Annotated in this window: 57 protein-coding genes (1 of these 57 cut by a window edge); 34 read left to right on the top strand and 23 right to left on the bottom strand. The window is 62.2% G+C overall.

Features of this window, described 5'->3' with window-relative positions:
- Positions 1-231 precede the first annotated feature (231 nt).
- The 3 genes from Q5H89_RS08825 to hppD form a co-directional block, all read right to left on the bottom strand.
- The gene (locus Q5H89_RS08825; protein ID WP_305018934.1) at positions 232-1461 is read right to left on the bottom strand and encodes a Glu/Leu/Phe/Val dehydrogenase dimerization domain-containing protein; all 1230 of its coding nucleotides are present in this window, start codon (positions 1459-1461) and stop codon (positions 232-234) included.
- Between the two features lie 91 nt (positions 1462-1552).
- Positions 1553-2761, bottom strand: coding sequence for a homogentisate 1,2-dioxygenase (locus tag Q5H89_RS08830; RefSeq protein ID WP_305018935.1), 1209 nt, complete (start codon positions 2759-2761; stop codon positions 1553-1555).
- Positions 2762-2862: 101 nt separating this feature from the next.
- Complete coding sequence (hppD, locus tag Q5H89_RS08835; protein WP_305018936.1) at positions 2863-3993, bottom strand: 4-hydroxyphenylpyruvate dioxygenase; 1131 nt, start codon at positions 3991-3993, stop codon at positions 2863-2865.
- A 117-nt stretch (positions 3994-4110) separates the two neighbouring features.
- Here hppD and Q5H89_RS08840 point away from each other — a divergent pair, with 117 nt between their 5' ends.
- Complete coding sequence (locus Q5H89_RS08840; RefSeq protein WP_305018937.1) at positions 4111-5001, top strand: LysR family transcriptional regulator; 891 nt, start codon at positions 4111-4113, stop codon at positions 4999-5001.
- A 66-nt stretch (positions 5002-5067) separates the two neighbouring features.
- Here Q5H89_RS08840 and Q5H89_RS08845 read toward each other — a convergent pair whose 3' ends face one another.
- The 5 genes from Q5H89_RS08845 to thrA all read right to left on the bottom strand — a co-directional run bounded on the left by Q5H89_RS08845 (position 5068) and on the right by thrA (position 12284).
- Positions 5068-6336: a protoporphyrinogen/coproporphyrinogen oxidase gene (locus Q5H89_RS08845; protein ID WP_305018938.1), complete on the bottom strand. Its 1269-nt coding sequence runs from the start codon at positions 6334-6336 to the stop codon at positions 5068-5070.
- A gap of 75 nt (positions 6337-6411) precedes the next feature.
- A complete protein-coding gene (locus Q5H89_RS08850; RefSeq protein WP_305018939.1) occupies positions 6412-7101 on the bottom strand; it encodes a c-type heme family protein in 690 nt (229 codons plus the stop codon).
- A 235-nt stretch (positions 7102-7336) separates the two neighbouring features.
- Positions 7337-8629: a threonine synthase gene (thrC, locus tag Q5H89_RS08855; protein ID WP_305018940.1), complete on the bottom strand. Its 1293-nt coding sequence runs from the start codon at positions 8627-8629 to the stop codon at positions 7337-7339.
- A 137-nt stretch (positions 8630-8766) separates the two neighbouring features.
- Positions 8767-9705, bottom strand: coding sequence for a homoserine kinase (locus tag Q5H89_RS08860; protein WP_305018941.1), 939 nt, complete (start codon positions 9703-9705; stop codon positions 8767-8769).
- A gap of 128 nt (positions 9706-9833) precedes the next feature.
- On the bottom strand, positions 9834-12284 hold the full coding sequence (gene thrA / locus Q5H89_RS08865; protein WP_305018942.1) for a bifunctional aspartate kinase/homoserine dehydrogenase I: 2451 nt from the start codon (positions 12282-12284) through the stop codon (positions 9834-9836).
- A 180-nt stretch (positions 12285-12464) separates the two neighbouring features.
- Between thrA and prfA the strand changes: the two genes are divergently transcribed.
- The 3 genes from prfA (at position 12465) to Q5H89_RS08880 (ending at position 15696) form a co-directional block, all read left to right on the top strand.
- A complete protein-coding gene (gene prfA, locus Q5H89_RS08870; RefSeq protein ID WP_305018943.1) occupies positions 12465-13535 on the top strand; it encodes a peptide chain release factor 1 in 1071 nt (356 codons plus the stop codon).
- Between the two features lie 208 nt (positions 13536-13743).
- Complete coding sequence (locus Q5H89_RS08875; RefSeq protein ID WP_305018944.1) at positions 13744-15231, top strand: hypothetical protein; 1488 nt, start codon at positions 13744-13746, stop codon at positions 15229-15231.
- 42 nt (positions 15232-15273) lie between these two features.
- Positions 15274-15696: a secondary thiamine-phosphate synthase enzyme YjbQ gene (locus tag Q5H89_RS08880; RefSeq protein ID WP_305018945.1), complete on the top strand. Its 423-nt coding sequence runs from the start codon at positions 15274-15276 to the stop codon at positions 15694-15696.
- 22 nt (positions 15697-15718) lie between these two features.
- Here Q5H89_RS08880 and Q5H89_RS08885 read toward each other — a convergent pair whose 3' ends face one another.
- Both Q5H89_RS08885 and gpmI read right to left on the bottom strand, forming a co-directional pair.
- On the bottom strand, positions 15719-16315 hold the full coding sequence (locus Q5H89_RS08885; RefSeq protein WP_305018946.1) for a hypothetical protein: 597 nt from the start codon (positions 16313-16315) through the stop codon (positions 15719-15721).
- A gap of 87 nt (positions 16316-16402) precedes the next feature.
- Complete coding sequence (gene gpmI, locus Q5H89_RS08890) at positions 16403-17929, bottom strand: 2,3-bisphosphoglycerate-independent phosphoglycerate mutase (RefSeq protein ID WP_305018947.1); 1527 nt, start codon at positions 17927-17929, stop codon at positions 16403-16405.
- A 159-nt stretch (positions 17930-18088) separates the two neighbouring features.
- Between gpmI and Q5H89_RS08895 the strand changes: the two genes are divergently transcribed.
- The 5 genes from Q5H89_RS08895 (at position 18089) to Q5H89_RS08915 (ending at position 21448) form a co-directional block, all read left to right on the top strand.
- Positions 18089-18493: a DUF4783 domain-containing protein gene (locus tag Q5H89_RS08895; RefSeq protein ID WP_305018948.1), complete on the top strand. Its 405-nt coding sequence runs from the start codon at positions 18089-18091 to the stop codon at positions 18491-18493.
- 81 nt (positions 18494-18574) lie between these two features.
- A complete protein-coding gene (gene nadC / locus Q5H89_RS08900; RefSeq protein ID WP_305018949.1) occupies positions 18575-19441 on the top strand; it encodes a carboxylating nicotinate-nucleotide diphosphorylase in 867 nt (288 codons plus the stop codon).
- A 78-nt stretch (positions 19442-19519) separates the two neighbouring features.
- Complete coding sequence (locus tag Q5H89_RS08905) at positions 19520-20140, top strand: YcxB family protein (RefSeq protein WP_305018950.1); 621 nt, start codon at positions 19520-19522, stop codon at positions 20138-20140.
- Positions 20141-20208: 68 nt separating this feature from the next.
- Positions 20209-20586 (top strand): hypothetical protein, encoded by a 378-nt coding sequence (locus tag Q5H89_RS08910; RefSeq protein WP_305018951.1) that lies wholly within the window; start codon positions 20209-20211, stop codon positions 20584-20586.
- A gap of 118 nt (positions 20587-20704) precedes the next feature.
- Positions 20705-21448, top strand: coding sequence for a ZIP family metal transporter (locus tag Q5H89_RS08915; RefSeq protein ID WP_305018952.1), 744 nt, complete (start codon positions 20705-20707; stop codon positions 21446-21448).
- Positions 21449-21565: 117 nt separating this feature from the next.
- Here the strand turns inward: Q5H89_RS08915 and Q5H89_RS08920 are convergent, their stop codons facing one another.
- Positions 21566-21892 carry a hypothetical protein gene (locus Q5H89_RS08920; protein ID WP_305018953.1) on the bottom strand — a complete coding sequence of 109 codons (327 nt, stop codon included), beginning with the start codon at positions 21890-21892 and terminating at the stop codon, positions 21566-21568.
- Positions 21893-21944: 52 nt separating this feature from the next.
- Entirely contained in the window at positions 21945-22892 is a 948-nt protein-coding gene (locus Q5H89_RS08925) for a J domain-containing protein (RefSeq protein ID WP_305018954.1), read from the bottom strand.
- A gap of 261 nt (positions 22893-23153) precedes the next feature.
- Here Q5H89_RS08925 and Q5H89_RS08930 point away from each other — a divergent pair, with 261 nt between their 5' ends.
- A complete protein-coding gene (locus Q5H89_RS08930) occupies positions 23154-23744 on the top strand; it encodes a DUF6799 domain-containing protein (RefSeq protein WP_305018955.1) in 591 nt (196 codons plus the stop codon).
- 33 nt (positions 23745-23777) lie between these two features.
- Here Q5H89_RS08930 and Q5H89_RS08935 read toward each other — a convergent pair whose 3' ends face one another.
- Positions 23778-23978 (bottom strand): hypothetical protein, encoded by a 201-nt coding sequence (locus Q5H89_RS08935; protein WP_305018956.1) that lies wholly within the window; start codon positions 23976-23978, stop codon positions 23778-23780.
- A 66-nt stretch (positions 23979-24044) separates the two neighbouring features.
- A complete protein-coding gene (locus tag Q5H89_RS08940) occupies positions 24045-24455 on the bottom strand; it encodes a septal ring lytic transglycosylase RlpA family protein (RefSeq protein ID WP_305018957.1) in 411 nt (136 codons plus the stop codon).
- Between the two features lie 96 nt (positions 24456-24551).
- Between Q5H89_RS08940 and Q5H89_RS08945 the strand changes: the two genes are divergently transcribed.
- Positions 24552-24779, top strand: a complete 228-nt coding sequence (locus tag Q5H89_RS08945; RefSeq protein WP_305018958.1) for a hypothetical protein — start codon at positions 24552-24554, stop codon at positions 24777-24779.
- 8 nt (positions 24780-24787) lie between these two features.
- Here the strand turns inward: Q5H89_RS08945 and Q5H89_RS08950 are convergent, their stop codons facing one another.
- On the bottom strand, positions 24788-25708 hold the full coding sequence (locus Q5H89_RS08950; protein WP_305018959.1) for a glycoside hydrolase family 25 protein: 921 nt from the start codon (positions 25706-25708) through the stop codon (positions 24788-24790).
- A gap of 115 nt (positions 25709-25823) precedes the next feature.
- Between Q5H89_RS08950 and Q5H89_RS08955 the strand changes: the two genes are divergently transcribed.
- Positions 25824-26084, top strand: a complete 261-nt coding sequence (locus Q5H89_RS08955; protein ID WP_305018960.1) for a VF530 family protein — start codon at positions 25824-25826, stop codon at positions 26082-26084.
- A gap of 31 nt (positions 26085-26115) precedes the next feature.
- Entirely contained in the window at positions 26116-26439 is a 324-nt protein-coding gene (locus tag Q5H89_RS08960) for a hypothetical protein (protein WP_305018961.1), read from the top strand.
- A gap of 194 nt (positions 26440-26633) precedes the next feature.
- Here the strand turns inward: Q5H89_RS08960 and Q5H89_RS08965 are convergent, their stop codons facing one another.
- Both Q5H89_RS08965 and Q5H89_RS08970 read right to left on the bottom strand, forming a co-directional pair.
- Positions 26634-27023 carry an Hsp20/alpha crystallin family protein gene (locus tag Q5H89_RS08965; protein WP_305018962.1) on the bottom strand — a complete coding sequence of 130 codons (390 nt, stop codon included), beginning with the start codon at positions 27021-27023 and terminating at the stop codon, positions 26634-26636.
- Between the two features lie 192 nt (positions 27024-27215).
- Positions 27216-29117, bottom strand: a complete 1902-nt coding sequence (locus Q5H89_RS08970; RefSeq protein WP_305018963.1) for a BamA/TamA family outer membrane protein — start codon at positions 29115-29117, stop codon at positions 27216-27218.
- Between the two features lie 124 nt (positions 29118-29241).
- Here Q5H89_RS08970 and hemW point away from each other — a divergent pair, with 124 nt between their 5' ends.
- The 4 genes from hemW to Q5H89_RS08990 all read left to right on the top strand — a co-directional run bounded on the left by hemW (position 29242) and on the right by Q5H89_RS08990 (position 32292).
- Positions 29242-30396: a radical SAM family heme chaperone HemW gene (hemW, locus tag Q5H89_RS08975; RefSeq protein ID WP_305018964.1), complete on the top strand. Its 1155-nt coding sequence runs from the start codon at positions 29242-29244 to the stop codon at positions 30394-30396.
- A 62-nt stretch (positions 30397-30458) separates the two neighbouring features.
- Positions 30459-30875, top strand: a complete 417-nt coding sequence (locus Q5H89_RS08980; protein ID WP_305018965.1) for a hypothetical protein — start codon at positions 30459-30461, stop codon at positions 30873-30875.
- 7 nt (positions 30876-30882) lie between these two features.
- Entirely contained in the window at positions 30883-31551 is a 669-nt protein-coding gene (locus Q5H89_RS08985; protein WP_305018966.1) for an alpha/beta hydrolase, read from the top strand.
- Positions 31552-31653: 102 nt separating this feature from the next.
- A complete protein-coding gene (locus Q5H89_RS08990; RefSeq protein ID WP_305018967.1) occupies positions 31654-32292 on the top strand; it encodes a hypothetical protein in 639 nt (212 codons plus the stop codon).
- Positions 32293-32362: 70 nt separating this feature from the next.
- Here the strand turns inward: Q5H89_RS08990 and rpmA are convergent, their stop codons facing one another.
- Both rpmA and rplU read right to left on the bottom strand, forming a co-directional pair.
- The gene (gene rpmA / locus Q5H89_RS08995; RefSeq protein WP_305018968.1) at positions 32363-32638 is read right to left on the bottom strand and encodes a 50S ribosomal protein L27; all 276 of its coding nucleotides are present in this window, start codon (positions 32636-32638) and stop codon (positions 32363-32365) included.
- Positions 32639-32737: 99 nt separating this feature from the next.
- A complete protein-coding gene (rplU, locus tag Q5H89_RS09000; RefSeq protein ID WP_305018969.1) occupies positions 32738-33043 on the bottom strand; it encodes a 50S ribosomal protein L21 in 306 nt (101 codons plus the stop codon).
- Positions 33044-33479: 436 nt separating this feature from the next.
- Between rplU and Q5H89_RS09005 the strand changes: the two genes are divergently transcribed.
- The 12 genes from Q5H89_RS09005 (at position 33480) to Q5H89_RS09060 (ending at position 44919) form a co-directional block, all read left to right on the top strand.
- Positions 33480-34439: a ribonucleoside-diphosphate reductase small subunit gene (locus Q5H89_RS09005; RefSeq protein ID WP_305018970.1), complete on the top strand. Its 960-nt coding sequence runs from the start codon at positions 33480-33482 to the stop codon at positions 34437-34439.
- A 559-nt stretch (positions 34440-34998) separates the two neighbouring features.
- Positions 34999-37374: a ribonucleoside-diphosphate reductase subunit alpha gene (locus Q5H89_RS09010; protein WP_305018971.1), complete on the top strand. Its 2376-nt coding sequence runs from the start codon at positions 34999-35001 to the stop codon at positions 37372-37374.
- Between the two features lie 67 nt (positions 37375-37441).
- Positions 37442-38386 carry an RNA-directed DNA polymerase gene (locus Q5H89_RS09015; protein ID WP_305018972.1) on the top strand — a complete coding sequence of 315 codons (945 nt, stop codon included), beginning with the start codon at positions 37442-37444 and terminating at the stop codon, positions 38384-38386.
- A gap of 59 nt (positions 38387-38445) precedes the next feature.
- Positions 38446-39594 (top strand): hypothetical protein, encoded by a 1149-nt coding sequence (locus Q5H89_RS09020; RefSeq protein ID WP_305018973.1) that lies wholly within the window; start codon positions 38446-38448, stop codon positions 39592-39594.
- Between the two features lie 199 nt (positions 39595-39793).
- Positions 39794-40207 (top strand): hypothetical protein, encoded by a 414-nt coding sequence (locus Q5H89_RS09025; RefSeq protein WP_305018974.1) that lies wholly within the window; start codon positions 39794-39796, stop codon positions 40205-40207.
- 78 nt (positions 40208-40285) lie between these two features.
- Entirely contained in the window at positions 40286-40738 is a 453-nt protein-coding gene (locus Q5H89_RS09030) for an SUKH-3 domain-containing protein (protein WP_305018975.1), read from the top strand.
- 364 nt (positions 40739-41102) lie between these two features.
- Complete coding sequence (locus tag Q5H89_RS09035) at positions 41103-41810, top strand: hypothetical protein (RefSeq protein WP_305018976.1); 708 nt, start codon at positions 41103-41105, stop codon at positions 41808-41810.
- A gap of 84 nt (positions 41811-41894) precedes the next feature.
- Positions 41895-42098, top strand: coding sequence for a hypothetical protein (locus tag Q5H89_RS09040; protein WP_305018977.1), 204 nt, complete (start codon positions 41895-41897; stop codon positions 42096-42098).
- 127 nt (positions 42099-42225) lie between these two features.
- A complete protein-coding gene (locus Q5H89_RS09045) occupies positions 42226-42996 on the top strand; it encodes a hypothetical protein (RefSeq protein WP_305018978.1) in 771 nt (256 codons plus the stop codon).
- A 138-nt stretch (positions 42997-43134) separates the two neighbouring features.
- Positions 43135-43719: a Crp/Fnr family transcriptional regulator gene (locus Q5H89_RS09050; protein ID WP_305018979.1), complete on the top strand. Its 585-nt coding sequence runs from the start codon at positions 43135-43137 to the stop codon at positions 43717-43719.
- Between the two features lie 104 nt (positions 43720-43823).
- Complete coding sequence (locus Q5H89_RS09055; protein ID WP_305018980.1) at positions 43824-44204, top strand: DUF4260 domain-containing protein; 381 nt, start codon at positions 43824-43826, stop codon at positions 44202-44204.
- Between the two features lie 172 nt (positions 44205-44376).
- On the top strand, positions 44377-44919 hold the full coding sequence (locus Q5H89_RS09060) for a glycosyl-4,4'-diaponeurosporenoate acyltransferase CrtO family protein (RefSeq protein ID WP_305018981.1): 543 nt from the start codon (positions 44377-44379) through the stop codon (positions 44917-44919).
- Positions 44920-44988: 69 nt separating this feature from the next.
- Here Q5H89_RS09060 and Q5H89_RS09065 read toward each other — a convergent pair whose 3' ends face one another.
- On the bottom strand, positions 44989-45873 hold the full coding sequence (locus Q5H89_RS09065) for an SDR family oxidoreductase (RefSeq protein ID WP_305018982.1): 885 nt from the start codon (positions 45871-45873) through the stop codon (positions 44989-44991).
- Between the two features lie 250 nt (positions 45874-46123).
- Here Q5H89_RS09065 and Q5H89_RS09070 point away from each other — a divergent pair, with 250 nt between their 5' ends.
- Both Q5H89_RS09070 and Q5H89_RS09075 read left to right on the top strand, forming a co-directional pair.
- On the top strand, positions 46124-46723 hold the full coding sequence (locus Q5H89_RS09070; RefSeq protein ID WP_305018983.1) for a carboxymuconolactone decarboxylase family protein: 600 nt from the start codon (positions 46124-46126) through the stop codon (positions 46721-46723).
- A gap of 18 nt (positions 46724-46741) precedes the next feature.
- Positions 46742-47311: a GNAT family N-acetyltransferase gene (locus tag Q5H89_RS09075; protein ID WP_305018984.1), complete on the top strand. Its 570-nt coding sequence runs from the start codon at positions 46742-46744 to the stop codon at positions 47309-47311.
- Between the two features lie 77 nt (positions 47312-47388).
- Here Q5H89_RS09075 and Q5H89_RS09080 read toward each other — a convergent pair whose 3' ends face one another.
- Positions 47389-47511 (bottom strand): hypothetical protein, encoded by a 123-nt coding sequence (locus Q5H89_RS09080; protein WP_305018985.1) that lies wholly within the window; start codon positions 47509-47511, stop codon positions 47389-47391.
- A gap of 43 nt (positions 47512-47554) precedes the next feature.
- Complete coding sequence (locus Q5H89_RS09085) at positions 47555-48676, bottom strand: catalase family protein (RefSeq protein ID WP_305018986.1); 1122 nt, start codon at positions 48674-48676, stop codon at positions 47555-47557.
- Positions 48677-48814: 138 nt separating this feature from the next.
- On the opposite strand from Q5H89_RS09085, the gene Q5H89_RS09090 reads away from it, so the two are divergent.
- The 3 genes from Q5H89_RS09090 to Q5H89_RS09100 all read left to right on the top strand — a co-directional run bounded on the left by Q5H89_RS09090 (position 48815) and on the right by Q5H89_RS09100 (position 53516).
- Positions 48815-50203, top strand: coding sequence for an ethanolamine ammonia-lyase subunit EutB (locus Q5H89_RS09090; RefSeq protein ID WP_305018987.1), 1389 nt, complete (start codon positions 48815-48817; stop codon positions 50201-50203).
- Between the two features lie 163 nt (positions 50204-50366).
- Entirely contained in the window at positions 50367-51167 is an 801-nt protein-coding gene (gene eutC, locus Q5H89_RS09095) for an ethanolamine ammonia-lyase subunit EutC (protein ID WP_305018988.1), read from the top strand.
- Between the two features lie 186 nt (positions 51168-51353).
- On the top strand, positions 51354-53516 hold the full coding sequence (locus Q5H89_RS09100) for a hypothetical protein (protein WP_305018989.1): 2163 nt from the start codon (positions 51354-51356) through the stop codon (positions 53514-53516).
- A gap of 76 nt (positions 53517-53592) precedes the next feature.
- On the opposite strand, the gene eat is transcribed toward Q5H89_RS09100, so the two are convergent.
- Positions 53593-54781, bottom strand: partial view of an ethanolamine permease gene (eat, locus tag Q5H89_RS09105; protein ID WP_305018990.1) — the 3' portion only. It continues 119 nt past the right edge of the window; the window shows 1189 of its 1308 coding nt (coding positions 120-1308); the start codon falls outside the window, past its right edge; its stop codon occupies positions 53593-53595.

Consider the following 54781-nt stretch of genomic DNA (forward strand, 5'->3'; position numbering starts at 1 on the left):
AGCGGCCGTGTCCATAAGGCGAGCGTGCGCGCAGTAGCACGTACTGAGTCAACCTAGGCGGCCGTATGCTGCGCATAATATTTCGTATTAAAAGCCTTGGCTAGCAGCATCAATAATGTGCTGTTAGCCAAGGCTTTTTTATGGATAAGCAAATAAATTGCAGCTGTAGGCTTTAGTTCTTTCTTCGAATGAGTTGGCGTATAGCGGGGATACTTCTTCTTTCGCTTTTCTTTATATCAATTGGCGAAGCGCCATTTCGAATGACCTTTGAGCTAAGCCTGTTTGTTCGGGGCTCTGCTGGCGAGTGCACGCTAGGGCTGCTTCGATGACACGCGAGGTGTCGGAGAAGATGGCTTGGTCGGTGATTTCAGCCCCAGTTTCCATGAGGTAGGCGAAAACGCGGGCCATACCACAGTTGGCTATAAAGTCGGGAATGACGGCGCAGTGCGCGTCGGCCCACTCGCCGGTGGGGCCAAAGAAGATGGCCGGGTCGGCGAAGGGTACGTTGGCGCCGCACGAAATAACTTCGAGGCCTGCGCTTACTAGGGCTTCTATCTGTGCCTGGGTCACGAGGCGTGACGCCGCGGCCGGTACAAAAATCTCGGCTCCGGCTGACCATATTTTCTCGTTGACTTCCGCAAAAGAAAGCAAATCGGGCGCGTGCAGGGCGTTGCCATCGCGACTCAGGAATAACTCGCGTATTTCTTCCAGCGTCAAGCCCTGGGGGCGGAGCAGGCCGCCAGCGCGGTCGATGATGCCTACGATAAGCGCGCCCTGGCTAGCCAAGTAGTAGGCGGCGGCCGCCCCTACGTTGCCCCAGCCTTGGATGATGACGCGCTTGCCTGCTACCGGCCGGTTGCCCCACAGCGCATAGTAGTGGCGCACGGCCTCGGCCACACCATAGCCGGTGATGAGGTCGGCTACGGTGTACTTGCGGGCCAGGCTAGGGGTGTAGGCAGCATCTTCGAGAACTTTTACTACGCCTTGGCGGAGTTGGCCCAGCTTCTGAATTTTTTGAGGCTCGGTGGCGCGATAGTGGCCGTTGACCACGCCTTCCTGCGGGTGCCAGAGGCCGTAATCTTCAGTAAGGGGAATTACTTCGTGTATCTCATCGACATTGAGGTCTCCGCCAGTGCCGTAGTAGGCTTTCAGCAGCGGAATAACGGCCTTGTACCAGCGTTCCAGTACGCCGCGCTTGCGGGGGTCTTGCGGGTCGAAGTTGATGCCCGACTTGGCACCGCCGATGGCCGGGCCCGAGACGGTAAATTTCACTTCCATCGTCTTGGCCAGGCTTTCCACCTCGCGCTTATCGAGGCCCTTGCGCATACGCGTGCCGCCGCCGGCCGCGCCGCCGCGCAGCGAATTGATAACTACCCATCCCTCAGCTTCCGTTTCGGGGTCTTGCCATTCGAAGACGATTTCGGGGCGCTTCTGCTCGAACTGAGCCAGTAAATCTTTCATGTAATCAGGTGCTTACTAAAAAGCGGGCCGGCCTGGCTGGCCGGCCCGCACGCTAGGGGTGGGAGCAGAGTGAAGGGTGAGAAAAGTATTCTTATTCAGGGCGTTCGAGGCGCTGGTCGTCGGTAGCGGCGGCAGGGCTAGCTGGTTCCAGCCACGACTTATAGTAGGCGCCATCATCGAGCTTTAAAGCTGCTTCGGTGAGCATGAGCGGGCGAAATGTATCAATCATGACGGCCCACTCGTCGGTGCCGGTTTTGCCGATGCTGCGCTCGTAGGCGCCCGGCGCGGGGCCGTGCGGGATGCCGCCGGGGTGCAGCGTGATGTGGCCCTGGGCAATATTATTGCGCGACATGAAGTTGCCATCCACGTAATACAGCACCTCGTCGGAGTCGATGTTGGAGTGGTGGTAGGGAGCCGGAATGGCCTGCGGATGATAATCGAACAGCCGGGGCACGAACGAGCACACGACAAACGCCTTCGTTTCGAACTGCTGGTGCACGGGCGGTGGCTGGTGCACCTTGCCCGTGATGGGCTGAAAATCGCGGATATTCATGCCGTAGGGATAGTTGTACCCGTCCCAGCCCACCACGTCGAAGGGGTGGCTAGGGTACACCAACTCGTGCAAGACGCCCTGCTTCTTGATTTTGACCGTGAAATCGCCCGCCTCGTCGTGCGTTTCCAGCTCGTCGGGCAGCTTGTAGTCGCGCTCCGAGTAGGGCGCGTGCTCCAGCAGCTGGCCGAAGTGGTTGCGGTAGCGCTTGGGCGTGTAGATGGGATGGAAAGACTCGGTGATAAACAGGCGGTTATCTTCCGTATCGAATTCAATTTGGTAGATAATGCCGCGCGGCACCAGCAGATAGTCGCCGGGCTCAAAGCGGATGTTGCCGAGCTGCGTGCGCAGCTTGCCTGTGCCCCGGTGGATGAACAGCAACTCATCGGCATCGGCGTTTTTGTAGAAATACGCCGTGAGCGAATGGCGGGGCGCGGCCAGCACAAGGTGCACGTCGCTGTTTACCAGCACCGGCGTGCGGCTAGCCAGGTAGTCATCCTGCGGGGGCACCTCGAAGCCTTTGAGAAGCCTGGCCTTGATGCTTTTTTCTACCGCGACTTTGGGCGTAAGGTCGGTTTCACCCAGAATTTCCTTTACCGTGGTGGGCCGGCGCAGGTGGTACATCAGCGACGACATGCCCTCGAAGCCAATGGTGCCGAACAATTGCTCGTAGTACAGCCCGCCCTCGGGCTTCTCAAACACCGTGTGGCGCGTGTGCGGCAGCCGGCCGAGCTTGTGGTAAATAGGCATTGGGCCAGGGTGGGAAAGAGAGTTAGACTAAATGAGACAGCACCTTAAAAATCGTCTGTCATGCTTCGCAAGCTCAGCATGACAGACGATGGGAAGATGTTCTACAGATTGCCGCGGCGGTCCTGCTCGCGCTCCAGGCTTTCGAACAGGGCTTTGAAATTGCCGGCGCCGAAGCTTTTGGCGCCCTTGCGCTGAATGATTTCGAAGAATACCGTGGGGCGGTCTTCCACGGGCTTGGTGAAAATCTGGAGCAGGTAGCCTTCCTCGTCGCGGTCAGCCATAATGCGCAGGCTGCGCAATGCCTCCACGTCTTCGTCGATGTTGCCGACGTGGGCGCGCAGGTTGTCGTAGTAGGAGTCGGGCGTGTTTAGAAACTCCACGCCGCGGCTCTTTAGCTCGCGCACGGTGCTGATAATGTCGTCGGTAGCCACGGCAATGTGCTGCACGCCCTCGCCCTCGTAGAAAGTCAGGTACTCCTCAATCTGCGACTTTTTCTTGCCCTCAGCCGGCTCATTGATGGGAAATTTCACGTAGCCGTTGCCGTTGCTCATCACCTTGCTCATCAGGGCCGAGTACTCGGTGGTAATCTGCTTGTCGTCGAAGCTCAGGATGTTGGCGAAGCCCATCACCTCCTCGTACCACTTCACGGTGGGGTTCATGCGGTTCCAGCCCACGTTGCCCACGCAGTGGTCTACGTAGCGCAGGCCGGCCTCGCCAGGGTTGAAATCGGACTTCTGGGCTACGTAGCCGGGCAAGAAGGCGCCGTGGTAGTTTTTGCGCTCCACAAAGAGGTGCACCGTTTCGCCGTAGGTGTAGATGCCGGCCGTGCGCACCTCGCCAAACTCATCGGTGAGCACCCTGGGCTCCTGGTAGCTGCGGGCGCCGCGGCTCATGGTTTTTTCGTAGCTCTCGAAGGCATCCTCTACCCACAGGGCCAGGATTTTAACGCCATCGCCGTGCTGGCGCACGTGCGCCGAAATCTCGTGGTCGGAGTGCATGGCGGTGGTGAGCACCAGCCGGATTTTGCCCTGCTGCACCACGTAGCTGGCGCGGTCGCGCACGCCGGTTTCGGGGCCGGCGTAGGCTACGGTCTGGAAGCCAAAGGCCGCCTTGTAGTAGTAGGCCGCCTGCTTGGCGTTGCCGACGTAAAATTCCAGGTAATCGGTGCCGAGTAGAGGCAGAAAATCGGTGGTGGCGCGCTGCTGCAGCTCCTGGGCGACGAGGGTTTCCATACGGGTGCGGGGGTGGGATATTACTTAGGTACAACGCAATACTAACACCCGTTAGTGGAGATGTCCAATATCGGTTTCTTATGGGGCTGATAAGAATTTCTTATGGAGATTTGCAGCATGGAACTCCGCCAGTTACGCTATTTTGCCGAGGTGGCTACGGCCCTGCACTACGGCCGGGCGGCCGAGAAGCTGTGCATATCGCAGCCCGCCCTGAGCCAGCAGATTCAGCTGCTGGAGAGCGAGCTAGGGGTCGAGCTATTCGACCACGGCCAGCGCACGCGCCAGCGCCGGGTAGTGCTTACCGAGGCCGGGGCCGCCTTTCTGGCCGAGGCCCAGCACTTGCTGCATCTTAGCCGCCAGGCCGTTGAGAACGTGCGCCGCGTGGGCTCGCAGCAGAAAACGGTGGAGCTAGGCTATTATCAGCTGCTGCGCCCCGACCGGCTGGTGGGCATCGTGCAGCGCTTCAACGAAAGCTTTCCCGACGTGCAGTTTCACTTGCACGAGCTAGCTACGTTTCGGGCGGTGCAGGAAGCCCTGGTGGCCGGGCGCATCGAGCTAGGGCTCACCATGCTGCCGCTGCTGCACCCCGAGCTGGCGGCCCGGCCCTTTGGCCAGGGCGGGCTGGCGGTGGCGCTGCCCGCCGCCCACCCACTGGCTAGCCTGCCCGAGGTGCCGCTCGAAGCGCTGGCCCACGAGAAGTGGATTGAAATCAGCCGGCCGCTGCACCCGGTGTATGAGGAGATTGAGCACCTCTGCCAGCAGGCGGGCTTCAGCCGGCGCGGGGCTATCGTGCAGGAAGTATCGTCGCTGGAGCTGCTCAGCAACCTGGTGCGGCTAGGGCTGGGCGTGGCCTTCGTGCCCTCGTTCTTCGACCTGAGTGCCGTGCCGGGCGTGGTGGCTAGGCCGCTGCGCGTGGCCGGGGGCGAAAACGTGCTGCTGACGCAGTGCGTGGCCTACCTGGCCGAGCGGCCGGCCCCGCTGCTGCAAGCGCTAGTGGCGCTGGTGTGAAGGGAGCTATAAGTTAAAAGCTATGAGTTATAAGTTGACAGTCAGCTGACTTATAACTCATAACTTTCAACTCATAATTAATTCGGCCACCTGGCGGCCGGTGCCCAGCGCGGCATTCAGCGAGGGGTAGCTGACCCAGTCGCCGCAGCGGAAAAGCGTATCGCCCAGCCGCAGCTCCTGCTGCGCGGGCTGGCCGGGGCCGTAAATGGGCAGCGCCTGCTCGATGCGATAGGTGCGCAGGTGGCGCCACATATTGGCCACCGGCCCAAACCAGGCGGCCAGCTCGGCGCGCAGGCGGGCAGTCAGCGCGTCCTCAGTCAGCCCGTGCTCGCCGTGGGTGCTCACCGATACCAGGCTTTGGCCGGCCGGGGCTAGCGCGGCCCCCGTTTCGGCCGGAAAAGCCACGTTGTGCACCAGCGCGCCGGGCCGGGCATTGAGGTGCAGTAGGTTGTAGCCGTGGCTGGGGGCGGCGCCGGCCGTGGCAAAGTAGGTGCAGGTAGTGAGCCGGGCCACCGGCCTGGCGGGGGCGGGCAGGTCGGCCCCGAGCAGGCGGGCGGCGGCGGGGCCCTCGGTGGCCAGCACCACGGCGGCCGCCGCTAGGGCTTCGCCGCTGGCAAGGTGCACGAGGCGGCCGCCTTCGGCCACGGCTGCCACGGGCGTGTTGAGGCGGATAGTGCCCGCGGGCAGGCGGCTGGCCAGCTGCTCGGGCAGCTGCTGCATGCCTAGCGCGGGCACCGTAGCCGCGCCCTGCGCGAATTGCTGAAACACAAACTCGAAAAAATTGCTGGCCGTGCCCAGTTCGCGGTCGAGGTACACGCCCCCGAAGAAAGGCCGGAAGAAATTAGTGATAATCTGCTCGCTCCAGCCAAAGCTGCGCAGGTACGCGAGGGTAGTGGTGCCGGGCCGGGCCAGCAGCTGCTCGGGAGCGCGGCCGGCCAGCTGCGCCACCAGCTTGCCCAGCAGCAGCTTGTCTTTGGTAGTGCCGATGGGCGAGGCTAGCGCGGCAAACGCCATCAGGGGCGCGTGGAGCGGGTTTTCGAGCGTAGTCTCCTGCCCGTTGGCCAGGCGCACCACGGCCCCCGAGCGAAACGACTTGAGGTTCAGGGCACCGTAGTCGAACATGCGCCGGGCCTCGGGGTAGTTATTTAAGAGAATCTGAAAGCCCCGGTCGAGCCGGAAGCCGTCGGGCGTGAGGTCGGTGCGCACGCGGCCCCCCACGGCATCGGCAGCTTCGAGCAGCAGCACGGGGCGGCCGGCGCGGTGCAGCCAGGTGGCGCAGGCCAGCCCGGCCATGCCCGCGCCGATGATGATGATAGGGTCAGTAGAACTAGCCATAAAAAATAATAGAAGCAAGCAGGAAAGAAGGCTGTACGGGCAAAGGGCCCTGGCTGACTCAAAAAGCGGACCCCGCTAAAACAGCTTCGGCATCTTGTGCTCTTTCCATTTCTTGCGGGTTTTCATGGTGTAAAACTCGGCCACGCCGCTGCGCTCCAGCGTGAGCTGCCAGGCCCCAAGCACCTGGCCCTGCTGCCGGCCCACGGCGTGCAGGCCCGGGTGCTGCTGCCGAAGCAGTTGCGCCTCGGCAGCCGTCAGGTCGCGGCCCGGCTGGCCGTGGCAGCGCAGGCACAGGCTGTGGGCCAGGGTAATCGGGCGCTGGTAATAAAACGTGTCGGCGGCCGGCCGGCCAATGAGGCGCATGGTATCGGGCCGCAGGCCGGCGGCGGCCACGGCGGCCGGCGTGGCGCTGGCCGGGGCCGGCTGCCACTCGGCCCGGCGCAGATTGGCGTGCCACTTGCGGGCCATCGAATCGACCGGCGGGTAGCGCTGGGGCCGGCAAAAAGTGGCGGCCTGGGCCAGGCTGCCCTTGGCTAGCTCGCGGGCCAGGGTGCGGCGCAGCAGCGTGTCGGCGTAGGCCGTGAGCGAGTCGCCGGCCCAGCGTGTGGCCTGTAGCAGGTCGGCAGGCATAATGCGCTTGACTTCCCAATTGGCGGTTTCCTCGGCTATCTGCTTGGTGCCGGGCAGGTGCTTCACCTGGTCGGGCCGGCAGGCGGCTAGCGCAAGCAGGGCCGGGAACATGAACTTGACTTTCGACAAAACCATACTGCGGCAACTGCTAAGGCGGGGCGAAAGTTACCACGACCGATTGAAGGGTTGCCACGACTGAAATGGTCGTAGCAACCCTTCAATCGGTCGTGGCAACCCTTCAATCGGTCGTGGCAACCCTTAAATCGGTCGTGGCAACCCTTAAATCGGTCGTGGCAACGCCGGTTTCAATCATTGGTACGGCCTAAGCCAGCCTTATAAGCAGCGGCCAGGGCGCTGCGCCGGGTGGCCGCTACTTCAGCAGCCAGGCGCGCAGCGCCTCGTAGCCGGGGGCCAGGGGCACGCTCCGTTTAGGCTTTTCGAGCAGGTAGTGCAAAGCCGCCGGCAGCTCAATTTTGCGCCCGATGAGCGGCTCAACCACCTCCGGAAATTTCACCGGGTGCGCCGTGGCCAGCAAAAAGCCAGCGGCCGCCGGGTATTCGGCCAGGTATTGTTCGAGGGCAAAAAAGGCCACCGCGCCGTGCGGGTCGAGCAGGTAGCCGCGCCCGGCCGCCACCCGCTCAATGGTAGCGCTGGTGTCGGCGTCGCTCACGGTGTAGCCGCTCAGCAGCTGGCTGATGGTGGCGTGCTCGTGCCGGAACAGCTCCAGAATGCGCACGAAGTTGCTGGGGTGGCCCACATCCATCGCGTTAGAGATGGTCGGCACGGCCGTTTTGGGCGCAAAAACGGCCGTGCGCAGGTACTCAGCCCCGGCATCGTTGGCATTGCAGGCCGCAATAAAGTGGCCCACCGGCAGCCCCGAGGCATGGGCCAGCAGCCCGGCGCAGAGGTTGCCGAAATTGCCGCTCGGCACCGCGATAACCGGCGGCGCGGCCGGCGCCCACTGTTGCAGGGCAAACAGGTAATAGAGCTGCTGCGGCAGCCAGCGCGCCACGTTAATGCTGTTGGCCGAGGTGAGCGTGCGGCGGCTAGCCAGCTCCTCATCCAGAAAGGCCTGTTTCACGAGGCGCTGGCAATCGTCGAAATTGCCGCTAACCTCCAGCGCGGTAATATTTTGCCCAAGCGTGGTGAGCTGCAATTCCTGCAAGGGGCTCACCTTGCCCGAGGGGTAGAGGATAACCACCTCCACGCCCGGCACGCCCAAAAAGCCGTGCGCCACGGCCCCGCCCGTGTCGCCGGAGGTAGCTACCAGCACCGTTACCGGCTTGGTTTCGCCCCGCGAGAAGTAGCCCAGGCAGCGGCTCATAAACCGCGCGCCCACGTCCTTGAAGGCTAGCGTGGGCCCATGAAACAGCTCCAGCGCGCCAATGCGCCCGGTGATGGGCACCAGCGGAAACGGAAAATCAACCGTCTCGGCGCAGATGCGGCGCAGGTCGGCTTCCGGAATGGTATCGCCCACGTAGGGCTGCATCACGGTATAGGCAATGTCGGCCCGGGAGAGGCTAGCCAGGTTTTGTAGAAAATCGGCCGAAAACTGCGGAATGGTTTCGGGGAAGTACAGGCCGCCGTCGGGCGCCTGCCCGGCAATGGTGGCCGTGCGAAAATCGACGGGTGGCGACTGGCGGTTGAGGCTGTAATACTGCATACTACTTAAGGGCTAACGCACACTCGTCATGCTGAGCTTGCCGAAGCATCCTGGCAGGGAACGCTAGGGCACTATCGCGCATCCAACCAGGCAAGATGCTTCGGCAAGCTCAGCATGACGAACGCTACAAGAAGAAATTAATTGACCTCTACCACCCGGGCGCCCTGGCTGGCAATGGGCCCCACGTGCAGGTGAAAGTCGATGCCCATTTTGCGGTACACGCTGCCCAGCGCCCCGGCGGCGGCGTGGGCGGTGGCCTCGTCTTTATTGAGCATAAAAATGGACGGCCCCGAGCCCGAGATGCCGCCGCCCAGCGCGCCGGCCGCCAGGGCCAGCCGCTTGGCATCGCCCAGGCCGGGGATGAGCGCGGCGCGGGCCGGCTCCACAATGTAGTCTTCGAGGGCGCGGGCAATCAGCTCGTTATCGTGGGTGAGGAAGCCGGCCACCAGGCCGCCCACGTTGGCCCACTGCCGCACGGCCAGGGCTAGCGGCACCGAGGTGGGCAGCACGGCGCGGGCCTCCTTGGTTTTTACCTCAAACTGCGGGTGCACCACGGCCACCCACAGCGGCGGGGCGGGCAGGGCCAGCACATCGAGGGCCGGCGCCACGGCCCGCACTAGCGTGAAGCCCCCGCAAATGGCCGGGGCAATGTTGTCGGCGTGGCGCACGCCCGAGGCTACGGCCTCACCGTGCATAGCAATGTCAATCAGTTCTTTGTGGCTAAATATATTGCCGAGCAGCGCATTGGCCGCCACCACCGCGCCCGCCGCGCTGGCCGCGCTGCTGCCAATGCCGCTGCCCGGCCGGATGCCCTTGGTAATCTCGACCTCGAAGCCCAGCGGCTCGGGCACGGCGCGCAGCAGGGCCAGCAGCGCCGCCCCGGCCACGTTGCGGTTGGGGTCGGTGGGCAGGTCGTAGTCGTCGAGATGCCGGATAACGAGGCCCGGCTGCTCGCGGCGCGTGAGGCGCACGGTGTCGTAGGGGGCGGTGAGGCACAGGCCCAGCACATCGAAGCCGCAGCCGACGTTGGCAATGGTGGCCGGCGCGTGGACGGTGACGGAGGAGGGGAGGGGCATAAGGAGTAGCCCCACCGCCCCAGTTTCCTCCCCTGCGGGGGAGGAAACTGGGGCGGTATCGGGCAGCTATAATGAATTTTAGTCGACTGGCTCCCCTCCCCGCAGGGGAGGGGCCGGGGGTGGGGCTACTACAGCCGCGCGGCGCGGATGATATCGGCAAACACGCCGCTCGCCGTGACCTCGGCGCCGGCGCCGGCGCCCTTCACCACCAGCGGCTGCTCGGGGTAGCGGTCGGTGTAGAAGAGCACCAGGTTATCCTTGCCGCGCAGCTCGTAGAGGTCGTGGCCGGGCGCAATCTGCTGCAAGCCCACGGCAGCCTGGCCATCGGCATACTGGGCCACAAACTTGAGGCGCTTGCCCTGGCCGGCCGCCGCGTCGAAGAGGGCGCGGAAGTGCGGCTCGTGCACGGCCAGCTGCTCGTAGAAGGCGGCCACGTCGCCATCGAGGCAGCTGGCGGGCAGGAAGCTCTCGTTGGCCACGTCGCTCATTTCGAGCGGCTGGCCGGCCTCGCGGGCCAGAATGAGAATTTTGCGGGCCACGTCCGAGCCATTGAGGTCGAGGCGTGGGTCGGGCTCGGTGTAGCCCTCCTCCTGCGCTTGCCGCACCACCTCGGCAAAGGGCCGGGAGCCGTCGTAGTTGTTGAACACGAAGTTGAGCGTGCCCGAGAGCACGGCCTGCATCCGGCGCACCACGTCGCCGCTGCGCGTGAGGTCGCCGAGCGTGCCGATGACGGGCAGCGCCGCACCCACGTTGGTTTCAAACAGGTACTTCGTATTGAAATCGCGGGCTAGCTGCTTGAGCTGGCGGTAGCTGGCGTAGGTGCCCGAGGCGGCAATCTTGTTGCAGGCCACCACAGCCACGCTCTTGGCCAGCAGCGGGGCGTACTGGCCGGCGGCGGCCGGGTTGGCCGTCACGTCCACGAAGATAGAATTGCGCAGGTTCTTGCTGATAATGAGCTGGGTCAGCTCTTCCAGCGAGAGCCTGGGCGCCTTATCCAAATCCTCGGGCCAGGTGCGCAGGTCGAGGCCGCCCTCATCGCTCACCAGGCAGTGGCGGCTGTTGGCAATGGCCACCACGCGCAGGTCGAGGCCGAGCTTGTCGCGCAGATACGGCTGCTGCCGGGCTAGCTGGCCCAGCAGCTTGCCGCCCACGTTGCCAGGGCCCAGAATGAATAAGTTGACCTGCTTATAGGTGGCCTCAAAAAACTCCTCGTGCAGCACGTTGATGGCCTTGCGCACATCATCGGCCTGAATAACGGTCGAGATATTGCGCTCGCTGGCCCCCTGCGCAATGGCCCGGATATTCACCCCGTTGTGCCCCAGCGCGCTAAACAAGCGCCCGCTGATGCCGGGGTGGTTGCGCATGTTGTCGCCCACCAGCGCCACGATGGCTAGCCCCGTTTCGGGCCGCAGGGGCTCCAGGCGGCCGGCCGCTATTTCGGCGGCAAACTCCTCATTTACTACCTCTTGCGCGGCGGGCACGTCGCCCTCGCTCACGCCCACGCAGATGGAATGCTCGGAAGAGCTTTGGGTGATGAGCACCACGTTGATGCGGGCCCTGGCCAGCGCCGCAAACAGCCGCGCCGAAAAGCCCGGCACGCCCACCATGCCGCTGCCCTCCAGGTTCAGCAAGGCCAGGTGGCCGATGCTCGACAGCCCGCGCACCACGCCCAGGCTGGGCGGCGGGGCCACCTCCACCAGCGTGCCGTAATCGGCGGGCGCAAAGGTGTTTTTAATCCACATCGGGATGCCGCGCCGGCGCACCGGCTGCACCGTGGGCGCGTACAGCACCTTGGCCCCGAAGTGCGACAGCTCCATAGCTTCCTCGTAGCTGATGCGCGCAATGGGCCTGGCCGAGCGCACCAGGCGCGGGTCGGCGGTGAGCATGCCGCTCACGTCGGTCCAGATTTCGAGCTTCTCGGCCCCTAGCGCGGCGGCCAGGATGGCGGCCGTGTAGTCGGAGCCGCCGCGGCCCAGCGTGGTGGTGTGGCCCGCGGCATCGGCGGCGATAAAGCCGGGCGCTACCCACAGGCTGGCCTTGCTTTCCTGCTGAAAGGAAGCAACTTGGCGCTGGGTAATTTCCTCCTCGACCTGCGCCGTGCCGAAGCGCGAGTTGGTGCGAATGAGCTGGCGGCTATCGGCCCAGGTGGCGGCAATGCCGCGCGCCTGAAAGGCCGCCGCCACGAGGCGCGACGACAGCAGCTCGCCGTAGCTCATCAGCCGGTCCAGGGTGCGCGGCGAGAGTTCGCCCAGCGCGAAAATGCCGTCGGCCAGCAGGGCCAGCTCGGTAAACTGGGCCGTGAGCCAGGGCTGAATTTCGGCCTGCGCCCCGAAGTCGGGCAGCAGGCTTTCGGCGGCGGTGAGGTGGCGGGCTTCGAGCTGGCGCAGGGTCTGGCGGAAGGTGTCGTCGCCGGCGGCGGCAGCGCGGCCCGCGCCAATGAGGGCGTCGGTGGTGCCGCCCAGGGCCGATACAACCAGGGCCACTGGGCCGTGGGCCAGCGCGCTCGTCACGATGGCAATTACTTTCCCGATATTCTCGGCAGAGGCCACCGACGTGCCCCCAAACTTCAAAACTTGCATACTAAACAGGTGTCGAATGCTTGGCCAGCCCTGGCTGGCCGCGCAGTAGGAAAGGGCCTGGCGAGGGTGGGAAGGACGACCCCAGGCAGCGTGAAGAAGTGACGCGGAACGCCGACCGCAAAGGACGTTGTTACTCAGCCGTATCTTTGCAAACTACTGACTATTTTTTCCGACCACAAAATGCTGGATAAACTCGAAGCCATCCGCGAGCGCTACGACAACGTGAACCACGAGCTGATGCAGCCCGAGGTGATGAGCGACATGAAGCGCTTCAAGTCCCTTAACAAGGAGTATAAAGAACTAGGTAAAATTGTGACTGCGTACCGCGCTTACCAGCAGGTGCTCAGTAATATAGAGGGTGCCCGCCAGGTTGTTTCGACCGAAAAGGACGAGGACTTCCGCGAGATGGCCAAGGCCGAGCTTGACGAGCTGCTGCCCGAAGCCGACCGCATGGAAGTGGCCATCAAGGAATTATTAATTCCGAAGGACCCCAACGATTCCAAGGACGTCATTATGGAAATCCGGGCCGGCGCGGGCGGCGACGAAGCCTCGCTCTTTGCCGGCGACTTGCAGCGCATGTACCTGCGCTTTGCCGAAAAGCAGGGCTGGAAAATGGAACTCGTGGATGCCATGGAAGGCACCGCCGGCGGCTATAAGGAAATTGTGCTGGCCGTGAAAGGCGAAGACGTGTACGGCAAGCTCAAGTTTGAATCGGGCGTGCACCGCGTGCAGCGCGTGCCGGCCACCGAAACCCAGGGCCGCATCCACACCTCGGTGGCGAGCATCGTGGTAATGCCCGAGGCGGAGGAATTTGATATAGAGCTGGATATGAATGACATCCGCAAGGACCTGTTTATGTCCTCCGGCCCCGGCGGGCAGTCGGTAAACACGACGTACTCGGCCGTGCGCCTCACTCACTTGCCCACCGGCATCGTGGCCCAGTGCCAGGACCAGAAATCGCAGCTCAAAAACTTCGACAAGGCGCTGCAAGTGCTGCGCTCGCGCATCTTCGAGATTGAGCTAGCCAAGAAGAATGAGGCTGAGGGTGCCATCCGCAAGGGCATGATTGGCAGCGGCGACCGCTCCGATAAAATCCGCACCTACAACTACCCCCAGGGCCGCGTGACCGACCACCGCATCGGCTACACCGTGTATAACCTGCCCAACGTGATGGACGGCAACATCGACGACTTTGTGGAACAGCTGCGCCTGGCCGAAAGCGCCGAGCGCCTGAAAGTGGGTGCCGAGTAAAACCCGTAAAAACCGTCGGTCATTGCGAGCGCAGCGAAGCAATCGCACCCGGACGAGGCCCGCGCCGGTCGTTCGCCCAGCATGTTTTAATGCGGTTGCTTCGCTGCGCTCGCAATGACCGACGGTTTTTCAGCGTTATCCTATCGTGCTTAAAATTCGCTACTTACTGCCCGTCTTATTGCTTTGCAGCGCCATTTGCAGCCTGACTATGTCCGGCTGCAAGCCGCGCGAGGAAGAGCTGCAAACCACGGGTGGGCTAGCCTTCTCGGCCGATACGGTGAAGTTTGACACGGTCTTTACCACGCTACGTACCGTTACGAAGCGGCTATGGGTGTATAACCGCAACCCCCGGGCGGTGAGCGTGGACCTAGTGAGCCTCGACAACCCGGCCACCTCGCCCTACACGCTCATCATCAACGGCGACCTGAAGCAGACGGCTAATAATCTCTACATCAGGGGCAATGACAGCTTGCTCATCTTGGTGAGGGCGCAGCTCAAAGACAACGGCCAGAACGGCGCCGCCAAGGCCCTGGTGGTGCAGGAAAACCTGAATTTTCGCACCAACGGCCAGGACCAGCACGTGCTGCTGCGCTCGTTTGGGCAGAATATCTACCTGCATACTAACGTGCAGCTGCCCTGCAACGCCGTGTGGACCAGCGACCGGCCGCACGTGCTCTACGGCTCGGTGGTGGTGGGCGCGGGCTGCACGCTGCGCATCAAGCCCGGCGCGCGCATCTACGCCCACGCCGGGGCCGCGCTCATTGTGCAAGGCACGCTGCTCGTGAACGACCCTAGCGACTACGCCCCCGGCGCCGGCGCTACCGATACGGTGAAGGCGACTAATGCCAACATTGTGCGCTTCGTGGGCGACCGCAGCGGCGAGGCGCAGTACACCACCGCGCCGGGGCAGTGGACGGGCATTGTGCTGGCCGCGGGCAGCCAGGGCAACGTTATCCGCTACGCCCAAATTCAGAACGCGACCATCGGTGTGCTGCTGTATAACCCCGACAATAAGGTGCAGCCCAGCATTGATATTCAGAATACGGTTATTCGTTACATCTCGGGCAACGACGTGAGCTTTGCCGGCGCGGCCAGCAGCCTGGGCACCGGGGCCGGTGTATTCAACATTCAGGGCAAGGTGACGGCCACGAACACGCTGTTCAGCGACTGCTACGAGTACGCGGTGCTGGGCCTGGGTGGCAGCACGGCGCTGAATTTCTGCACCGTGGCCAATTTCCCGGCCACGGGCGGCGTGCGCAAAACCCAGTCGCTCACCTTCACCGACGTCGTCACCAACTCGGCGGGCGCGGCCACCACGCAGTCGCCGGTGGTCAGCATTCAAAACTCCGTAGCGTGGGGTGCCATTGAGGACGAGCTGTACCTGGAGCGCTACGACAATTACAAAGCCAGCGTCAGCATTCGCAACTCGGTGCTCAAAACGCAGCTCTACGCCGCCGAGGCCGACGTGGCCGGCAAGCCCGGCCTCAATAACCCCGCCTACGCCAACCTAGTCAATAAAGACCCGCTGTTTGTGCGGCCGCTAGGGGGCAGCTTCGGCGACTATCGCCTGGGCAGCACCTCGCCGGCCTACAAGCACGCCAGCCCGGTGGGCACCGTGCCCGACCGCGACCTGCTGAACCTGCCGCGCACGCGGGCCACGCCCAGCCTCGGCGCCTACGAAAGCACGAAGAAGTAGCGCGCCAGCCCCCCGGCGGGCGCGGGTTTCCGTATCACCCTCATGCGCTTCATTCAAAAACGCCTGCGCCTGCCGGCCGTGGCCGAGGGCTTTCACCTCATCACCGATTTGCTGCTGAGCGAGTTGCCCGAGCTGGAAACCCTGCGCGTGGGCACTGCCAATTTCTACCTTCAGCACACCTCGGCCAGCCTCTTCATCACCGAAAACGCTGACCCCACCGTGCGGCGCGATTTTCAGGAATACTTCCGGCGGCTGGCACCTGATAATGCGCCCTACTTTCAGCACACGCTGGAAGGCCCCGATGACATGACGGCTCATCTGAAAGCGGCTATGTTGGGCACGTCGGTAACGGTGCCCATTGCCGATGGCCGCCTGCTGCTAGGCACCTGGCAGGGCCTGTGCCTGGGCGAGCACCGCCGCCACGGCGGCCGCCGCTGGGTGGTAGCCACCCTCCTGGGCGAGTAGCGCGCAAGCAAAGCATTGCGGGCTACAGCACCCGCGCCGCCGTGTTATAGCGCAGCGTATCGAAGAGCACCAGCTTTTGCACGCCGCTCACCCGGTACTGGCTGAGGCGGCCATTGCGCAGGCTCAGCTGCAAGGTCTTTTGCCCGAAAAACAGCGTGTTATCCTGGCGTAGCGTAGCGGCTACTTCCTGCGGCTGGCTGGCCGGTCCCGTCACGTCGAGGCGCAGCACGGGCGCGTTGTCGTGGCCCGGCCGCAGCCGGTAGGTGTGGCGCACGGCCCCGCCCGGCAGGCTGGCCGAGTCTACGGCGTAGGCCCCGCGCAGCGCCGCCTTATTAATGTCGGCCTGGTAAAAAATCTGCAGCTCGTCGGCCCATTTTACCTGCGGCACCCGCACGGTTTCGGGGGCGTTGCCGCGCAGGCTCACGCGCTTTTCCACGCTGGGGTGGCTGGCCACAAGCTGGCGCACCTGCGCATCGAGCAGGCCCCGCACGTCGAAGTACGCGCCGGTGGCATGCGGCGCGCCCGGCGCAGCTGGGTCGGGGCCGGCTGTGCCCTGGCCGCAGCCCGCCAGGGCCAGCAGCGTGCCAGCGGCAGCGTAAAAAGCTAGTCTACAACTCATAGCAAAAACAATGTCCCGCCCGGCACTTGCACTGGGCGGGACACTGCGACAAAAGAAAAAAGCGGCCTTTTTGTTCACGCCAGCGGGCTAGGGGCGCAGCAGGCTCTGGCCGGTCATTTCGGCGGGCTGCGGCACGCCCATCAGCGCCAGCACGGTGGGGGCAATGTCACCGAGCTTGCCAGCGGCCAGGCTGCCGTGGTAATTATTATCGGCTAAAATGCAGGGCACCAGGTTGGTAGTGTGGGCCGTATTGGGCGAGCCATCGGCATTGCGCATAAACTCGGCATTGCCGTGGTCGGCAATCACGATGGTGGCGTAGCCGGCCGCCAGGGCAGCTTCCACCACGTCGCGGGCGCAGGCATCGGCCGTTTCCACGGCCTTTACCACGGCCTCAAACACGCCGGTGTGGCCCACCATATCAGGGTTGGCGAAGTTGACGACGACAAAATCGGCCGAGTTGGCCTGCAGCTCTGGCACCAGGGCATCACGCAGCTCGTAGGCGCTCATTTCGGGGGCCAGGTCGTAGGTGGCTACCTTCGGCGAGGCCCGCATAATGCGCGTTTCACCGTCAAATTCTTTTTCGCGGCCACCCGAAAAGAAAAACGTCACGTGCGGATATTTTTCCGTCTCGGCCATGCGAATCTGCGTTTTGCCGTGCGCAGCCAGCACCTGCCCTAGCGTATTGTCGAGGTTGTCCTTCTCAAAAATCGGCGTCACGCCCACAAACGTCTCATCGTACGTTGTCATGGTGAGGTAGCGCAAGTTGAGGCGGTGCATCTGGTAGGCGTTGAAATCCTGCTGCGTGAGCGCTTCCGTGATTTCGCGGCCCCGGTCGGTGCGGAAGTTGAAGCACAATACCACGTCGCCCTCCTGAATGGTGGCCAGCGGCTGCCCGTCGGCGCCCACCTTCACAATGGGCTTCAGAAACTCATCCGTTACGCCATCCTTGTACTGTTCCTGTATGCTTTGAATCAGGTTTTGTGAAGGCGTGCCCACGCCGTTCACGAGCAGGTCGTAGGCGATTTTAACGCGCTCCCAGCGCTGGTCGCGGTCCATGGCGTAGTAGCGGCCCACAATGGAGGCGATTTTAGCCCCCGTGCGCTCGTTGTACTGCTCCAACTCGTTCACGAAGTGCACGCCGCTCTTGGGGTCGGTGTCGCGCCCATCGGTAAAAGCGTGCACGAATACTTTGTGCACATCGGCCTCGTGGGCAATGGTGCACAGCGCTTTTACGTGGTCGATGTGCGAGTGCACCCCGCCATCCGACAGCAGGCCAATAAGATGGAAAGCTTTATTGTTGAGCTTGGCATATTCCAGGGCGTCTTTCAGCGCCGGCACCTGGCCTAGCTTGCGCTCCCGGATGGCCTTGGCAATGCGTACCAATTCCTGGTCGACCACCCGGCCCGCGCCGATGTTCATGTGGCCTACTTCCGAGTTGCCCATCTGGCCTTCGGGCAGCCCCACGGCCTCGCCCGAAGCCTGCAACGTGCTGTGCGGAAAGCGCTTAAGCAGGCTGTTGAAATACGGCGTCTGCGCTTTGTCAACGGCCGAAGCCTCCACATTCGGGGCGATGCCCCACCCATCCAGAATAACTAAAAGGACCTGCTTGTTCATGGCTGCAAAAGTACGCCCCGCACCCTAAAGCGCCTGCACCCCGTACTAGCCCCCGGCCGGCTGACAAGTCTTCAGAATAGCTTCAAAATGTCAACGGCTGGCATAGTTTTAGCTTAACCCCTTTCAAGCGTTTTCGACCTGCTCGCGAGGCTTCTTTTTATGAATCTATTTTTTACTCGATTTTTAGTATTTGGCTGGCTTTTATTGGCGGTAGCTGTGAGCGGCCGGGCCCAGGGGGCCGACCAGCTGTCGGCCGTGCGCTCGGCCATTGCCAGTGGCTCTTCGCGCGGGCTGGCGCAGTTTCTGGCGCCTTCGGTCGAGGTAGGGTTCGATGGCGACAAGCAGAGCTACAACGCTACCCAAACCGAGCTGGTGATGAAAAATTTCTTCGCCAAAAACCCGCCCGCCAGCTTCGATATCGTGCACCAAGGGGCTAGCAATGAAGGTATTCCCTACGCTATCGGCCACTACGTGGGCCGCAACGGCAACTACCAGGTGTTTATTAAGCTCAAGCCCAAGCAGGCAACGCCAACCATCGACACGCTCGATTTTACCAAAGAATAACCGGCCCTGTGCCCCTGAAGCCCGGCAGCCCACCCGCTGCCGGGTTTTTTATGCGCCCGCCAGCCGCCGTACCTTTGCCGGGTGTCAGCCTATCCCGCCCCCTACCTCACGCCCGCCGCGCTCACTACGTTCATTCAAACGGCCCTGGCCGAAGACGTTGGCGACGGTGACCACTCGGCCCTGGCTGCCATTCCGGCCGAGGCCCGCAACCGCGCCAAGCTATTGGTAAAAGCCGAGGGCGTGCTGGCCGGTGTGCAGCTGGCCGAACTGATTTTCAAGCAGGTAGACCCGGCGCTTGTGCTTAGCGTGCAGCTCGAAGATGGGGCCAGGGTGAAGCACGGCGACGTAGCCTTCACGGTAGAAGGCCCGGCGCGCAGCATCCTCACCGCCGAGCGCCTGGTACTCAACTGCATGCAGCGCATGAGCGGCATTGCCACTTACACGGCGCACCTCACCACGCTGCTGGCCGGCACCAAGGCCCGCCTGCTCGACACCCGCAAGACGACGCCCAACTTCCGCCTCTGCGAAAAATGGGCCGTGCTCATCGGCGGCGGCGTCAACCACCGCTACGGGCTCTTCGACATGATAATGCTGAAAGACAACCACGTAGACTATGCCGGTGGTGTAGCAGCGGCTATTGCGGCCACCCACGACTACCTGCGCCGCACCGGCCGCCAGCTGCCCATCGTACTCGAAACCCGCACCCTGGCCGAGGTGCAGCAGGCCCTGGACGCGGGCGGCGTCGACCGCATCATGCTCGACAACATGCCCCCCGCCCAGCTGCGCGAGGCCGTGGCCCTGGTGGCCGGCCGCGTGCCCTTGGAGGCCAGCGGCGGTATTACGGAGCAAACCATTGGCGAGGTGGCGGCCACGGGTGTCGACTATATCTCGGTGGGGGCACTTACGCATTCGGCCAATATCTTGGATTTGAGCTTGAAAGCGTATTGATTGTCGTGGTTATTTTGCTGATAATTAATAGGTAGCGACTGATAACTGACAAGTAACAACTGATAATTAATCACTACTATGAACCAACCCAACCAACGGGGCAGTGGCGGCGGCTACCGCCAGCAGCAGGCCCCGCAGTCGCTGCCCGGCACCATCAAAACCAAAAAATACCAGTTCGACCCCAACACCTACACCCGCATTGCGATGGGCGAGGTGTGGCGCAAGGAGTGGTGGTATGCCCTCATTCCGTTTGCGGTGGGCGTGCTGCCGGCGGCCATCTGGCACTCGTGGTGGTGGCTGCTGCTAGGGGTGGCCCTGGCAGCGGTATTCGTGCTCATTCGCTCGTCGCTCGTCACGGGCGTAACGCAGATGGAGCAGAGCAAGCCTTTGTTTGAGCGCATGAACTACGAGGCCGATTCGCGCCAGCTCATCATGCGCCAGACCGAGCAGCGGGCCATGGCCCTGCCCTGGGACCAGATTGGGCGCGTGCGCCGCGAGCCCGATGCCTACCTGCTGTACCTCAAGCCAGGTGCGCCGCCCGCCGAGCTAGCCCCCTGGCGCCGCTGGGTGGCCAGCACGTTTGATGTGCCGGTGTTTCTACATTTGCCCCTGCGCTTGTTTAATAACGACAACGACCGCAAGCTTTTTGAGGCCCTGCTGCGCCGCAAAGGCCTGCTGCCCGATGCCCCCGCCGCCTAGCCCGGGCCGTATAGCGCCTGGTTTTCTCGTCTTTCTATTTAGTTTTCCGCAAGGAATTTTTGACCCGTATGAAAAAGCTGCTTTCCTACCTGGCTCCGGCCGCCGTAGTGCTGCTCGCCTCGTGCAGCAGTGAACCGTCTGACTGGCGCCCCGACAAAAAGGTGTCGCTCGACATGATTGAGCCCGGCACCCGCCCCAGCGACAATTTCGACCAGGGTACGCCCGCGGCCCCTAGCCAGGAGAAGGGCGGCGCCATCAGCCGGCCCGTTAACTCGGGCGCCGTACTCGACCGCCGCGCTGCCCCCTCGGCCAGCGCCGTAATGACGGCCGACACGCAGGAAGGCACTGCCGAGAAGCCCGGCAGCAGCGCCAAGCCGAAAAAGAGCACCGGCGACTCGGCCACCCCCGACACGGCCCAGGGCCAGGCCGGCGCTCGCCGTCAATAAGTTAGGCTAAGTATTCGGGCGCTTTGGGCGTATTGCCCAAAAGCTTATTTCTGAAACTTGCAGCAATGTTGCGATATTAATCGCAACATTGCTGCAAGTTTTTCTGTTTGCTACCTCTATGTGGATTGCGATAGTTCTGTTGGCAGTGTCGGTGCTGGGTGCGGGGGTTTTGGTGAGCAAAGTGCCCGCGGCGCGCGCCGGGCAATGGCTGAAACCGTTGCTGGCTTTTAGCGGCGCCTATTTGTTTGCCCTCACTATCACGCACATTTTGCCCGAGGCGCTAACGCTGCTGCCGGCCACGCCGCAGCGCGTGGGCTACTGGGTGCTGGCGGGTTTTTTTGGCCAGCTGCTGCTGGAAGTGCTGTCGCAGGGCATCGAGCACGGCCACGTGCACGCACCGGCTGCTGCCGAGCAGGGGCGGGTGCCGCTGCTACTGGTAGCCGCCCTGGTGGTACACTCGCTGCTGGAAGGCAGCATCTTGGTGCGCGGGGCGGGCAGCGGCGAGGTAAGCCAGCATTTTTATGCGTTGGTACTAGGGGTAGCGCTGCACCACGTGCCGGCGGCCGTGGCGCTGGCCACGCTGCTGCGGCTGCGGCTAGGCTCGTTTGGGCGGGTGTGGCCCTGGCTGCTGGTATTTGCGCTGGCGTCGCCGGCCGGGCTGGTTTTCAGCAATTACCTGGTGCTGGAGCAGCTGCTGGGCCCGGCCGTGTACGCCGCGCTGCTCGGCTTCGTGGCCGGTACGTTTCTGCACGTGTCTACCACTATTCTCTTCGAAACCAGTCCCGAGCATCGGCTAAACTGGCCTAAGCTAGGGGCCACGCTGGGCGGCCTGCTGCTGGCGCTGGCCGTGAGTGCGGTGTAGCCTGGCAACTGCACCGCCGCGGTAGTTTTGCCAGCCAAGTGCGCAACTGCAAAGAATACGAAACCATAGTAGCTCTACTAGCCCTCTTTCGGCACTGAAGGCCAGCGGTGCTGGCGGCTACGATTCCAGCACGGGCCCGGTACCGCGCAGAAAATTTTCGAGTTGGCGGGCGCGGGCCGTTTCGCGGGCCAGCGCGGCTTGCAGGCCTAGCAGACGCTGGCGCATCAGCAGCACCAAGTCGATGGCCTCGGGGGCCAGGCCCAGGCCGTGATGCAGGCGCGCCAGGCGGGGCAGCAATTCGTCGGGCTCCTCTACTTCAATGGTTTCGGGGGCGGGGGCGGAGCGTAGCAGGCCAAGCTCCACAAACTGGCGAAGCTCGGCCTGGCCCAGGCCGTAGCGCGCGTCGCATTCCTGAAAAGTGAGCACTAAAACACGGGTTTCCATAGGGCGGAAGTACTTATAGCAATTGATTGGTTACGACTGGCTTAGGTTTAACTCACTCTTCGCCGCGCAGCTTGGCCAGCTGTTGCAGTAGGGCGCGCTCCTCGTCGGTGAGGTTAGTGGGCAGCTGCACATTCAGCCGCAGGTAGAGGTCGCCGTGCTGCCCTTCTTTGCGATACACCGGGAAGCCCTTGCCGCGCAGGCGCAGGCGGCTGCCGTTGGCCGTTTCGGGCTTAATCTTGATTTTGACCGGGCCGCCGAGCGTGTCCACGGTTTGCTCGCCGCCGAGCAGGGCCCGGTACAGCGGCACGGGCACATCCTGGGTCAGGTCGTCGCCGGTGCGGGCGTAGCGGGCATCGGGCAAAATGCGCAGCGTAATAAGCAGCGAGCCGTTAGGCCCGCCGTTGCGGCCGGGGCCGCCCTGGTCGCGCAGCCGGATGGTCTGGCCATCGGCCACACCCGGATGAATGGTGAGGCGCAGGTTTTTGCCATTCACCGTGATGGTGCGCGGGCCGCCCTGGTAGGCTTCCTGCAAGGTCAGCTCCAGCTCGGCCTGGTAGTCCTGGCCCGCGCCGGGCCGGCTGCTGCGCCCGCCGCCCGCGCCGCCCATACCCCCGAAGAGCGAGCTGAAAAAATCGGAAAAGTCCTCGCCCTCGCCCCCAAACTGCCCGCCGCCAAAACCACCGAAGCCGCCTGTACCGCCGCCTTGGGCATACTGGCTCCAGTCGAAGCCGCCCCCGCCAGCGCCCTGGCCGCGCCCGCCGCCCGCCTGCTGGTAGCGCTGGTAGTCGGCGCCTAGCTGGTCGTACTTCTGCCGCTTGTCAGGGTCCGAGAGCACCTCGTTGGCCTCGTTTACCTCCTTGAATTTTTGCTCGGCCGTGGCGTCGTTGGGGTTCACGTCGGGGTGGTACTGCCGGGCCAGCTTGCGGTACGCCTTTTTAATCTGCTCGGTCGTGGCCGTCTTCTCCACGCCCAGGGTTTTGTAATAGTCTTTGTAGTCCATTGTGCAAAAAAAGCCTACCGGGCAACAAGGCGCCGCTCGGGGCGTTTATTGAACGCGGAAAAGCCCGTCGCGTTGAGTTGGCAGAAGCGCACGGGCGGGTGTAAATTTGTATTTTACATATACATCCGGCTTTATTAGCGCCCTGTAAAATTAGGCCTGTCGAACGCATGGCGGCGGGTTTAAGAGCACTTCTGGCACGGTTTTGTGGTTTTTGCCCGCGTTAGTTTGTCTTATCGTAGTTCTACTTTCTCTTTACAATTAATGAAACTAGTTATTCCCACTCTGCTGCTCGGCGGCGCGTTGCTGCTAGCCCACGGCAGCCAGGCTCAAACCCAACCCGCCCCGGCGGCCACCCCGGGCACTACTCAGCCCACGCCGGCCACCGCTACCCAGCCCGCCGCCGCCCGCCGGGTGCTGGCGCCACGCCGCGTAGTAGCCCCGCGCCGCGCCGGGGCCGCTGCCCCCACCCGGGCCAAAACCAACGGCGTGATGGCCAAGGATGGCCTGACCATGCAAAACGGCCGCGTTATCCTGACCGAGCTTGGCCTGACGGCGCCCATCGAGCAGGATAAGCGCTTGCTCAATGGCACGCTCATTACCACTAAAGGCCAGGTTACCAGCATCGAAGGGGCTACCACGCAAATGGCCGAGGGCGACTACGTATCGCTCACGGGCCGCCTCACCAGCAAGCGCGAGATGGTAGAAGCCGACAGCGTGCGCAAGCTCGTGGCCTACGACCTCAAGCACCCCGGCAAGCGCAAAGAGCTGGAAAAGGCCCGCGATAAGGCCGAAAAAGAGCGCGAAAAAGCCGAAAAGGAAGCTGCCAAAGCCAAGGCGAAAGCCGGCCGCTAGCCTCCTTAGCCGGCGCCAGGCCTTGGCCAGGGCCTAGCGCCAGGGCTGGGTAAAGCTCACGAGCACGGCCAGGCCGGCGGCATCATCGCGGGCCTCCACCACTTCGTCGATGACGAACTGAATTTCGGCTTCGGTCCAGTCCTCGTCTTCGGCGGCGCGCACAAAGCTGTCGAGGGCCGAAAAGCGGTTGGCACCGGCGGGCGGCGTCCAGGTTAGCTGCTTGCGGATATTCATGGCGTAAAAATGGTACTTAGCGGCCCCTGCTACGCAGCAGGGGCCGCTTTTTGTTGAAAAAACGGGCTAGCGGCCGGTATGGGCCACCGGGCCCATGTGCAGCACTTTGATTTGCATGGGGGCCACGCCCGCGTCGATAATGTCGAGCTTGCGGGCGGCGCGCTTCGATACGTCTACGATGCGGCCTTTGGCGTGGGGGCCGCGGTCGTTCACTACTACCTTCACCGAGTGGCCGTTGCGGGTGTTGGTGACTTTAAGCTTGGTGCCGAAGGGCAGCGTGTTGTGGGCCGCCGTGAGCTGGCCGGGGCGGTAGGGCGCGCCGCTGGCCGTGGCCCGGCCATCAAACTTATCGGCGTAGTACGAGCCCTGGCCCGATTGGGTAAACGCCGATTTGCTACTGCCGCAAGCGGAAAGTGCTAAAGCTAACAGGCTGATGAAAAGTGCAGTAAGCGAGTGCTTGGAAAGAAAGTAGTGCATAATTCAGGTATTCACAGGGTCTTCACGCGCGATGCCGGAATAAACGTCCATCTTTCGGCCGAAATTATTCTTTTCACCCTTTTCGTACCCCTTTTTATGAAGAATACGCTGAAACTCGTAGCTGGTCTGGCCCTGTCGGGCTTGTTTCTCACCGCTCACGCCCAAACTTCCCCGCCGATGCAGGAAGGCAAAATGGCCGACGGCAAGATGATGGACGGTAAAATGAAGGGTGGTAAGATGAAAAGCGGCAAAATGCACAAGGAGAAGATGGGCAAGATGCAGAAAGACAAGATGGACGGCGAGAAGATGAAGACCAAGATGTAGGTCTTAGGCTAGCGCCGCACTACTTCGGCCTCCCCGGCTGGCAGCTTACCCAGGCCGCCGGCCGGGGAGGCTTTTTTGGGCGCAACGGCGGGCTGGGGCGCCACGCGCAAAGCCTGCAACGCCGCGTAGCTGCCCTGAAAAACGTTGAAATCGACGGCACCCCGGATGCCCGGCACGTAGGCCTCGTCGGAGTGCTGCCAGATAATCCAGCGCTCGGCGGGCAGGGCGGGGCGCGCCACCTCGTAGTGGGCCAGCCACAGCGGGTAGTCGTCGAAGTGCCCGGCCAAGTAATGGCGGTAAAACGTGTAGTTGGAGTACAGAATGGGCTTGACGCCGTAATGCGCCTCCACGGCCCCTAGCCAGGCGCGCACTGCACGGCGCATTTCGGCCACATCGTGAAAGCGCGGGGCCTCCACGTCGAGCACCGGCGGCAGGTCGCCGGGCCGGATGGGCACGGTGCGGATAAAGAGGCTAGCCTGCTCCTGGCCCGCCCGGTTGGGCTGAAAGTAGTGGTAGGCCCCACTGAGAATGCCGGCCGCCCGCGCCTCGCGCCAGTTGCGCCGAAAGCGCGCATCGCGCAGCGTGGCACCCTCGCTCGCCTTGATAAAGGCAAAGCGCACGTGCTGGCGCGCCACCTCCGGCCAGTCGATGCGGCCCTGGTAGGCCGATACGTCGATGCCGTGCACCGAGTAGCCGGCCAGCAGCGGCGTGCTTTCGCGGCCCGTAAGGTAGCGCGTGGTGAGCGTGGCCCAGGTGCGCCGGGCGTAGCGATTGAGCTGGCGCTGGTGGCGCAGGTAGTAGGTGCCCCCGCCCAGCAGCCCTAGCAGCAGCCCGGCCAGCACCCAGCGCCGCCAGCGCCCGCGCCGGGGGGCGGGCTGCGGCGCGGCCGTTGGGGCAGCAAGTAGGGGCGGAGCGGAAGGGGGTGGCATAGGCAGCAAGCCAAAAATAACGCACGGCTGCCCGCCCCGCGTATGCCGGGCGCGGCCGTAGCTTGCACTGGTAAAGCCGCCCGGCCCTTTTCCGGTTCCTTTCCTCCGCTTGCTTATGCCCGATGCCCGCGACGCTAATGGTCACTTAATCCGCGAATTACACGGCGTGACGCTGGCCCAGATTCTCGACTACCTGGTGGCGCACTACGGGTTTGCCGGTCTCGACGAGCGCATCCGCCTCAACTGTTTTGCCGTTGACCCGAGCGTAAAATCGAGCCTAACCTTTCTGCGGCGCACCGCCTGGGCCCGCGCCAAGGTCGAGGACCTGTACGTGCGCCTGCGCACCGCCCAGGTGCTAGGCCGGCCCTTGCCGTAAGGATTTTCCTGTATTTGCTAGTAGAAATGAGATGGCTGAGCTGCGCGAAAAATCGGGACCGCTAGCCCTGCTGGCGGGGCTGGCCTGCTTTGTGGCCTTCGAGGTAGCGGCTTATCAGCTGCTGCGGTTTGCTACCTCGGGCCTGGGCGAGGCCAATCAATACCAACCCGAAAACACCATCGTCAGCAACTGGGTCAAGACGGTGACCTTTCTGGTGCTGCACCTGGCGCTGGTGCTGGCGGCCGTGCTGGTGCTCAGCAACAAGCTGCCGCGCCGCTACCGGGGCCAGTTGGTGGGCTGGCTTTTGCTGAGCTTGCTGGTGGGGTTTGGGCTGCTTATCCCGCTGTTTTCCTAAAAAGACGGATTTCAGAAGAGCCTGCCAGCATCTGCGCAATCCGTTTCATCCGTTCAATCCGCGGTTAAATAACAAAGCCACTGCTCATCGCAGTGGCTCTCAAGAGGATGAAACCATTGGGCCGGTCGGTCCCGGCGTTATCGCGGAGAAGAAAGTGGCCGGTCGGTCCCGGCCGTATCAACGGGCCGGGCAGCCTAGCTGCCCGGCTGAATGTCAATCTCGCGGGGCTGGCTGGCCTCCGCATCGCGGAACGGAATGGCCACGCGCAGCTCACCCTTGTCGTGGGTAGCGTTGATGCTCGTCAGGTCGAGGTTTCGGGGCAGGTCGAGCGTTTGCACGAAGAGCGGCGCGGCCAACTGGTCCTCGGGCGTGTGGCGAAACTCGCCATATACCGTGAGCTTGGTGTCTTTCAGCACCACGTGAAAGCTCTCGGCCGGCACGCTGGGCATGGCCACGTGCAGCACCACGCCTTTAGGGCGCTTATTAACGTGCAGCTTGGGCTGCGCCACGCCGCCGCCGATGGTGTTCAGCAGGTCGAGCTGGGGAGCGATAGTACGGATAAATTCGCGGCTGATAAGTTTCATAACGGAGGGCCTGAATAGGTGGCTTCGGGTCTGTTTAATCAAACCTCGTACCAGCTTCCACAAGGTGGTGGGCAAACCATTTTTCAGCCGTTATGGCCGAAAAATGGTTGCTAGCCGGCCCAGAATGCGCCACCCTGGCCCCAAAGCCGCCGAAGTGGCAGGCTTTAATGAGTGTTTCAGGCCACAGCTGCGCTAAAACCGGCTCGTCAGGCCGAAGTGAATTTTGGAATTAGACAGCGAAAAGCCGGTGTTCAGAAACTCCGACCGCCCCACCGAATACACGAATTGAAACAAGCCCGCCGCCGTGCGAAAGCTCAGGCCGGCCCCTAGCCCGGTGGGCGAGTCGAGGGCGTGGGTACTAAGCTGGGTAGTGGTGAACTGGTAGGCTTGCAGCAAGGCCTGGTCGGCGAAGATAAATACGTAGCCCTCGGGGCCGGTAAACTGCCGCAGCTCGACCGTGCCTACGCCGTAGGCATTGGTATAAAACTGGTTTTCCTGAAAGCCCCGCAGCGAGTTGAGGCCCCCTAGCCGAAACAGGTCGTTGAGAAAAAACTGCTGGTTGAACAGCCCCTCGCCTCGCGCCCGCACCAGCAGCACGCCCTGCCGGCCCAGCGCCCAGTAGCGCTCGGCCCGCCCGCTGAAGCTGTACTGCGTAGAGCGCAGCGCCACGCCATCGTATAAGTTTTCCCGAATAGCGGCGTTGCGCCGAATGGTTTTGGTGCCCACGCCGCCCTGCGCGCTCACAAACAGCCCCCGGTGCGGAAAATACAAGTCGTCGAGGCTGGCCCGCGAGTAGCCCAGGCCGTAGGAGTTGTACTCCGAATCGAGGTAGTTGGGCAGGGTGCCGAGCTGGGCGTAGGCCGCGCTGTCGAGCAGCAGGCGCGAGCTGCGCTGCTCGGCAAAAAACGTGAGCCGCCCGGCCCGCGCCGTGGGGTAGCTCACCTGCACCCGCGGCCGGATGGTGAGGAAGTTATCGGTTTGCTTGTAGAGGTTAAACGTGGCGCCAACCTCCAGCGGCGTGCCGAAGATATTGGGGTGCAGGTAGCTGGCATCGAGCAGCTGCGAGGTGGCGTCGGTTTTGCGCCACTGCAGGCCCACCTGCTTGCCACCGCCGCGCAGGTTGCGCAGGTTGATGGTGACATCGCCCGTAAACTGCACGCCGCTAGCCCCGTTGCTATTGGGCAGGAGGCCCACAATGGCGTCGAACTGGTTGGAGGGGCGCTCATCAAGCAGCAAATACACCCTGGCGCGGCTCTTGGCAAAGCGTACCTCGGGCTCGGCGCGCAGGCGCACGTAGGGCAGCTGGCGCAGCAGGGCGCTGGCGGCGTCTACGCGCTGCTGGCTGTAGGGCTGGCCGGGCGTAAGCTGCAGGTATTTAGTGAGAAAGCGCTTCTTGGTTTTGCTGGTGCCCACTATTTGCAGCGAATCGAAGTACACGGCCGGGCCGCGCTTGAGCACCACCCGGCCCGCAATGTCGCGCCCGCTCAGGCGCAGCGAGTCGATGCCGACCGTGGCAAACGGGTAGCCCTGGTTTTCGGCCTCCGTAAGCACGCGCTCCTGCAGGGCGGCCCAGTCGGCGGGGTGCCAGGGCGTGCGCCGGAAAAACTTCTCGCGGTAGCCGGCGCGGGTCAGCAGGCCATCGCCGAGGTTGCCATTGTGCAGGTACGCCCACCGAAACTGCTCGCCCACGTAGAGGCGCACGCGCACCGTGTCGCGGCCCCAGTGCAGCTCATCGGCCGAGGCCGTGAGGTAGGCATCGGCCTGCAGGGCTAGCACCAGCTCGCGCACGGTGCGCAGGGCCGTGAGCGAATCGGACACGGTGGCGCGCGGGTGCAGGCGGCGCACCAGCGCCCGCGCGGCCGGCTCCACCTCAAATTTCAGTACCCGAACCCGGCTTAGCTGGCGCTGGCCCGTGCCCGCTATGGTGGCCGGCGCGGGGCTAGCCCGGGGCGGTAGGGGCGGGGAGGCCAGGCCCGGCGCGTTGGGCACGGCCACGCCCGGCCCGGCGTCGGGCGTTTGGGCGCGCAGCGGCCCGGCGCCCAGCAGCAGGGCTAGCCAGTAGCTCCAGTAAAAGAAAGTAGCGAGTCGGGCCATCGTCGGGAAAGCAAACGCGCCGGGCGGTTTTTAATTTCAGGCGCCCGATTTTTGTTGAATCCTGGGCGGGCGGTGGCTGTTACGAACCCTACGCGCCCGCAAAAATCGCGCTTTCCACCTGCTCATGCCCGGCCTCTACCTCCACATTCCGTTCTGCAAGCAGGCCTGCCACTACTGCGACTTTCATTTTAGCACTTCCATGGGGCTGAAAGGGCAGTTTGTGGAGGCCTTGGTGAAGGAAATGGCGTTGCGCCAGCACTACCTGCCCGACCCAGCCGCGCCGCTCGAAACCATTTACTTCGGCGGCGGCACGCCCTCCTTGCTCACGAGTGCCGAGCTGGCCCGCATTTTTGAGGCCATTTACGCGCACTTCCCGGTGTTGCCGCAGGCCGAAATCACGCTCGAAGCCAACCCCGACGACCTCAGCCCCGCCAAGCTGGCCGAGCTGGCGGCCTCGCCCGTCAACCGCCTCAGTATTGGGTTGCAGAGCTTTCACGAGCCGCACCTGCGCCTGATGAACCGCGCCCACTCGGCCCAGGAATCGGGGCAGGCGGTGCGGGCCGCGCAGGCCGCCGGCTTCGAGAATATCTCGGTCGACCTTATCTACGGCGTGCCGGCCCCTAGCCACGACATCTGGCAGGAGGACCTGGCCCGGCTGTTTGAGCTAAGTGTACCGCACGTGTCGGCCTACGCGCTCACCATCGAACCCGATACGGCGTTTGGCCGCCGCCTGCAAAAAGGCACCTTCGTGGTCCCGCCCGACGAGTTTGTGGCCACGCAGTTTGAGCTGCTGCTAGGCCAGCTGCGGGCCAACGGCTACGAGCAGTACGAAATCAGCAACTTTTGCCAGCCCGGCCGCGAAAGCCGGCACAACGCCAACTACTGGCGCGGCGTGCCCTACCTGGGCCTGGGGCCTAGCGCGCACTCCTTTGATGGGCGCAGCCGCCAATACGCGGTGGCCAACAACCCGCAGTACGTGGCCGCCGTGCTCGAACGCGGCGAGGTGCCGGCTACCGTGGAGCAGCTCTCGCCCCTTGACCAGGCCAACGAATACCTGCTTACCACGCTGCGCACCAGCCGGGGCTGCGACCTGGCGCACCTGCGCGATGCGCTGGGCCTCAACCTGCTAGCTAACCGGGCCGAGTACCTGGCTAGCCTCACCGCCCAGGGCATGGCCACGCTGGAGGGCCACGTGCTGCGCCTCACCGACGCCGGCAAGCTACTAGCCGACCACATTACCCTGGAGCTGTTTGCCGACGCGCCGGCCGCTGCGGTGTAGCTTGCGGCGGCGGCCGGGCGGGCCGCCGGTTTCCTTCGTCCCACCTTTCCCCCCGCGCAGCCGTGAAGCTTTTGAGCGATGCCCTGGTCAGCAACGACGACTTTTTTGTGGAGCAAGTCCAGCTCACGGCCATCGTCTTCGACAATACCGACGACGTAACCATCTGGGCCACTACGTTTCGCGACGACGACGACCACTTCTTTCACCTCGGCCTGCCCTTCCAGGCCCTCGATACGCTGCTGCGCGTGGCCGGCGACCGCGCCGAAACTCTGGCCGAAGAAGTAGCCGATGCCCTCGCCACCACCGAGCAATGGCCCTGCCTGCTCGAATACACGAGTGAAGAGCGCCCGCCCGTGGCCCTGCCCGGTGTGGCCCTCAAGCTGGCCGTCACCTTCCCCGCCGATGTGGAGGAAGCCGACGACCCGCAGCCGCACAACATCTTCTACCTCGAAGGCATCTACGCCCGGCTAGCCCCCTGAGTGCGGAATGGAGGCGCCAATTTGGTATCTGATTCCCGGTTTGGGCGCCGATGAGCGGGTTTTTCGCCGCCTGCGGCTAATGGGTACGGTGCACGTGCTGCGCTGGCTGGCCCCGCAGTCGCCCACCGAGCCCCTGGCCCACTACGCCGCCCGCCTGGCCACCGCCGTGCCCGCCGATGTGCCCTGCTGGCTGGTGGGCGTATCGTTTGGCGGGCTGTTGGCGCAGGAAATGGGGCGGCTGCGGCCGTTGGCGCGGGTGGTGCTCATTTCGAGCCTCGGCAGCCCGCTCGATTTGCCGCCTGCGCTGCGGCTGGCGGGCGCTACGGGGGTGCATCGCTTAGTACCCTTTGGCCTGCTGAAGTGGATGCCCCGGCTGGCCCAGTGGTTTTTTGGGGTGCGGGGCGGCACCGAATACCGCCTGCTGCGCCAGATACTCGCCGATACCGACCCCGCATTTGCCCGCTGGGCCACGGCGCAGTTGCTGGCCTGGTGCGGGCCGGGGCTGCCCGGCACGGTGCGCCTGCACGGCACCCGCGACCGCCTGCTGCCGGCCGGCACGGCCCGCATCGACTTTTTGGTGCCCGGCGCTGGGCATTTCCTCATCGTAAGCCACGCGGCCCAGGTAAGCCAGCTCCTTAATGAGCTGGCCGCCGCCGCGGGCTCATCCAGAAATTAAGCGGCTGGCCAGGCGGTTTTTCGCCACGCAGCCAGTATCTTAGAGCTGGTTTTCGGTGATTAATCTATTTTGCTTATGGCTTATCAGTACCTTTTAAAAAGTATGCTGCTGAGTGCCGGCCTGCTGGCGGCGGGGGCCACCCACGCCCAGCAGCTAGCCCCCGACTCAGTGCCGCGCGCCCACTCGCTGTTGCTCAAGGCCGGCCTGCGCCTCACGCACCTGCGCTACGCGCACGATAGCAAGTCGTGGCAGTTCCTGGTGCCGCTCTCGCTCGGGGCCGAGTACCGGGTGGCATCCCGCCTCAGCTTCTATACCCAGCTCGAAACCGATGTGCAGGCCAGCTTCACTGCCGGCCGCCGCCGGGCTACCCAAACCAACGCCTTTACCGCCGCCAGCGCCGCGCTAGGGGTGCGCTACTACTACGGCCGGGCCCAGCGGGCAGTGCCCACTTTCGGCCGCTACCTGGCCCTGGAGGGCAGCGCCGACTGGGAGCAGCTAACCGGGGCTAGCCTCGTAACTACCAGCGGCAGCGGCCGGCGGCGCACCACGCCCGCCGTGCTCACACCGGGGGTGTATGCGCTGTGGGGCGTGCAGCACCAACTGCGCCGCCACGCCTACTACGACATCAGCGCGGGCGGCGGGCTGCTGGCGCCGGCCTACTACAACTTTGAGCGGCCCAGCACCGCCAGCCGCTGGAACGTGGGTGGGCAGGCCACCATCCGCTTCTACTTCGGGCTATAGGGCTAGCCGGCGCCAACGCAAAAAGGGCTGCCCCGGTAGGAGCAGCCCTTTTGTAGGAGCAAAGCAGCAATTAAGCAGCGGCTACTTCAGATGCCACCGGCACTACCGATACGAACGAACGCTCATCGCGGCCTTTCTTAAACTGCACCGTGCCATCAACCAGCGCAAACAGCGTGTGGTCTTTGCCGATGCCCACGTTGGTGCCAGGGTGGTGCTTGGTGCCGCGCTGACGCACGATGATATTGCCAGCGATGAGCGACTGACCGCCGAAGATTTTCACGCCGAGGCGCTTGCTATGCGATTCACGGCCGTTGTTTGACGAGCCTACGCCTTTTTTGTGTGCCATGGGATAGTTATGAGTTAAAAGTTATGAGTTATGAGTCTTCAGTCAGAGCCTGAGCAGCGCTAGCCAACTCATCGCTCACAACTTTTAACTCATACCTAATTAACCAATGCTGTTAATCATTACTTTGGTGAACTGCTGGCGGTGGCCATTCAGTTTCTTGTAGCCCTTGCGGCGCTTCTTCTTGAACACCAAGACTTTGTCGCCCTGCACGTGGGCTACAATGGTGCCTTTTACTGCCACATTCAGCTCGGGCGTGCCGATGCTGAGCGTACCGTTGTCATCGGTCAGTAGGGCGTTGCCCAGCTCTACCGAGTCACCGATATTACCGGCCAGACGCTGGGCGTAAACAAATTTATTAGCCTCAACCTTAGTCTGTTGGCCGGCGATATTAACAATGGCGTACATCTTATTTCCGCTGGAGGTTTCTCAAAAGGGAACGCAAAAGTACGGCACCTTTTCGGTAAAACCAAACCTAAGTGGTTAATCTTCATTCATTCGGCCAAAATGCGCCGGGTTCAAGCACATTTTTTGCCGTAGCGGCTAAGTGGCTGAAAGCAAGAAAGTGGCTTGCGTGCGCCGGTTTTTGTGGACAACTGGCGTTATCCACAAAGAAAATGTGGATAAGTCGCTATAAGTCCGGTGCTTCCCCGCTTGCGCTTCATGTGCTACTCAGAGTAAGCCGGGCCGCCTGCAAAAAGTAGCCATTGATAAACGCAGGTACCGGCTAGGGGGGTGCGCGGCTATCTTTGAAGACCGGCCGGGCCGGGGCCGAACAACGCCGCGCCAGTTCGGTTAGCCCGGTAGTTTGCTACTTCGTCAACCCCGAAACCCGTTACGTTTTATGGAGCCCTTACTCGCCGAAAACCCCAACCGTTTCGTCCTCTTTCCCATTCAAAACCCGCAGGTGTGGGAGTTTTACAAGAAGGCGGAAGCCTCGTTCTGGACGGCCGAGGAAATTGACCTCTCGCAGGACCAGAAAGACTGGAACGGCCTGAACGACAACGAGCGCCATTTCATCAAGCACGTGCTGGCGTTCTTCGCGGCTAGCGACGGCATCGTGAATGAGAACCTGGCCATCAACTTCATGCAGGAAGTGCAGATGCCCGAGGCGCGCTGCTTCTACGGCTTCCAGATTATGATGGAAAACATTCACAGCGAAACCTATTCGCTGCTGATTGATACCTACATCAAAGACCCCAAGGAAAAGGATTACCTCTTCAACGCCCTCGAAACAGTGCCCGCCGTGCAGCGCAAGGGCCAGTGGGCGCTGACGTGGATTAACTCCGAGAATTTTGCCGAGCGCCTCATTGCGTTTGCGGCCGTGGAGGGCATCTTTTTCTCGGGCTCGTTCTGCTCGATTTTCTGGCTGAAGAAGCGCGGCCTCATGCCCGGCCTCACGTTCTCGAACGAGCTGATTTCGCGCGATGAGGGGCTGCACTGCGATTTTGCCTGCCTGCTCTACAGCTACCTCGAAAACAAGCTGCCCGAGGAGCGCGTGCAAGCCATTATCCGCGATGCGGTGACGATTGAGCAGGAGTTTGTGACCGATGCGCTGCCCGTGAGCCTCATCGGCATGAATGCCCGCACCATGAGCCAGTACATCGAGTTTGTGGCCGACCGCCTGCTGGTGTCGCTAGGGTGCAGCAAGATTTACAACGCCAGCAACCCCTTCGATTTCATGGAAATGATTTCGGTGCAGGGCAAAACCAACTTCTTCGAGAAGCGCGTGGCCGAGTACCAGAAAGCCGGTGTGATGACCGAGCGCGCCGACAATATGTTCTCGCTCGACGAGGATTTTTAGGCGCGCGCCAACGTAGTAAAAAGCCCTGACTTTCTCTTCGAAGTCAGGGCTTTTTGGTGGGTCGCAGCAGGTCGCCCGCGGGTAGTGGGCAGCATCTCAATTGCTCCCGTTACTAGTACTGCCGCCTCCTGGCCTCGGCCGGGGCAGGTTGCCCCTAGCTGCAACCCCTGTGCTTTTTGCCGCCGCTGGCTGGTGATGAACGGCAAACAGGTTGTTAAACGCTGCCCGTGCAAGGCGTTTGGGCCGCCCGTGCCCGTCGTGGCGCTGGTGGCTGGGGCGGGGCTGGCGGTGGCTGGCTACTGCTGGTACTATAGCCGCCGAAAGTAGGCCAAAAGCCACTGGATATACACAATAAAAACCTAATTCTCGCGTCAGCCGCCCAGCCGTTTTTTCAAAAAATGGCCGGGCGGCCTCATTTTCAGGCTGTGCGGACCGATTCTAAATATTTCTCTTGGCAACCCCAAACATGGGAACTAATTTCCGGCTTTAAAGCACCGCAGCTTCGCACTAGAGGCTAGCCAGATTAGTAGTTATCGCCCACCTTAGCGCTTCCCATAACATGCTCGTAATCAAACGCGATGGCCGCCGTGAGTCGGTCAAGTTCGATAAAGTAACCGCCCGCATTGAGAAACTTTGCTACGGGCTTAATCAAAATTTCGTGTCGCCCATCGAGGTGGCCAAGAAGGTCATCGACGGCATCTACGATGGCGTGACGACCGTCGAACTCGACAACCTGGCGGCGGAGACGGCCGCTTCGCTGACCACCCGGCACCCGGACTACGCCATCCTGGCGGCCCGCATCGCGGTGAGCAACCTGCACAAGGTGACCTCGAAGTCGTTTTCGAGCACCATGAAGCGGCTGTATACCTACGAGGACCCCAAGAATGGCGACAACGCCTCGCTGATTGCCAAGGACGTGTGGGAGGTGATTCACAAGCACGCGCACACCCTGGACTCGGCCATTATCTACGACCGCGATTACAACTACGACTTCTTCGGCTTCAAGACCCTGGAGCGCTCGTACTTGCTGCGCCTTGATGGCAAGGTGGTGGAGCGGCCCCAGCACATGCTGATGCGCGTGTCGGTGGGCATTCACAAGGACGACATCGACTCGGCCATCAAGACCTACAACATGATGAGCGAGCGCTGGATGACCCACGCTACGCCGACCTTGTTCAACGCCGGCACGCCCAAGCCGCAGATGTCGTCGTGCTTCCTGCTCACGGTGAAGGACGACTCGATTGAGGGCATCTACGAGACGCTGAAGGACTGCGCGCTGATTTCGCAGAGCGCAGGCGGCATCGGGCTGGCCGTGCACAACGTGCGCGCCACGGGCTCCTACATTAAGGGCACCAACGGCAACTCCAACGGCTTGGTGCCGATGCTGAAGGTGTTCAACGATACGGCCCGCTACGTGGACCAGGGCGGCGGCAAGCGCAAGGGTGCGTTCGCCATTTACCTGGAGCCCTGGCACGCCGACATTTTCGAATTCCTGGACTTGAAGAAGAACCACGGTAAGGAAGAAATGCGCGCCCGCGACTTGTTTTACGCCCTCTGGACGCCCGACTTGTTTATGAAGCGCGTGGAAGCCAACGGCGACTGGACGCTGATGTGCCCCCACGAGTGCCCCGGCCTCGACACCACCTGGGGCCCCGAGTTTGAGAAGCTCTACACCAAGTACGAGCGCGAGGGCCGCGGCCGCAAGACCATCAAGGCGCAGGAGCTGTGGTTCCACATTCTGGAAAGCCAGACCGAGACGGGCACGCCCTACATGCTCTTCAAGGACGCCGCCAACGGCAAGAGCAACCAGCAGAACCTCGGCACCATTAAGTCGAGCAACCTCTGCACCGAGATTATGGAGTACACCGACAAGGACGAGATTGCGGTGTGCAACCTTGCCTCGCTGGCGCTGCCCCGCTACCTCGTGGAAGATGCCCAGGGCAACCTGACCTTCGACCATAAGACGCTCTACGACATCACGTACCAGACTACCTTGAACCTCAACAAGGTAATCGACGTGAACTACTACCCGGTGCCCGAAACCGAGCGCTCCAACTTCCGCCACCGCCCCATCGGGCTGGGCGTGCAGGGCCTGGCCGACACGTTTATTGCCCTGCGCATGCCCTTCGAAAGCGACGAAGCCAAGGGCCTGAACGAGGACATTTTCGAGACGATTTACTTCGCCGCCATGACGGCCTCGAAGGACCTCGCCATGAAGGACGGGGCCTACGAAACCTTCCCCGGCTCGCCGCTTTCCAAAGGAATCTTCCAGTTCGATATGTGGGGCGTGACGCCCAAATCGGGCCGCTGGGACTGGGACACCCTGCGCGGCCAGGTAGTGGAGCACGGCGTGCGCAACTCGCTGCTGGTGGCGCCCATGCCCACCGCCAGCACCGCCCAGATTCTGGGCAATAACGAGTCGTTTGAGCCCTACACCAGCAACATTTATGTGCGGCGCGTGCTCAGCGGCGAGTTTATGGTGGTGAACAAGCACCTGCTGAAGGACCTGGTGAAGCTGGGCCTCTGGAACGAGCAGATGAAGCAGGACATCATCGCGGCCAACGGCTCGGTGCAGGGCATTGCCCGCGTGCCGCAGCACATCAAGGACCTGTACAAGACGGTGTGGGAGATTTCGCAGCGCACCATCATCGACATGGCCGCCGACCGGGGTGCCTACATCTGCCAGAGCCAGAGCCTGAACCTGCACGTGCAGAACCCCAACTTCGGCAAGCTCACCAGCATGCACTTCCACAGCTGGAAGCGCGGCCTCAAAACCGGCATGTACTACCTGCGCACCAAAGCCGCCGCCGACGCCATCAAGTTCACGGTGGAAAAGCAAGCCGCCGAAACCCTGGAGCCCATGTACGCCCAGAACCAAAGCGACATGGCCTGCTCGCTCGATAACCCGGACGCCTGCGAGGCCTGCGGTTCGTAAGAAGTTTTAGGCAAAAATAAATCTAAAATAAAAGGAGGGGGTATTTGCTCCCTCCTTTTTTTAATATATGCCAGCTATAACGCCTGATTTGAAAAGAGTTTGTAGCCTTTCTAATCTTAGAAAGGCTTGGAATCGTATTAATAGTTCTCGTAAATACGATTATAAGAACTATTTCAGGCATTTATACAAATCTTATGAGATTTCACTAGAAGATAATCTTAGGAGTATTAGGGAGAGACTCAAAAGTGGTACTTACAAACCAAGTCATGCTGTTAAAATATATCTTCCTAAAAAGTCTGGATTACTTAGGGTATTTAGTTTGTTATCAGTTGAAGACCAAATAGTATATCAAGCTTTTGGTAATATTGTGGCTGAGAACCTTAGTTCGAAAGCTCGTGCGCACTATAATTCGAATAATTTTGGTCATCATTTTGCAGGTGTTCACTCAGAGTTTTTTTTCAAACCTTGGGAAATAGGTTATAATAAATTCAAAAGCGAATTTAAAAAATCATTTCGTGCAGGGCTTATATACACAGCTACATTCGATTATACAGCGTTTTATGATACAGTGGACCACAGCGTCCTTTCTCATTTGCTAGAGGATTTAAGATTTACTCCTGAGTTTTGTCAGAATATCATAGAATATTTGAAATATTGGACTTGTACAGAGCCATGTGAGGCTAAATACCATAGTCACGGGATACCTCAAGGACCTCTTACGTCAGGAATCTTCGGTGAGGTTATGTTGACCTATGTCGATACTACATTTTGCAAAGGGCCACAACCGTATCGTTACATGAGATATGTTGATGATATAAGAATTTTATCTGTGGACGAGCTGGGTGTAAAAAAAGCAGTTATGCGGTTAGATATATTAAGTAAGCGAATAGGCCTTTTCCCTCAAGCAAGTAAACTCAGTTTACATAAGATTACTGATATTGATTCTGAGCTTAAAAACGTTAGTAATATTGGCGAGCTAAACGTAATAAAGGAAAAAATATTAGCTACCTGAATGATATTAGGAAAATAATAAAAGATGGGAAGGTTCTTGATGAAACTTCATTCAAGTACATGTTAGCTCGCGTTCCTAATGAAACTAGGTTGGAGAAGAAGTGTGTTGAAGTTCTTCTTAATCAGCCTAATTTATGTGATTCAGTTGTCAGGTATCTGGCTAATAGGGACTTTTTAAATGATTCAATAGCTGACCTTATATTAAAGTTTATCTCGGAAACAAATTTATACGAAGAAGTTACTGCAAAATGTTTGCAATTAGCTTTGAATAGAATAAAGTCGGTAGAATTAAAAAATGCATTCAGTGAATTTTGTCTGGAATCGTTAAGGAGAAATGAAATAAGTTCCCTAAATCTTAAAGCTCAGATTTATGCCTGGGTACTCAAAACGGTTGCACTGAAATTTAATGATTTAGAAAGTATTTTAGTATCTGAGGAAAGTTGGGTCATTCATAATATTATCAATGAAATTGATTTATCTCTTTATGGAAAGCCTTCGTACGCCTCGATTATTAATAATCTGCTTACGCATAAAAATTCTGATGTTCAAGCTTATGCCTCGTATCTCGCAATAGAAGCTGAAATAGATGTAACGGCTAATACTAGTAATATTGGACTTTTAGCTAAAGCATCTTTACGAAAAGCTGGAAAAATATCTGGCAGCATTGCAAGAGCAAGTACAATATCAGAATCCCTATCATATATCGTTGGTCTAAGCTTGTCTGAGTGTAATTGGAAAAAGTTCTTTGGTGTAAATCACAGCAAGGTTGAGCACCAGATACTGATGTGTAAGTCATACATAAGGAGTAATCCGACTGCATTTATAAATCAATTAGATTCATTTAATGAATTAGTTCTGAACTCATTATTTCCTCTAGACCAAAGACTTGGAAATTATCAACTCGGAGGTATTGGAGGATTTGTGAATACTCCTACTTGTTCTTTAGCAAAAAATCACCCTGATATTTATAAGATGTGTGAAGGCGTGCATTTATTAAGGAAAGAATCAGAGCTTTCTCATCCTATAGTGAGAAAAAGTACAAAAGACAGGACAGCTTTGCGCTTTACTAGGACTATAGCATTTTCCGAAGTCAAAAAGTTGAAGCCAGTGATGCAAGCGGCTGCTATAGCAATTGTAGATTTTGTTTTCCAAAACACAAATAGTCTTAAAGTAACAAAAGGCGGTGTGATTAGTGAACTCAAGAATTGACTGTATTTTTTCATCTTCGTGTATAATTATGGTTTCCCCAGCCGCTGCCGCCCCCGGTAGCGGCTGTCGTGTTTTTGGGGGGAGCGGGCGGGACGCACTTGGTACCTTAGTCGCATGGAAACGCCAGCTTCGGCGGCGAGGGGGGGCGTAGCTTGCGGGATAACTGACTGGAATTTGCGCTTATCAAACCTTACGTCTTATGAAGCTTCTGATACTTGGAATCATTTTTCTTCTAATCTCCTCAAGCAGCGATAGCCGGGCGCAAGGCCAGTCGGTCCGGCTCGTTCGGGTAGAACGCGAATACTTGAGGGACTTGGACGACGGGAAAGAGTGCGTCCCGATAGAAATAGGCCGAAAGAAGGGCGAACAACTGGATTTGGTATTGCCTCCTTTGTATCGAAACTCAGTTTCTATTTGGGACGAAGAGAACTGGCGTAAGTTTTTCAAGCGTGATAACCCTTATCAGCCAATTCAGCGAACCGGAAGCGGCGAGAACGACGAGAGAAAGGAAATTGTCTTGCACTTGAGCAAGCTGAAAGACGGGACTTATTACGTTTGGCTTGTTGGCGACTCTGTAGGGGGAACTTTTCAAATTCACTTAAAGACAGAGTAGTATCCTTGACTTCACCCAGCCGCAGCCGCCCCCGGTAGCGGCTGCCGTGTTTTTGGAGGCTAGCGCTATTTTTAGAGCATGGATAATTTCTCACCATCAACAGTGCAGTACTTGACTGAAGCGGGGTGGTATGCTGGCCGCAAAGTCTCGCTTGTCAAGTATCGAGCTTACTTAGAAGGCGAAGGATATACTTGGTTTTCAAAGGCAGCAGAGTTTTTGGAGGAGTTTGGGAACTTGCTAATAAAATTTAGAAGAGCATCTGGTGAAATAAATACGCTGGACTTTGATGCCTGCGAGGCTAGCGCTAGCTTCGATTCATACTGGGTAAGAGAAAATTATTCTAAACGCCTAGGGCGCTCACAGTTTTGTGTGATTGGGCAAGCCTATGGCAGCCATCTGCTGCTCTTTATGGATGACGAAGGCAAGGTGTACGGAGGCTTTGATGAATTCCTATGCCTAGTAGATGTTAGCGGAGAAGAGGCTATTGAGGTTATCTGCTCCAACCGTTCTATAATAGAGATTCCAGAATAGCCCCCCAGCCGCTGCCGCCCCGGTAGCGGCTGCCGTGTTTTTGAGGGAGTCCGGTAGGGCAGGGGGGCCGACGCCCGGCCTTAGCGGACGTCCGGTAGGGCGGCGAACCGGGCGCGCGGGCTTACCGGACGTCCGGTGGGGCCGGGGGTGCGGCGCGGGGCCTTACCGGACTTCCGGAAGGGCGGCGGCCCTGGCTACCGGGCCTGCCGGACGTCCGGCCGGGCGGGCGGCCGGGCGCGCCGGCCTACCGGAGGGCGGCGGGGGCAAGGTGAGCCATTGCCCGGGGTAGCGGCCTTGCGGCCAGCGCCACTACCTGGCGGCAAGCATTATCTTACGGGCGTATTCACGTATTCCCACATTCCTCATGGCTACTGCCGACCAACCCACCCCCACTACCCCCGCCCCCGGCGCGGCCCCCGTGCGCCACAAAGACAACCTGCCCAAGGGGCAGCTCGAGCTAGCCACCCTGGGCGTGGCCGCCGCCACCGCCTGGCAAGCCTCGCCGCTCGGCGACCTGCTCTATAAAAAGAAGGCCGATTTTGCGGCGCAGGCCGCCGCCTACCACGCCAGCATCGGCACCGCCGATACCGCCGACGATGGCATCAGCCCGGCCGCGCAGCGCCTTAAGGCTCTCGACAAGCAGGTGGCCAAAAACCTGGGCTTCGTGAAAGGCTACCTGGCCGAAGACCACGACGGCGAGGGCGACGAAGCCTTCTACGGCGAGTTTGGCATCGTGCGCGAGGGCAAAAACTGGCAGCTGCCCACCGCCCGCCCCGCCCGCGCCCAGGCCCTGGCCAAGCTGGTGGCCGCCCTGGCCGCCCACGGCTACGGCCCCCGCAAGTTCGGCACCGCCTTTTGGCAGCCCCTGGCCACCGAATACGCCCAGCTAGCCCAGGCCAGCGGCACCCAGCGCGGCGCGGCCTCGGCCGCCGTGGGCGCCAAAAATGCCCTCGAAGCGCCCCTGCGCACGGTACTGCGCTCGCTGGTGCTGCTCATCGGCGCGCACTACCCCGACGAGGATGCCCGCCGGGGCACCCTGCGCGCCTTCGGCTTCCGGAAGGAAAGCTACTAGCCTCCCGCCTCCACCATCCTTGTAGTTAACCTCATGCAACACCGCGAACGTTACGAACAGTACTTAGCCACTCGCCCCTTGGGAGTGAAAACCATTTCTAGCTACCGCGCCAGAATCGGGAAGGTAGAAAAGGCGCTGGGCGGCGAAGTAGACACCCTGCTACTCGCTGGGTTAAGCCAGCTGCTGGACAAAATCCAAAGCAGCAACCCGCACTTTGCGGGCGTGTCTGCCCGGCAGCTCGCCAACCTGCGCACGGCGGTGCGCCGCTATGCCGAAGCGCTAGCCTGAACTCCGACGCAACTCAGCCACCCAGCCGCTGCCGCCCCGGTAGCGGCTGGCGTGTTTTGGAGGGGCAAGCGGGCGGGGCGGTATGTTTACCTGGTCAAAACAACTAAACCAATAGCTGCCTCCTGGCATGGGGAAGAAAATACTCGCAGTGCTGCTTCTATGGGCCGCTACGCTGCCTACTAGCTGCGCGCAGACTAAAACGGCAGGCGCTCCGGAAACCAAGAAAATCAGCGCTGCCCTAAAAGAGTTGCTACCCGCTGGTGCGCTGCAAGTAGCCGCCATGGATAGCGTTGTGATGAACCCACGGCTGGCAGTGCTGCTGGCAAAATTTCAGGAAGGAATCCGCGCCAATCCGCAGTACATAATTGAGATGCAGAACAAGGCCGCTACACGAAAGCCCGGCCCGATGCCTTATGATAAACGCTCAGGCATGAGCGAACCCGAGTTTCGGGAGTTAGAAACGCTCATGGAGAAGCGGGAGATAAAGGTGGCGCCTTCTTATACTGGCACCTTACAGGTGGAGTACACTGCCAATACTATTCATTTCAACGGAACAGGCCGCTTAAGCATGCTGAATGAGGTATGGCTAGACCTGGACAAGAACGAGGCCCATTTTTTAAGCTACATCTTGCCCTACAAGAAGCTGGTAACCGTGAGCGACGCCAAAAATGCTTACGATAGCGCGTGGACGGCTTACGAATGGGAGTTGAGCGAGCCTGCCGACGAGAGCTTTGAAAGCATGAGCCTGGAGAAGTTGCGGGCAATGCATTTGCTGCAGGTGCAGTTTGAGATAGGTACCCTGGCCACAACGGGTAAAACACTACTCAAGCTCAAAGCTCGGGAAATCGACAAAGGCAAAAAGAAGTACGCTGTTGATACGCCGTTTTTTGTGCAATAGGCTTGTTTTTCAATTTAACTCCGGCCGCTGCCGCCCCCGGTAGCGGCTGGCTTGGTTGAGAGGCTAGCGCGGGCAAACCCCCTTCTTAGCCGGCGGCTCGCGCAGTAGCTTTGGCGCCTGGTTTAGCGCTGCCTGCCCATGCATCCGTTGTTTGCTTACCTGCGCCGCTTCGTGCCCGCCCTCACCGAGGCCGAGTGGCAGCTACTGGCCGGGGCCGTGCGGCCCTGCCACCTGGCGCGCGGCCAGCACTTTGTGCAGGCCGGCGGCTACCGGCCCGAAATAGCCCTGCTGCTCCAGGGCACCTGCCGCCTGTACTACCTGCGGCCGAATGGCGAGGAGCGCACCACGTACTTCTTCTTCGAAAACCACCTGCTGGCCGACTACCCGAGCTGCCTGGCGGGCCAGCCGAGCCAGCTTAATATTCAGGCCCTGACCGAGGCGGACCTGGTGGTGTTCGACTACGCGGTGCTGCGGCAGCTCTACGACGAGTGCCCGGCCTACGAGCGGTTTGGGCGCGTGCTGGCCGAGTTTCACCTGCTGGGCACCGATGCCCGCCTCACCGAGCAGCTCATTCTCTCGCCCGAGGAGCGCTACCGGGCGCTGCTGGCCAGCGGCAAAACCAAGATTCTGGAGCGCATTCCGCAGCACCTGGTGGCCAATTACCTCGGCGTCACGCCGGTGTCGCTCAGCCGCATTCGGGCGCGGGTGGCGCGGGGGCGCTAGGGGCGGGGCGCTGAATTTTCTTAGCTTTTGTTATCGTTGGGGGGCTAGCGGCAGGCGGAATTTTGGGTATTGATTTTCACCATTCAAAACCCCCGCCTGCTCCCATGAAATCGCTGCTGAAAACCGAAGAATTGGCCCAACTGCTGCTGGCCGCGTTTGTGTTCGCCCACCTGCCTTATGCCTGGTGGGTACTGCCCGCCACTTTCCTGCTGCCCGACCTGAGCATGCTGGGCTACCTGGCCGGCCCGCGCGTGGGCGCCGCCAGCTACAACCTGGTGCACCACAAGGCCCTGGCCATTGCCGTGGGCCTAGCGGGGTGGGTGCTAGGGCAGCCCCTGCTGGTGCTGGCCGGCACGGTGCTGCTGTTTCACAGCGCCTTCGACCGGCTGCTGGGCTACGGCCTCAAATACGCCACCGGCTTTCAGGATACGCACCTGGGCCGGGCGGGCAAAATGACCCAGGTGCGCACCCTGGAAGCCGCCTAGAGTTGAGCGGGAGGCCGGAGCAGGTGGGGCCGGCAGCCTTCGCAACCCGTGGCGCTGGTAGGTGGGCCGCTACGCTGCGGGGGCGCCCTTACCGGGCATCAGCCCCTGGCTGCCGCGCAGGTGGCGGGCATAGCGGCGGGGCTAGCGGGCAAAGGCGTACTTTTAGCGCCTGATGCCAGCCCTTAATTCCCAGCGCGGTGTGCCCTCGGCGGCGGTGGTGGCCTGCTACAACGCGGTGCCCAGCGTGCTGTGGTCGGGGCTGGCGCTGGGGCCGCTGGCGGTGTGCTGCTACCACTACGTGGTGCAGCCGTGGCTGTGGGGGTTTTTGGCCGTGAGCTTGTCGGCTTATGCGTGGCCGGCGGCATGGCTGCGGCGCCTGCAGCTAGCCCCCCGCGCGCAGGTATACCGCCGGCTGGGGGTGCCGGGGCTGGGTTACTTCACGCAGCAAGGAGCCCTGGTGAACAGGCTGTTGCGGCGGCGGTATCCGAACTATCGAGGGCTGGTGGGGCGGCGGGCCGTGGCCAGGCTGCTCAGCACCACCTACCAGCAAGAGCGGTTTCACTGGGCCGGGCTGCTATTTTTTCTCGGGGTGAGTATTTACGTTGGGGCGGCGGGCCAGCTAGGGTGGGCGCTCGGCCTAACGGTGCTCAACGTGGGCTACAACCTGTATCCTATCTGGCTGCAGCAGTACCTGCGCATCCGGCTGGGGCACTAGGCGGCATGGCAAAAAGCCCCCGCAGCAACTGCTGCGAGGGCTTTGGTAACTAGTGGCTGGGTAGCGGCCCTAGCCAGCGAAATAGTCGCCCTGCTCCAAGTCGGCCAGCAGGCCGGGGTGGGTGGGGTGCCAGCCCAGCCACTGCTGCGTGAGCGCGCTCGACCCCGCCATGTCGAGGGCGGCGAAGCGGGCCATCCAGCCGAAGTGCTCGGCGGCTTCCTCGGGCGATTTCGACACCACCGGCACGTGCAGGTGCCGGCCGATGACGGCGGCCAGGTCGCGAAAGGCAATGCCCTCGTCGGCCACGCCGTGGTAGCGCGCGCCAGCCGTGCCCTGCTCCAGCGCCAGCCGAAACAGGTGGGCCGCATCGAGGCGGTGCACGGCCGGCCAGCGGTTGAGGCCCTCGCCAATGTAGGCCGCCGCGCCTTTCTGGCGGGCCACCTGAATAAGGTAGGGCACGAAGCCGTGGTCGCCCTTATCGTGCACCGACGCGGCTAGCCGCACCACGGAGGCCCGCACGCCCTGCGGCACCAAGGCCAGCGCCGCCTGCTCGGAAATGCGCCCCACGCCGGCAGTCGGCACGTCTTCTTCGGTGGCCGGGCGGCCGGCGGGCAGGCCAGCCAGGCCCGACGTGACGACGAGCGGCCGGCCCGAGCCCGCCAGCACGCTGCCCATCGCCTCGATGGCTTGCTGGTCGGTGGCGGCGGCCTGCTGATACTGCGAGAAATCGTGTATAAAAGCCAGGTGAATAACGCCATCGGCGGCGGCGGCCCCGCGCTTCAGGCTGTCGAGGTCCTGAAGGTCGCCCCGCAGCACCTCGGCCCCAGCCGCCGTGAGGGCCTGCGCCGAGGCGTCGGAGCGCGCCAGGCCCAGCACCTGGTGGCCGGCTTGCAGCAGTTCGGGCACCACGGCCGAGCCCACGAAGCCCGATGCGCCGGTTACAAAAACTTTCATAGGAGGGTAGGTTTAAAGAGGGTGTAGTTCCGGGTCAAAGGTCTGGCGGCGGGGGGCGCCCGGCACTGCGCGCAGCAAACCAATTGCTGTAAAAATCAAACAGCTGCCGCCTGCAAGTTGCTAGGCCCCGCGCCCAGCGGCGGCCCAGTGGCCCGCTGCCAGGGCCTCGTAGCGGGCTTGCTTGGCCGCCAGGGGCCGCCGGTACGTATGCTGCCTGGTTCTTTTTCAGCGCACGTAGTTCAAACAACTCATGGCAAATTTTGCAGACAACCTCGGCGGGCGGCTAGCCCTGCTTGAGCCGGCTACCCTCGACTCAGACCAAAAAAAGCTCTACGACCAGCTGCAGGATACGATGGTGACCTGGGCCGAGAAATCAGGCTTCCAGGCCGATACCTACGACGACCGGCTCATTGGCCCCTTCAACGCCATGCTGCGCAGCCCGCTCATCAGCAAGGCCCTAATGGGCGTGACCTCAGTCGAGGGCAAGGAAACCTCGCTGAGCGAGAAGGTGCGGCAGGTGGTGATTCTGACCGTGGGCGCGGCCTGGCAGGCCGCCTATGAGCTGTATGCCCATACGGCCGTGGCCAGAAAGGCGGGGTTCGACGAGGCTACCGTGCAGGCGCTGGCCGCTGGCCAAAAGCCAGCTAGCCTCTCGCCCGAAGAAAGCGTGGCCTACGACTTCACCCAGCGCCTCACCACCCGGCACCAGATAGATACCGAGCTGTATGAGCAAGCCATCGTGACATTTGGCGAAAAAGGCGTGGTAGATATGATTTATCTGGCCGGCCAGTACATGACTATCAGCGGCTTACTTAATACGTTTGCCGTGCCCGCGCCGCCGGCGCAGTAAGTTGCGTATAGCCCCGTTATGATTCCGCTCATCACCCAAACGCCGCGCCTGCTCATCCTGGCCGCCAGCCGCGCCCTGCTCACGGCCGAGCTGCACAAGCCGCAATACTTCCCCACGCTGCTAGGGGCCGCCTTGCCCACCGACTGGCCGCCCGGCGAGTACGACCGCGAGGCGATGGAATATTTTCTCGAAAAGCTGACGGCCGGCGGCCGCGACGCAGCCGGCTGGTACAACTGGTATGCCCTGCGCAAGGCCGAGGGCGACACGCCCCGCACGCTGGTAGGCACCGGCGGCTTCACGGGCCCGCCCGATGCGGCCGGCACCGTGGAGCTGGGCTACTCCATTGCGGCCGACTGGCGCGGCCAGGGCCTGGGCACCGAGCTGGTGGCCGGGCTGGTGCAGCAGGCCGCTACCACCGGCATGGTGCGCCGCCTGGTGGCCCACACCCCGCCCGAAAACCTGCTGTCGCAGCGCGTGCTGCTGGCCAACGGCTTTGCCTCGGTGGGCACCGACGTGAACGGGCAGCTGCGCTTTGAGCGCGCCGTGGAGCCCGCCGCCGACCCAAAGCTGCAAAGCCCCGGGCAGTAAGCTCTCCGAATAGCCTAGCCACTAAAAAAGCCCGGCTCACTTGCGTGAGCCGGGCTTTTTTAGCCAAGACGCAGTCGTTATTTCTTCTGGGTCTTCACGTTTTTGCCGGAGGGCTTGTCCTTGATGGTCGTCTGGTTGGCATCCTCCTTTTTCTTGGTTTCGGGGTCGGTGTGGCTGGGGGTTTTTACGGTGGTGGCCATGCTGGTGGGGTTGGGGAAAAGGAGTGTTGCGCCTTGTACGCAGTTAGTCGGGCAGCTGGCTGATATCGGTGGGCTCAACGCGGGGCGTGGCGTTCGTCAGGTGCCGGTACTTGGCGCTCGATTCATAGGCTTTGATGCGCACCCGGTTGATGGAGCCCAGCGGCCGGTGCTCGGGCAGGCAGTGGAAGGGGTTGAACGAGAGCACATCGTCGGCGTACACGCGGCGGGCGGGGCTGAAGGCATCCTGGGCGGGCAGCACAATTTTGCCCAGCACCTGGTAGGGGCTCTGGTCCTGGGGCCAGTCGATGCTGGCATCCTCCACGGGCATGGTTTTGAGGTCGGTGCAGAGCTGGGCGCGCAGCTCGTACTCGGCGCCCTGGTTTTTAAAGAAATCGACCACCATATCGCGGTAGGCGCCGGGTTCGCTCACGTCCATCTCCTTGCCGGCCAGGGCCTTTAGGTTGTCGGAAAGCGGGGCTACGCCAATTTTGGCCACGTAGTCGCCGTAGCGAACGGCGCCCAGCGTGGTGTAGGTTTCGCCCAGCATGTGGTTGTTGGGGTGGGCCTGCACCACCATATTCACCTCTTTTTTGGGGCCGCCTACGTCTTCCAGCAGCTCCAGCGCCTTGTCGGCCAGCACGCCCACTTTGTTGATGGCAGTTTGCAGAATTTCGGGGCCGTGGGCCAGCTTCTCGATGCGCAATTGCATATCGTGGTAGCTTTTCACGTCGCCGGTCGGGATGATGGTATCGTTCACCATCAAAAAGTCCTGGGTTACGGCATCAGCTTCGGCGGCCAGAAATTTCTGGCCCGGCACCCCGATTATTTTCAAGGCAAAGCCCTTCACGGCTGGCTGGCTGTCGGGCTCGATGGCCCCCGGCGACGTCGAGAGCCGGATAATAACCGGGTAAGTTTTAGCCTCCTTAAACAGGCCCTGCGCCAGGTGCTCGGGCAGGTTGGGAGAGATGTGCAGCTCGCCGCGCAGGATGCCGTGGCTCTTGGCATGGGCATCGCGGATGGCGTGGCGGTTTTTCTCGAACATCAGGCGCGCCACCCGGGCCATCGAGGCCACAGTTTCGTCGCCGAGCTGCTCTTCGTTGGGTTGAATTTCTTCGACGCCGTCGGCAAAGCGCACGTAGGAGGTAGAAGCGGGGGGAGTGGCCATGTAAGGAAAAAGGGGCTAGGGGTAGGTTTATTCGATACGACGGACTGCTGCGTAGGTTACTTAGTGGGCTTTAAAAGAACAGGTTAGCTAAGCACTTTCGCATTGTATCTTGTTGAAAATCTGATTTTTTCCTGTGCTATGTCTTATCGCCATACTATCGGCTCCCGCACCTACCAGTTTGCCGATTTAAAAACGCTACTGGCCCGCGCCACCCCGCTACGGGCCGGCGACTCGCTAGCCGGCGTGGCCGCCGCCACCTACGAGGAGCGCGTGGCCGCCCAGTACGCCCTGGCCGATGTGCCGCTGCGCCGGTTTCTGAGCGAAACCTTCGTGCCCTACGAGCAGGACGAGGTGACGCGCCTCATTATTGACACGCACGACGCGGCGGCCTTCGCGCCGCTGGCGCACTTCACGGTGGGCGAACTGCGCGACTGGCTCGTTTCGGACCTGGCCGATGCCGCCGCCCTGGCCGCGCTGGCGCCCGGCCTCACGCCCGAGATGGTGGCCGCCGTGAGCAAGCTGCTGCGCAACCAGGAGCTGATTGGCGTGGCCCGGCGCGTAGAGGTTGTTACAAGGTTTCGCAACACGCTGGGGCTGCGCGGGCACCTGGCCACCCGCTTGCAGCCCAACCACCCCACCGACGACCTGCGCGGCATCGCCGCCAGCCTCGTCGATGGCCTGCTCTACGGCAGCGGCGACGCCGTGCTGGGCATCAACCCCGCCACCGATAACCCCCGGCAGGTCGGCGACCTGCTGCGGATGCTGGATGGCGTGCGCCAGCAATATACCATCCCGACGCAAAGCTGCGTGCTGTGCCACGTCACGACTACGCTGGAGCTGATAAAGCAGGGCGCGCCGGTCGATATCGCGTTTCAGTCCATTGCCGGCACCGAGGCGGCTAATAAGAGCTTTGGCATCAGCCTCAGCCTGTTGCAGGAGGCCCAAGCGGCTACGCTAGCCCTCGGCCGCGGCACCTTGGGCGATAACGCCATGTACTTCGAAACCGGCCAGGGTAGTGCCCTTTCGGCCAATGCCCACCACGGCCTCGACCAGCAAACCTGCGAGGCGCGGGCCTACGCCGTGGCCCGGCGCTACCGGCCGCTGCTCGTCAATTCGGTGGTCGGCTTCATCGGCCCCGAGTACTTATATGATGGCAAGCAGATTATCCGCGCCGCGCTGGAGGACCACTTTTGCGGTAAGCTGCTAGGCCTGCCCATGGGCGTAGACGTGTGCTACACCAACCACGCCGAGGCCGACCAGGACGACATGGACACGCTGCTGACGCTGCTGGGCGTGGCGGGCTGCAACTTCATCATGGGCATTCCGGGGGCCGATGATATTATGCTGGGCTACCAGTCCACGTCCTTTCACGATGCGCTGTACCTGCGCCAGGTGCTGGGCCTGAAACCAGCGCCCGAGTTTGCGGCCTGGCTAGCCCAGCAAGGCATTTTTGACGAGTACGGCCGGCAACTGCCAGCCAAGGCGGCGCGGCTGTTAGGGCAGCTGCCGGCCGCGCTGCGGGCTTAGATTTAGATGAGTAGTTGAGTTTAAACCCAGCCGTCATGCTGAGTTTGCCGAAGCATCTTACCCGGACGACACCCAGACGGTACGGTCGAGATGCTTCGGCAAGCTCAGCATGACGACCAGGGTTCTCCGAGTTAAAAAATAGACAGCACTAAACCTCTCCGCTATGGGTGACCTGCCCGCCCCCGCCTCGCCCGCGCCCGACCCGTGGGCCGGCCTGCGCGCCTTCACGGACGCCCGCATTGCGCTGGGGCGCACGGGCACCAGCGTGCCCTTGCATGAGGCGCTGGCCTTCCGGCTAGCCCACGCCCACGCCCGCGATGCCGTGTATTCGGAACTGGATGCCAGTAAGCTGCTGGCCGATTTACCCGAATTGGGCCTGCCCGTTGTGCAAGTGCAAAGCCAGGCGGCCACACGCCCGCAGTATTTGCAGCGCCCCGACCTGGGCCGGCAGCTGGCCGAGGCCGCCCGCGCCGAGCTAGCGGGGCTGGCCGCCGGCGAGTGCGACGTGGCCCTGGTACTGGCCGATGGCTTGTCGGCCACCGCCATTAACACACACGCGCCGCCGCTGCTGCGCCGGCTGGTGCCCGCCCTGCAAGCAGCCGGCTTGCGGCTAGCCCCGCTGGTGCTGGCCGAGCAGGCCCGCGTGGCGCTCGGCGATGAGGTGGGCCAGCTGCTGCGCGCCCGGCTGGTGCTGGTGCTCATTGGCGAGCGGCCGGGGCTGAGCGCGCCCGATAGCCTGGGCGCCTACTTCACCCACGGCCCCCGGCCCGGCCTCACCGATGAGGCCCGCAACTGCGTGTCCAACATCCGGCCCGCCGGCCTGGGCTACGAGGCGGCTTCGGACAAACTGTTTTTTCTGCTTGGCGAAGCCCTGCGGCGTCAGCTCTCAGGTGTGGGGCTGAAGGATGAGTCGGGCCGGCTGGCGGAGGAAAATAGTGGGGGAGAGGCTGGTTGGCCCGGCTAGCGGCAAATGCCCCGCTAGGTTGCATTAACCGCTTGGAAGCTGTCATTTCGCGAAAAGGCAGAGAACAGCTGACAGCTTTTGTGCTGCGCTAATCACTTGAAAAGCAAGACGTAAATCAGATTAATTGGGCCACTTATCGGCGCAAAGCTGGGCGTTGCCGTTACGGGCGTGTTTAGCACTTGCACCATGCCGGTTTCCACCTCTTTTTCGACCGACACTCGCCCGGCTACTGGCTGGCGCGGCGGGCGTGGGTGGCGCTGGGCAGGGGCAAGTATGCTGGCGCTAGGCCTGGTGCTGGCAGTAGCGCTGGCGCAGCTCGACCCCTGGCTGCGCCGCGAGCTGGAGCAGCAGGCTAGTCGCCAAAGCCACGGGGCCTACGAGCTGCGCATTGGGGCACTGCGCACGCAGCTGTGGCGCCGAAGCCTGGAAATGAGCCAGGTGCAGCTACGTGATAACCCGCAGTGGCGGGGCCCGTGGCCGGCCGCGCTGCCCCACCTGGGCCTGGCCGTGGGCACTGTGCGGCTCAGCGGGCTAGGGGTGCTGGCGCTGCTGCGCGGCGGGGAAGTGCCCCTCGATAGCCTGACGCTGAATGATGTCGGGCTGAGCTTGCCGGCTGGCCTGCCCGCTGATTTTTTTACGAAAAGCCCGCCACTGTACCGGCAGCTGCCCCGGCGCGTAGCGGGCCTGCGGCTAGGCCTACTGGCGCTGCGCCGGGTGCGCGCCCGCTACGCCGACGGCCCCGCCACGCTGGTCGCCATTACCCGCGCCGACCTGCTGGCCCACGACGTGCTGCTAAGTGCCGCCGGCGCGGCTGATACTACGCGCACCGCCTACGCTGCCAGTCTGGCTAGCCAGGTGCGCGGCGTGGCGGTGCGCGCCCGGGGCTGCGTAGGCCAACTAGCGCAGGCTCAATTTGCCGGCAGCCGGCTAGGGCTCGATTCGCTGCGGGTGCTCACGGCGGGTGCGGCGCCCACGCATATCTGGCTGCCGCGCCTGCGCCTGGCGGGCTGGCACCCGGCGGCTGCGCAGCATCAGCGCCGCTTTCGGGCCGACTCACTCACCCTCGATAAGCTACTAGTGCAGGGCCCGCCGCCCACCGCGCCGGCCCAGCCACTGCCCGCGCTGCTGGCGCCCTACCTGCGCCGCGTCGACCTGGCCAGCCTGCGCGTGCGGCACGCCGAAATTCAAACCACGAGCGGCGCGCTGCGGCCGATTATTCAGAATATTAACTTGGAAGGCAGGCAATTGGAGATAAGCGCCGCCGCCGCCCGCGACCCGCACCGCGTGGCCTACGCCCGGGCCTGGCTAGCCAGTACGGGGCGCATCAGGGCTGAGTACGATGCGCCGTTTTTCCACCTGGCCGCGGCCGGGCTGCGCCTCGATACCCGGCGCCAGACGGCGAGCCTGCTGGGGCTAGCCATTCAGCCCACGTTTTCGGCTGCTGAGCAGGACCGCCGTAAGGGCGAGCAATCGGTGCACCTGGCCGTGCGGCTGCCGGCGCTGCGGCTGCTAGGGCTCGATTTTGGCCAGTTGGCGCGGCGCGGCGAGCTGCTGGCCCGCACGCTGGTGGCCGAGCGGCCCACCATCGAAATCGCCAGCGACGGCCGGGCACCGCTGCCCAGCCGGCCGTCCATCTTCACGCCGCTGGCCGTGCGCAAAGTACCGCTGCTGGTGAGTGTGCAGCAGGTGCGCGTGGTGCAGGCCAACGTGAGCCTGCCCTACCGCAGCCCGCGCAGCCCCATCGTGGGCCACATTACGCTCGCTGGCCTTAGCGGCTCGCTGCACAACCTCAGCAACGACCCGCGCCGCATGACGGCCGCCCACCCGCTCACCGGCCAGGCCACGGCCCGGCTGCAAGGCCAGTGCCCCTTGGCTCTGCAGCTGCGCATTCCGCTGCTCGACCCGCTGGGGCGGCACCAGGTATCGGGCACGTTTGGGGCGGCGCCCTTCGCCATTCTTAACCCCATGATTGGCCCCACGCGGCTGTTCGAGTTTAGCAGCGGCCAGCTGCACACCATGCGCTTTGCCCTGCGCGCCGACTTGCAGCAGGCCGACGGCACCATGTGGGCCGAGTATTCGGGCCTGAAATTGAAGCTGTTGAAAAGCAAGGACGGGGGGTTGAAAACCAACTTGCTGACGAAAATTGAAACGGGCGCCGCCAACGCCTTATTCATTCGCAACAACAACCCGCGCGCCGATGGCCGGCTAGCCCCCGGCCGCCTGCGCAGCCGCCGCGACCTGCGTTTCGCGGTGTTCGTGCTCTGGCGGCAAGCCCTCGTAAGCGGCCTGCTCAACAGCGCCGGCGTGCCCCAGCCACTCGCCCAAAAGCTGAGCGAAGGTAAAAACTAGCGTAGCGTGCAGCGCCGGCTTCGGGCGCGAGCGCGGCGAGCATCTCACGGTCGGCGCATCTGGTTGCGCTTGCTCGCTAGGCGCGGGCTTGGCGCTGGCGCTGCGCGCTGCTGGCCGCTAGCACCAGCGCCAGGCCCGCTGCGAAAGCCAGGCTCAGCCCCGGATTATAATAGACAATGGTACTCAAGCTCAGCAGCGTAAGCGCCAGCGCTACGAGCGGCACCAGTGGGTAGCCCGGCACCCGAAACGGCCGCGCCAGCCCCGGCTCGCGGCGGCGCAGGGCAAACAAGCTCAGCAGGCTGAGGGCGTATAGCACCACGGCCCCCAGCACGGCCAGGGTAATTACCTGGTCGGTAGTGCCCGTGATGATGGCTAGTCCGCCCACCCCGGCGCCCGCCACCAGCGCCCAGTGCGGCGCGCCCCGGCCATTGAGGCGGGCTAGCGCGGCGGGCAGGTAGCCGGCCCGCGCCAGCGCAAATAGCTGCCGCGAATACCCGATGATAGTGCCGTGAAACGAGGCCACCAGCCCAAACAGCCCGATGCTGGCGAAGACCTTGGTCCAGGGGCTGGCCGGGCCCAGCACCCGGCGCAGGGCCTCGGGCAGCGGGTAGTCGAGGTGGGTGAGGGAGCGCCAGTCGGTGGCGCCCCCCGTGAGCACCATCACGCCCAGGGCCAGCACCAGCAGCGTGCCCAGCCCGTAGCCGTAGCCCCGCGGAATAGTGCGCCGGGGCTCTTTTACTTCCTCGGCCACCAGGGCTACGCCCTCAATGGCCAGGTAAAACCAGATGGCAAACGGCAGCGCCGCCAGCACGCCCGCCGCCCGCACCGGCACCGGGTGGGCCAGAAAAGTAGCCACCCGAAAGTGCGGCGCCAGCAAGCCCATAAACACCAGCAGCTCGGCCACGGCCAGGATGGTTACCACCAGGGCGAAATTAGCTGATTCCTTAATGCCCAGCAGATTAAGCAGCGTGAACACTGCGTAACAGCCCAGCGCTGTGCCCTGCACCGGCAGCGCCGGCCACAAAAAATGCGCGTAGCTGCCCAGCGCAAACGCAATGGCCGGCGGCGTCAGTAAAAACTCGACCAGCGTGGCGTAGCCAGCCGCTAGCCCGCCCAGCGGCCCAAAGGCCCGCGAGGCGTAGGCAAACGGCCCGCCCGCCTGCGGAATGGCCGTGGTCAGCTCCGTAAAGCTGAGCACGAACGTGACGTAGAGCACCGTCACGAGCAGCGTGGCCACCAGAAAGCCCACCGGCCCGGCCGCCGCC

The organism is Hymenobacter cheonanensis, from assembly GCF_030581075.1.
In the GTDB taxonomy this organism is placed as follows: domain Bacteria; phylum Bacteroidota; class Bacteroidia; order Cytophagales; family Hymenobacteraceae; genus Hymenobacter.

Excerpts from the sequence above, each read along its gene's own strand:
- Q5H89_RS08825 (WP_305018934.1), bottom strand. The coding sequence starts at position 1,461 with ATGAAAGATTTACTGGCTCAGTTCGAGCAGAAGCGCCCCGAAATCGTC.
- Q5H89_RS09010 (WP_305018971.1), top strand. The coding sequence starts at position 34,999 with ATGCTCGTAATCAAACGCGATGGCCGCCGTGAGTCGGTCAAGTTCGAT.
- Q5H89_RS08910 (WP_305018951.1), top strand. The coding sequence starts at position 20,209 with ATGAAAAAGCTGCTTTCCTACCTGGCTCCGGCCGCCGTAGTGCTGCTC.
- Q5H89_RS08960 (WP_305018961.1), top strand. The coding sequence starts at position 26,116 with ATGGCTGAGCTGCGCGAAAAATCGGGACCGCTAGCCCTGCTGGCGGGG.
- Q5H89_RS08925 (WP_305018954.1), bottom strand. The coding sequence starts at position 22,892 with ATGGACTACAAAGACTATTACAAAACCCTGGGCGTGGAGAAGACGGCC.
- Q5H89_RS08830 (WP_305018935.1), bottom strand. The coding sequence starts at position 2,761 with ATGCCTATTTACCACAAGCTCGGCCGGCTGCCGCACACGCGCCACACG.
- prfA (WP_305018943.1), top strand. The coding sequence starts at position 12,465 with ATGCTGGATAAACTCGAAGCCATCCGCGAGCGCTACGACAACGTGAAC.
- Q5H89_RS08875 (WP_305018944.1), top strand. The coding sequence starts at position 13,744 with ATGTCCGGCTGCAAGCCGCGCGAGGAAGAGCTGCAAACCACGGGTGGG.
- Q5H89_RS09020 (WP_305018973.1), top strand. The coding sequence starts at position 38,446 with ATGTTAGCTCGCGTTCCTAATGAAACTAGGTTGGAGAAGAAGTGTGTT.
- rpmA (WP_305018968.1), bottom strand. The coding sequence starts at position 32,638 with ATGGCACACAAAAAAGGCGTAGGCTCGTCAAACAACGGCCGTGAATCG.
- Q5H89_RS09060 (WP_305018981.1), top strand. The coding sequence starts at position 44,377 with ATGCCAGCCCTTAATTCCCAGCGCGGTGTGCCCTCGGCGGCGGTGGTG.
- Q5H89_RS08990 (WP_305018967.1), top strand. The coding sequence starts at position 31,654 with ATGCTGCTGAGTGCCGGCCTGCTGGCGGCGGGGGCCACCCACGCCCAG.
- Q5H89_RS08955 (WP_305018960.1), top strand. The coding sequence starts at position 25,824 with ATGCCCGATGCCCGCGACGCTAATGGTCACTTAATCCGCGAATTACAC.
- Q5H89_RS09080 (WP_305018985.1), bottom strand. The coding sequence starts at position 47,511 with ATGGCCACCACCGTAAAAACCCCCAGCCACACCGACCCCGAAACCAAG.
- Q5H89_RS09015 (WP_305018972.1), top strand. The coding sequence starts at position 37,442 with ATGCCAGCTATAACGCCTGATTTGAAAAGAGTTTGTAGCCTTTCTAAT.
- Q5H89_RS09030 (WP_305018975.1), top strand. The coding sequence starts at position 40,286 with ATGGATAATTTCTCACCATCAACAGTGCAGTACTTGACTGAAGCGGGG.
- hemW (WP_305018964.1), top strand. The coding sequence starts at position 29,242 with ATGCCCGGCCTCTACCTCCACATTCCGTTCTGCAAGCAGGCCTGCCAC.
- Q5H89_RS09035 (WP_305018976.1), top strand. The coding sequence starts at position 41,103 with ATGGCTACTGCCGACCAACCCACCCCCACTACCCCCGCCCCCGGCGCG.
- Q5H89_RS08845 (WP_305018938.1), bottom strand. The coding sequence starts at position 6,336 with ATGGCTAGTTCTACTGACCCTATCATCATCATCGGCGCGGGCATGGCC.
- Q5H89_RS08970 (WP_305018963.1), bottom strand. The coding sequence starts at position 29,117 with ATGGCCCGACTCGCTACTTTCTTTTACTGGAGCTACTGGCTAGCCCTG.
- Q5H89_RS09075 (WP_305018984.1), top strand. The coding sequence starts at position 46,742 with ATGATTCCGCTCATCACCCAAACGCCGCGCCTGCTCATCCTGGCCGCC.
- Q5H89_RS09100 (WP_305018989.1), top strand. The coding sequence starts at position 51,354 with ATGCCGGTTTCCACCTCTTTTTCGACCGACACTCGCCCGGCTACTGGC.
- Q5H89_RS09085 (WP_305018986.1), bottom strand. The coding sequence starts at position 48,676 with ATGGCCACTCCCCCCGCTTCTACCTCCTACGTGCGCTTTGCCGACGGC.
- Q5H89_RS08880 (WP_305018945.1), top strand. The coding sequence starts at position 15,274 with ATGCGCTTCATTCAAAAACGCCTGCGCCTGCCGGCCGTGGCCGAGGGC.
- Q5H89_RS09045 (WP_305018978.1), top strand. The coding sequence starts at position 42,226 with ATGGGGAAGAAAATACTCGCAGTGCTGCTTCTATGGGCCGCTACGCTG.
- Q5H89_RS08895 (WP_305018948.1), top strand. The coding sequence starts at position 18,089 with ATGAATCTATTTTTTACTCGATTTTTAGTATTTGGCTGGCTTTTATTG.
- Q5H89_RS09025 (WP_305018974.1), top strand. The coding sequence starts at position 39,794 with ATGAAGCTTCTGATACTTGGAATCATTTTTCTTCTAATCTCCTCAAGC.
- Q5H89_RS08885 (WP_305018946.1), bottom strand. The coding sequence starts at position 16,315 with ATGAGTTGTAGACTAGCTTTTTACGCTGCCGCTGGCACGCTGCTGGCC.
- Q5H89_RS08965 (WP_305018962.1), bottom strand. The coding sequence starts at position 27,023 with ATGAAACTTATCAGCCGCGAATTTATCCGTACTATCGCTCCCCAGCTC.
- Q5H89_RS09065 (WP_305018982.1), bottom strand. The coding sequence starts at position 45,873 with ATGAAAGTTTTTGTAACCGGCGCATCGGGCTTCGTGGGCTCGGCCGTG.
- hppD (WP_305018936.1), bottom strand. The coding sequence starts at position 3,993 with ATGGAAACCCTCGTCGCCCAGGAGCTGCAGCAGCGCGCCACCACCGAT.
- Q5H89_RS08985 (WP_305018966.1), top strand. The coding sequence starts at position 30,883 with ATGGAGGCGCCAATTTGGTATCTGATTCCCGGTTTGGGCGCCGATGAG.
- Q5H89_RS08950 (WP_305018959.1), bottom strand. The coding sequence starts at position 25,708 with ATGCCACCCCCTTCCGCTCCGCCCCTACTTGCTGCCCCAACGGCCGCG.
- gpmI (WP_305018947.1), bottom strand. The coding sequence starts at position 17,929 with ATGAACAAGCAGGTCCTTTTAGTTATTCTGGATGGGTGGGGCATCGCC.
- eutC (WP_305018988.1), top strand. The coding sequence starts at position 50,367 with ATGGGTGACCTGCCCGCCCCCGCCTCGCCCGCGCCCGACCCGTGGGCC.
- thrA (WP_305018942.1), bottom strand. The coding sequence starts at position 12,284 with ATGCAAGTTTTGAAGTTTGGGGGCACGTCGGTGGCCTCTGCCGAGAAT.
- rplU (WP_305018969.1), bottom strand. The coding sequence starts at position 33,043 with ATGTACGCCATTGTTAATATCGCCGGCCAACAGACTAAGGTTGAGGCT.
- Q5H89_RS08905 (WP_305018950.1), top strand. The coding sequence starts at position 19,520 with ATGAACCAACCCAACCAACGGGGCAGTGGCGGCGGCTACCGCCAGCAG.
- Q5H89_RS09090 (WP_305018987.1), top strand. The coding sequence starts at position 48,815 with ATGTCTTATCGCCATACTATCGGCTCCCGCACCTACCAGTTTGCCGAT.
- Q5H89_RS09050 (WP_305018979.1), top strand. The coding sequence starts at position 43,135 with ATGCATCCGTTGTTTGCTTACCTGCGCCGCTTCGTGCCCGCCCTCACC.
- Q5H89_RS08840 (WP_305018937.1), top strand. The coding sequence starts at position 4,111 with ATGGAACTCCGCCAGTTACGCTATTTTGCCGAGGTGGCTACGGCCCTG.
- Q5H89_RS09005 (WP_305018970.1), top strand. The coding sequence starts at position 33,480 with ATGGAGCCCTTACTCGCCGAAAACCCCAACCGTTTCGTCCTCTTTCCC.
- Q5H89_RS08940 (WP_305018957.1), bottom strand. The coding sequence starts at position 24,455 with ATGCACTACTTTCTTTCCAAGCACTCGCTTACTGCACTTTTCATCAGC.
- Q5H89_RS08930 (WP_305018955.1), top strand. The coding sequence starts at position 23,154 with ATGAAACTAGTTATTCCCACTCTGCTGCTCGGCGGCGCGTTGCTGCTA.
- Q5H89_RS08850 (WP_305018939.1), bottom strand. The coding sequence starts at position 7,101 with ATGGTTTTGTCGAAAGTCAAGTTCATGTTCCCGGCCCTGCTTGCGCTA.
- Q5H89_RS08920 (WP_305018953.1), bottom strand. The coding sequence starts at position 21,892 with ATGGAAACCCGTGTTTTAGTGCTCACTTTTCAGGAATGCGACGCGCGC.
- Q5H89_RS08945 (WP_305018958.1), top strand. The coding sequence starts at position 24,552 with ATGAAGAATACGCTGAAACTCGTAGCTGGTCTGGCCCTGTCGGGCTTG.
- Q5H89_RS08915 (WP_305018952.1), top strand. The coding sequence starts at position 20,705 with ATGTGGATTGCGATAGTTCTGTTGGCAGTGTCGGTGCTGGGTGCGGGG.
- Q5H89_RS08860 (WP_305018941.1), bottom strand. The coding sequence starts at position 9,705 with ATGCCCCTCCCCTCCTCCGTCACCGTCCACGCGCCGGCCACCATTGCC.
- Q5H89_RS09055 (WP_305018980.1), top strand. The coding sequence starts at position 43,824 with ATGAAATCGCTGCTGAAAACCGAAGAATTGGCCCAACTGCTGCTGGCC.
- Q5H89_RS09070 (WP_305018983.1), top strand. The coding sequence starts at position 46,124 with ATGGCAAATTTTGCAGACAACCTCGGCGGGCGGCTAGCCCTGCTTGAG.
- Q5H89_RS08935 (WP_305018956.1), bottom strand. The coding sequence starts at position 23,978 with ATGAATATCCGCAAGCAGCTAACCTGGACGCCGCCCGCCGGTGCCAAC.
- thrC (WP_305018940.1), bottom strand. The coding sequence starts at position 8,629 with ATGCAGTATTACAGCCTCAACCGCCAGTCGCCACCCGTCGATTTTCGC.